35 protein-coding genes, 1 tRNA gene and 4 pseudogenes are annotated in these 49,460 nt (G+C 60.9%); 22 read left to right on the forward strand and 18 right to left on the reverse strand.

The annotated features are described in order from the left end of the window. Positions 1 to 154: 154 nt before the first annotated feature. The 3 genes and pseudogenes from CP49_RS41070 to CP49_RS41080 all read right to left on the reverse strand — a co-directional run bounded on the left by CP49_RS41070 (position 155) and on the right by CP49_RS41080 (position 2,964). Entirely contained in the window at positions 155 to 1,882 is a 1,728-nt protein-coding gene (locus CP49_RS41070; RefSeq protein WP_057855774.1) for a methanol/ethanol family PQQ-dependent dehydrogenase, read from the reverse strand. 87 nt (positions 1,883 to 1,969) lie between these two features. Then, positions 1,970 to 2,556 (reverse strand): annotated as a pseudogene (locus CP49_RS41075) (QcrA and Rieske domain-containing protein). 129 nt (positions 2,557 to 2,685) lie between these two features. After that, the gene (locus CP49_RS41080) at positions 2,686 to 2,964 is read right to left on the reverse strand and encodes a hypothetical protein (protein ID WP_156438930.1); all 279 of its coding nucleotides are present in this window, start codon (positions 2,962 to 2,964) and stop codon (positions 2,686 to 2,688) included. Positions 2,965 to 3,480: 516 nt separating this feature from the next. Between CP49_RS41080 and CP49_RS41085 the strand changes: the two genes are divergently transcribed. Next, positions 3,481 to 3,699, forward strand: a complete 219-nt coding sequence (locus CP49_RS41085; RefSeq protein ID WP_057855775.1) for a hypothetical protein — start codon at positions 3,481 to 3,483, stop codon at positions 3,697 to 3,699. A gap of 237 nt (positions 3,700 to 3,936) precedes the next feature. On the opposite strand, the gene CP49_RS41090 is transcribed toward CP49_RS41085, so the two are convergent. Together CP49_RS41090 and CP49_RS41095 are read right to left on the reverse strand one after the other, a co-directional pair. Next, positions 3,937 to 4,491, reverse strand: a complete 555-nt coding sequence (locus tag CP49_RS41090) for a thioredoxin family protein (protein WP_057855776.1) — start codon at positions 4,489 to 4,491, stop codon at positions 3,937 to 3,939. 95 nt (positions 4,492 to 4,586) lie between these two features. Further along, entirely contained in the window at positions 4,587 to 5,555 is a 969-nt protein-coding gene (locus CP49_RS41095; protein WP_245311128.1) for a DUF3047 domain-containing protein, read from the reverse strand. A gap of 57 nt (positions 5,556 to 5,612) precedes the next feature. On the opposite strand from CP49_RS41095, the gene CP49_RS41100 reads away from it, so the two are divergent. The 3 genes from CP49_RS41100 (at position 5,613) to CP49_RS41110 (ending at position 9,312) form a co-directional block, all read left to right on the forward strand. Further along, positions 5,613 to 7,013, forward strand: coding sequence for a HAMP domain-containing sensor histidine kinase (locus tag CP49_RS41100; protein ID WP_057855777.1), 1,401 nt, complete (start codon positions 5,613 to 5,615; stop codon positions 7,011 to 7,013). Continuing rightward, the gene (locus CP49_RS41105; RefSeq protein ID WP_057855778.1) at positions 7,010 to 7,678 is read left to right on the forward strand and encodes a response regulator; all 669 of its coding nucleotides are present in this window, start codon (positions 7,010 to 7,012) and stop codon (positions 7,676 to 7,678) included. The genes CP49_RS41100 and CP49_RS41105 overlap by 4 nt, the downstream gene beginning before the upstream one ends. A gap of 461 nt (positions 7,679 to 8,139) precedes the next feature. After that, on the forward strand, positions 8,140 to 9,312 hold the full coding sequence (locus CP49_RS41110) for an LLM class flavin-dependent oxidoreductase (RefSeq protein ID WP_057855779.1): 1,173 nt from the start codon (positions 8,140 to 8,142) through the stop codon (positions 9,310 to 9,312). A 615-nt stretch (positions 9,313 to 9,927) separates the two neighbouring features. Here CP49_RS41110 and CP49_RS41115 read toward each other — a convergent pair. The 3 genes and pseudogenes from CP49_RS41115 to CP49_RS41125 form a co-directional block, all read right to left on the reverse strand. Beyond that, positions 9,928 to 11,028: a thioredoxin family protein gene (locus tag CP49_RS41115; protein WP_057855780.1), complete on the reverse strand. Its 1,101-nt coding sequence runs from the start codon at positions 11,026 to 11,028 to the stop codon at positions 9,928 to 9,930. Positions 11,029 to 11,105: 77 nt separating this feature from the next. Next, a complete protein-coding gene (locus CP49_RS41120) occupies positions 11,106 to 11,639 on the reverse strand; it encodes a YkgB family protein (RefSeq protein ID WP_082646501.1) in 534 nt (177 codons plus the stop codon). 27 nt (positions 11,640 to 11,666) lie between these two features. Next, positions 11,667 to 12,086: pseudogene (locus tag CP49_RS41125) on the reverse strand (SDR family NAD(P)-dependent oxidoreductase); the annotation flags it as partial. On the opposite strand from CP49_RS41125, the pseudogene CP49_RS44135 reads away from it, so the two are divergent. Next, positions 12,087 to 12,482: pseudogene (locus tag CP49_RS44135) on the forward strand (transcription-repair coupling factor); the annotation flags it as partial. It lies immediately after the preceding pseudogene. Between the two features lie 1,164 nt (positions 12,483 to 13,646). Here the strand turns inward: CP49_RS44135 and CP49_RS41135 are convergent. Continuing rightward, positions 13,647 to 13,946, reverse strand: a complete 300-nt coding sequence (locus CP49_RS41135; protein WP_057855842.1) for a hypothetical protein — start codon at positions 13,944 to 13,946, stop codon at positions 13,647 to 13,649. A 52-nt stretch (positions 13,947 to 13,998) separates the two neighbouring features. Further along, positions 13,999 to 15,831, reverse strand: a complete 1,833-nt coding sequence (locus tag CP49_RS41140) for a hypothetical protein (protein ID WP_156438931.1) — start codon at positions 15,829 to 15,831, stop codon at positions 13,999 to 14,001. Between the two features lie 715 nt (positions 15,832 to 16,546). On the opposite strand from CP49_RS41140, the gene CP49_RS41145 reads away from it, so the two are divergent. The 10 genes from CP49_RS41145 to CP49_RS45655 all read left to right on the forward strand — a co-directional run bounded on the left by CP49_RS41145 (position 16,547) and on the right by CP49_RS45655 (position 31,617). Further along, positions 16,547 to 19,672, forward strand: coding sequence for an efflux RND transporter permease subunit (locus CP49_RS41145; protein ID WP_057855783.1), 3,126 nt, complete (start codon positions 16,547 to 16,549; stop codon positions 19,670 to 19,672). A gap of 45 nt (positions 19,673 to 19,717) precedes the next feature. Beyond that, a complete protein-coding gene (locus CP49_RS41150; protein ID WP_057855784.1) occupies positions 19,718 to 20,152 on the forward strand; it encodes a hypothetical protein in 435 nt (144 codons plus the stop codon). Positions 20,153 to 20,211: 59 nt separating this feature from the next. Continuing rightward, the gene (locus CP49_RS41155; RefSeq protein ID WP_057855785.1) at positions 20,212 to 23,367 is read left to right on the forward strand and encodes an efflux RND transporter permease subunit; all 3,156 of its coding nucleotides are present in this window, start codon (positions 20,212 to 20,214) and stop codon (positions 23,365 to 23,367) included. 1 nt (position 23,368) lies between these two features. After that, positions 23,369 to 24,298, forward strand: a complete 930-nt coding sequence (locus CP49_RS41160; RefSeq protein WP_156438932.1) for a hypothetical protein — start codon at positions 23,369 to 23,371, stop codon at positions 24,296 to 24,298. Between the two features lie 81 nt (positions 24,299 to 24,379). Beyond that, complete coding sequence (locus CP49_RS41165) at positions 24,380 to 25,078, forward strand: hypothetical protein (RefSeq protein WP_057855787.1); 699 nt, start codon at positions 24,380 to 24,382, stop codon at positions 25,076 to 25,078. A 210-nt stretch (positions 25,079 to 25,288) separates the two neighbouring features. Then, positions 25,289 to 26,353: a PepSY domain-containing protein gene (locus CP49_RS41170; protein ID WP_245311129.1), complete on the forward strand. Its 1,065-nt coding sequence runs from the start codon at positions 25,289 to 25,291 to the stop codon at positions 26,351 to 26,353. 146 nt (positions 26,354 to 26,499) lie between these two features. Beyond that, positions 26,500 to 27,375, forward strand: coding sequence for a hypothetical protein (locus CP49_RS41175; protein ID WP_057855789.1), 876 nt, complete (start codon positions 26,500 to 26,502; stop codon positions 27,373 to 27,375). Positions 27,376 to 27,522: 147 nt separating this feature from the next. Further along, on the forward strand, positions 27,523 to 29,274 hold the full coding sequence (locus CP49_RS41180; protein ID WP_057855790.1) for a peptidoglycan-binding protein: 1,752 nt from the start codon (positions 27,523 to 27,525) through the stop codon (positions 29,272 to 29,274). Continuing rightward, positions 29,271 to 31,244 (forward strand): ABC transporter ATP-binding protein/permease, encoded by a 1,974-nt coding sequence (locus tag CP49_RS44140; protein ID WP_197423373.1) that lies wholly within the window; start codon positions 29,271 to 29,273, stop codon positions 31,242 to 31,244. The genes CP49_RS41180 and CP49_RS44140 overlap by 4 nt, the downstream gene beginning before the upstream one ends. Before the next feature lie 284 nt (positions 31,245 to 31,528). Beyond that, a tRNA-Lys gene (locus tag CP49_RS45655) sits at positions 31,529 to 31,617 on the forward strand. A 363-nt stretch (positions 31,618 to 31,980) separates the two neighbouring features. On the opposite strand, the gene CP49_RS41190 is transcribed toward CP49_RS45655, so the two are convergent. Further along, positions 31,981 to 32,703, reverse strand: coding sequence for a response regulator transcription factor (locus CP49_RS41190; RefSeq protein ID WP_057855791.1), 723 nt, complete (start codon positions 32,701 to 32,703; stop codon positions 31,981 to 31,983). A gap of 543 nt (positions 32,704 to 33,246) precedes the next feature. Here CP49_RS41190 and CP49_RS41195 point away from each other — a divergent pair. Together CP49_RS41195 and CP49_RS41200 are read left to right on the forward strand one after the other, a co-directional pair. Continuing rightward, positions 33,247 to 34,074 (forward strand): DUF3313 domain-containing protein, encoded by an 828-nt coding sequence (locus CP49_RS41195; RefSeq protein ID WP_063791851.1) that lies wholly within the window; start codon positions 33,247 to 33,249, stop codon positions 34,072 to 34,074. A 3-nt stretch (positions 34,075 to 34,077) separates the two neighbouring features. Further along, positions 34,078 to 35,391, forward strand: coding sequence for a patatin-like phospholipase family protein (locus CP49_RS41200; protein WP_245311130.1), 1,314 nt, complete (start codon positions 34,078 to 34,080; stop codon positions 35,389 to 35,391). A gap of 72 nt (positions 35,392 to 35,463) precedes the next feature. Here the strand turns inward: CP49_RS41200 and CP49_RS41205 are convergent, their stop codons facing one another. Together CP49_RS41205 and CP49_RS41210 are read right to left on the reverse strand one after the other, a co-directional pair. Further along, on the reverse strand, positions 35,464 to 36,714 hold the full coding sequence (locus tag CP49_RS41205) for a sensor histidine kinase (RefSeq protein ID WP_063791852.1): 1,251 nt from the start codon (positions 36,712 to 36,714) through the stop codon (positions 35,464 to 35,466). Beyond that, positions 36,711 to 37,439 (reverse strand): response regulator, encoded by a 729-nt coding sequence (locus tag CP49_RS41210; RefSeq protein ID WP_057855793.1) that lies wholly within the window; start codon positions 37,437 to 37,439, stop codon positions 36,711 to 36,713. Before CP49_RS41210 ends, CP49_RS41205 begins: the two co-directional genes overlap by 4 nt. A 279-nt stretch (positions 37,440 to 37,718) precedes the next feature. Here CP49_RS41210 and CP49_RS41215 point away from each other — a divergent pair, with 279 nt between their 5' ends. The 3 genes from CP49_RS41215 (at position 37,719) to CP49_RS41225 (ending at position 42,481) form a co-directional block, all read left to right on the forward strand. Then, on the forward strand, positions 37,719 to 38,783 hold the full coding sequence (locus tag CP49_RS41215) for an efflux RND transporter periplasmic adaptor subunit (protein ID WP_245311139.1): 1,065 nt from the start codon (positions 37,719 to 37,721) through the stop codon (positions 38,781 to 38,783). Continuing rightward, on the forward strand, positions 38,780 to 41,863 hold the full coding sequence (locus CP49_RS41220; RefSeq protein WP_057855795.1) for an efflux RND transporter permease subunit: 3,084 nt from the start codon (positions 38,780 to 38,782) through the stop codon (positions 41,861 to 41,863). Before CP49_RS41215 ends, CP49_RS41220 begins: the two co-directional genes overlap by 4 nt. A gap of 120 nt (positions 41,864 to 41,983) precedes the next feature. Continuing rightward, entirely contained in the window at positions 41,984 to 42,481 is a 498-nt protein-coding gene (locus CP49_RS41225; protein ID WP_057855796.1) for a hypothetical protein, read from the forward strand. Between the two features lie 873 nt (positions 42,482 to 43,354). On the opposite strand, the gene CP49_RS41235 is transcribed toward CP49_RS41225, so the two are convergent. Continuing rightward, positions 43,355 to 43,669, reverse strand: coding sequence for a hypothetical protein (locus tag CP49_RS41235; RefSeq protein WP_057855798.1), 315 nt, complete (start codon positions 43,667 to 43,669; stop codon positions 43,355 to 43,357). 230 nt (positions 43,670 to 43,899) lie between these two features. Between CP49_RS41235 and CP49_RS41240 the strand changes: the two genes are divergently transcribed. Continuing rightward, positions 43,900 to 44,100, forward strand: coding sequence for a hypothetical protein (locus CP49_RS41240; RefSeq protein ID WP_057855799.1), 201 nt, complete (start codon positions 43,900 to 43,902; stop codon positions 44,098 to 44,100). Positions 44,101 to 45,085: 985 nt separating this feature from the next. On the opposite strand, the gene CP49_RS41250 is transcribed toward CP49_RS41240, so the two are convergent. The 4 genes from CP49_RS41250 to CP49_RS41265 form a co-directional block, all read right to left on the reverse strand. Further along, positions 45,086 to 45,379, reverse strand: coding sequence for a hypothetical protein (locus tag CP49_RS41250; RefSeq protein ID WP_156438933.1), 294 nt, complete (start codon positions 45,377 to 45,379; stop codon positions 45,086 to 45,088). A 60-nt stretch (positions 45,380 to 45,439) separates the two neighbouring features. Continuing rightward, positions 45,440 to 45,826, reverse strand: a complete 387-nt coding sequence (locus tag CP49_RS41255) for a response regulator transcription factor (protein WP_057855802.1) — start codon at positions 45,824 to 45,826, stop codon at positions 45,440 to 45,442. A gap of 64 nt (positions 45,827 to 45,890) precedes the next feature. Further along, positions 45,891 to 46,508 (reverse strand): response regulator transcription factor, encoded by a 618-nt coding sequence (locus CP49_RS41260; protein WP_057855803.1) that lies wholly within the window; start codon positions 46,506 to 46,508, stop codon positions 45,891 to 45,893. Beyond that, on the reverse strand, positions 46,505 to 48,736 hold the full coding sequence (locus tag CP49_RS41265; RefSeq protein WP_057855804.1) for a sensor histidine kinase: 2,232 nt from the start codon (positions 48,734 to 48,736) through the stop codon (positions 46,505 to 46,507). The genes CP49_RS41260 and CP49_RS41265 overlap by 4 nt, the downstream gene beginning before the upstream one ends. Before the next feature lie 446 nt (positions 48,737 to 49,182). Between CP49_RS41265 and CP49_RS48510 the strand changes: the two are divergent. Further along, positions 49,183 to 49,460: pseudogene (locus CP49_RS48510) on the forward strand (SUMF1/EgtB/PvdO family nonheme iron enzyme); the annotation flags it as partial.

A 49,460-nucleotide genomic window follows, 5' to 3' on the forward strand; every position in this document is an offset into this window, starting at 1 on the left:
CAGTCGCGATCCACTCGTGAAGAAAATGAACGAGGACGAAAAGCAGAAGGTCGAGACCAAGGGCAAATAAGCCAAATTGAAAGCGGCGGACTTTGGTCCGCCGCTTTTTTTCGTGCCGCTCTGTTTGCCTTCCTCGCGCAATTACCCTTGGCAGTTACTTCTTGATGGCAAACACCCAGACGACGCCGCCCTGCGGCACGTTGTTCTCGATACCAATGTTGTTGGTCGTCAGAGCGTCCTGGATGCGCTGGGCGTCTACGCCCCATCCGGACTGGATGGCGATATACTGCGTCCCCTCCACTTCGTACGCAACGGGCATGCCCACGATGCCGGAGTTGGTCTTCTGCTCCCAAAGCAGTTCGCCTGTCTTGGCATGGAAGGCGCGGAACATCCGGTCGTTGGTACCTCCGACAAAGACGAGGTCGCCAGCGGTGGCCGTCACCGAGCCAAACAGGTGCGATCTGGGGTAAATATGCGACCAGACCTTCTTTCCCGTGGCCGGATCCCACGCCTGCAGTTCACCAAAATGAGTAGCGCCGGCCCGAACCTTCAGACCGATATCTTCGGGCTTGGTCCCGAGCCAAAGCTGACCGGGAACCAACGGCACCTTCTCGCCGGTAAAGCCGCCGCAGAAGTTCTCGTTGGCGGGAACGTAGACAAAGCGGGTCTTCGGACTATAGGCCGCTGACGGCCAATCCTTGCCGCCCCATAGCGATGGACAGAACTCAACCCGCTTGCCAATAACCGGCTTGTGAGCCGGATCTACAATCGGCTTGCCCGTCTCGGGTTCAATGCCCTTCCAGACGTCGGTATAGACATAAGGCCAGCCGGCCACATACTTGATGCTATCCGGCTTGCGCTCGAGTATCCAGAAGATCGCGTTGCGTCCCGGATGGATGAGGCTCTTGAAGATGCGGCCATCCCTCTGCAGGTCGACCAGCATTGGCGCTTCCACCTCGTCCCAATCCCAGGAATCGTTCTGATGGTACTGGAAATAGGTTTTGATTTTGCCGCTATCCGGGTCGAGTGCCAGCACTGAGGTTGTGTAGAGATTGTCGCCGGGGTGAGTATCTCCCGGCCACGGTGCGGCGTTGCCGGTGCCCCAGTAAATGGTCCTGGTGTCGGGATCGTAGTTGCCCGTCATCCACGCAGAGCCGCCACCCGTTTTCCAGTCGTCGCCGCTCCACGTTTCGTTGCCAGGCTCGCCTTTGCCGGGAATGGTGAAGGTCCGCCACAATTCTTTGCCGTCATTGGCATCATACGCGACGACATAGCCCCGCACGCCGAATTCACCGCCGGCGGCACCGACGATAACCTTTCCATCGACAATCAGCGGCATCAGGGTCAGGTACTGACCCTTCTTGTAGTCCTGGACTTTGATGTCCCAGAGGACTTTGCCCGTTTTGGCATCGAGCGCGACCACATGGTCATCCGTTGTAGCCAGGTACAGCTTGTCTTGCCACAATCCCACCCCGCGGTTGGTCGGGTGCAATTGGAAGAGATCGTCGGGGAGCTGACGTTTGTAACGCCAGTACTCATCGCCTGTCTTGGCGTTGAGGGCGATCACCTGGCCCTGTGGGGTGGCGACGAACATCACGCCATTGTTTACGATCGGCGGAGCCTCGTGCCCTTCAATCACGCCGGTCGAGAAGGTCCACACGGGTACCAGGTCTTTCACGTTCGAGGTGTTGATCTGGCCGAGTGGGCTGTATCCCTGGCCGTCATAGGTTCGGCGATAGAGCATCCAATTGCTAGGTTCCGGGTTCTTCAGGCGGTCGGCTGTCACTGGGGTGTATTTCTCAATCGGGCCGGCAGGGGCAGCGATTGAAAATAGGAATGTGGACGCGACAACGCTCGACAATAGCCATTGCTTTCTGGTCATGGACGTCATCTCCCTAGCTCTTTCTCTCTGCCCACCCTTGGTGGTGCGATCATCTGGGGCATGGGAATCAGATGCGACCGCGCCCCATCACCCTGGTTGTTGAGCACCTACCCTTCCAACGAATGTTGCAGCTATAGTGAGCGAGCCGTCGGCAATTGCCAGCGGGAGTGGCGGCAGACGCCGGGGCGCGGGCCCGAACACGACTTGCGCGCCTTTCCGCGGATTGAATTCGGAATTGTGACAAAAGCACTTGAGAACGTCTTTGTCGCCCGTCTCGGACTTCAGCCAGCCGGTGACAGAACATCCGGTGTGAGTACAGATGGCCGAATAGGCTGCGATGCCCTCAGCAGAGCGTGAGCGGGTCTCCTCATTTCGCCGGGATCAAGCCTTATGACCAGGATCTCGTTCAACCGCGAGCCGTTGCGGACGACCGACGTATTGGGGTCCTTCGGCCAGGCGTGCAGCGGCGGTTCGCCGAGCTTCACGTCATCGGGCGCGATGACGGCGCCGACGCGTTCGCCTTCGGAGACAACAAGAAGATCGCCTTTCTTCGGCCGGTCGCTGCTGCCGGGCTGATCTTCTTGTGCCGCAGCGAACCTCCCCCCCGTCAGAAACGCTCCGGTGGCGAGCGTCGTCAAAAGAAGCGAGCGTCGCGTTTGCTTCGGACACCGCATCTGTCCTCTCCAGCTCCGCTATGAGCCTGGATCTCAGTCGCGTGTAACCTCGGCGCTTGACAGCAAGGGTAATAAACCACGCGTCAGGGAGACGAGGTTACGCTCAGTCGTGCGACACCTCCAGAAGGCTCAGCGCGGCTTTTCACCGCTGCCTGTCGCTCCGGTCGAGGTGCCTGTGGCTGAGCCCGTTGTCGGCGGAGCAGAGTCAGTCTTTCCAGGGGGACGGGCGGCAGCACCGGGCTTTTCCTGCTCGCCGACATACCCCGACTCACCGGACTGGCGAGTCTTGGCGCCCTTGTCAGCCTCCTCCTGCATTTGTGGGTTCGGTGCCGGCTGCTGCTGCGCCAGCGCTGGCAAGGTGATCATCGTTCCGCTCGCGACAAGCATCGCAACCATTGTGGTTCGCATGGAAAGTCCTCCCCATCGTAGCGTCACTTCTAAGAATACCAACGCGCCGGCTCGCGATGGTTCCTAGTTCATCCTGCTATTTTCAAGACAAGGGATGCGGCAAGGCGCGCAGCCGCGCTGCTGGTGAGATACGCAACATAGAAGGCATAAGGCGCCGATTCGCGTAAACATGATCCCAGCGCCGAACGGCCTTAAGAACGCTTACGTCGGCCATTCGGCGGGATCAGCACGTCGCAGAAGGGCCAACACCGGACATGCAGCGCCGCATCGTCGACCGTGTCGAGCCGAAGACCTTATTCCCCTTCGGAGCGCCGGGCGAAAGTCCCGTGCATGCGGCACCATCCCATCGCCAGTGATTGACACCGGCTCCCGCTTCTGGTTTTCGCCCCATAGCGTGGGTTGAAGTACATGGGCAATCGCGTGAGGTTGATCCTTGGGGCGGTCCAATCGCGTACCGCCCTATTTTCATGTGTGCTACCTAGTTGGGTAGCAAAATGGTAGCAGGAAAAGCAGATCATGACTGACGATCAGGTCAATCTAGTCGTTCAGCACCTTTGCGAGCAATTGCACTTGGCGCTCCGATTGAAGGGCAGCGAGGCACATCCACCAAACGCCAAGGATATTGGATTCGATCCTGCCTCTGTAAGAACTGTATTGCTGACCGGCTTGCGTTCGGCGGGTGTCACGATCCACCACGAGGCAGCCGGGGCGAGCGAAGAGCCGCCGTGGTCCTAAACGCAAAACGCGGGACAGAAGCCCCGCGCCAATATCTCAGTTGGTGGTCATTTTCGACCGACTTACCCGGTTATCTCACCGGTTGATGTCCGTGTTGCCACGGAAGCAGAAGGGGCGAATGCGACTCCGGCAGCCGCCGCTGGGCCCTCGTGATGCCGCTAGTCAAATCGCACATGTGCAGCAAATGCTGCCGCACGCGGCGGTCTTAGATACGAAACATGTTGACAGGGCTCGGCTTTATTCGTCCTTCCATTTGATCGAGCAGCCAATAGACGCCTTTTGCTCAGCCGGCGCCACACCGGTGGTCGCAATCGCACGCATGGCCTCGACTAGCTCTCGGGGTGCCCCCGCGCGAGGCGGAGTTGTGCGGCCTTCGTCGAGCCGGCCGCGATACTTGGAATTGCGGTCGGCATTGTAACCGAAGAAGTCCGGCGTACAGACCGCCCCATACGCCCGTGCGACTGTCTGGGTCTCGTCGTGGAGATATGGAAACGGGAAATCATGAGCTTTCGCGAAGCGCTTCATGTTCTCAAATGAGTCTTCGGGATAGCTCGCCGCATCGTTCGAGCAAATCGCCGCAAAGCCTACGCTCTCCGACATCAGCACGCGGGCGTCCGAAACCATGCGGTCGATCACTGCTTTAACATAGGGACAATGGTTGCAGATGAAGACGACGACCGTGCCTTTTTCGCCCGCAACGTCGTCCAGTGTGTAAGTCTTGCCGTCGGTGGCCGGAAGCCGGAACTCGGCCGCCGGCGTATCAAGAACGGCTTGAGTAGCTGTTGTCGCCATATTGCACCTCCTTGTCCCGAAGACGCGTCTGCCGCATAGCGATGAGGTCGCCGATGCTATGGAGACCTTGCAGGATAGTTCACTCTCGCGGTGTCTCAAAGCTTCAGGGTTCCGGCGCCCGGTTGGGAGATCTGCATGTCGGCGAAGCGGCACGAGCCGCTGCGGCGCTGGAAGAGAGAGACGCCGAGCAGCCAGACGTTGACGACGGTTCTGGCAGGGCCGCCGATGTGCTCCTTGTAGTCCGCGTAGATGTCGCGCTCGTCGCTGACCCACTTGCCGAGATCGGCGAAACCGCTGCGGACCGCCATGTGCGACTCGAGCGGCGTCCAGCGCGGGATCGGGCACCGGAACGCGGTGCCGATCGGGAGGCTCGAACTCCAGAAGTAGGTGAGGTCCTGGCCGTCGTCGAACTCCGCGGCGATGGAGAGGTAGTCGTGCGAGGTGAGCTGGTTTTCCGGCAGCCGCGACGGCAGCTCCTCGACGATCCAGCGCCAGCTCAGTTTGGTCTGCGGCTTCAGTTCGATGCCGACGGAGCGCTGCAGAATGCCCGCGTTTTTCAGCGGCTCGACGGAAATCGCGCCGTTGCCGATATCATTGAAGATGACCGGGCCGCCGCCCAGCATGAAGAAGTTGCGCCAGCCCGCGGGCAGCTTGCGGGGCGACTGGAGCCGCGCCAGTTCTGCAGCAACGATGCCGTCGACGTCGCCGTGGCTGAGCAGGCTTGTCAGGCCGGCGAGCGCGCTGCCGCGCCAGACCAGCGCCACGCCGTAGATGCGCGCGTCCGCCTTGGCGTACTCGTCCTTCGGCACCGCCAGTTCGCCATCCGCATCCTTGAACTCGACGAGCGATCGCGCCATTTCGAGGGGACCGTCGGCGGCGGCCGTCATTGTCCCGGTGTTGCTCATCGGATTGAACATGGGGCGGGCGCCCCGGGTGCGTACGTGAAACGCAACGCCAGGCTCGACCCACAGATCCTGTTCGCGGGCGAGCCACACGCGGCCGCCGAGCAAGAACGTTACTTCCTGCCCCTTGGTGAGGGTGATCCCGAGGTCCTTCCACGGCAACTCGAATTCACGAGTCCGCAGAGTACGGAGCGTAACCAGAGGATACGGAGCGTAACTATGCACCTCCTGTTGCACCTCATCGGACGCCTCGTCGCCGTCGTCGCGGTCTGCCTGACCACGGCCGTGGCGTGGGTCATGATCGATGCACACCGCGCGATCGATGCCGACGCCGCGGCGACGGCGGAACGGGTCGGCCAGCGCCTGGAGAGCCTTTACTGGCAGAAGCTGCTGTGGCGCGACGGCATGAGTCGGGAGATGCTTCTTCCGATTCCCGACTGGCAGATGCTGACCATTGCGAGCGTCATTTCGCCGGGGAACTGCGTGACGTTCAGTCCGCCCGGCGAGGCGCCGCGGCAACTGTGCAGCCAGATTGAGGCGCTGGGGCCGCCAGCGCCGGCGCCGTTCGCCGCCGTCTTTGATGTGCTTTTCGGCCCACCAACACCGGTCCAGCGCTACCTTACCGTGCGCGACTGGAACGCCGGCTTTATCACCGCCGCGGCGGCGCCAGAGGCCGCGCTACGGCTGGCATGGCGGCAGGTTTCCGTCGTCACAGGGGTCGCGGCGGCTATGGCCGCAGCCATTGCTGTGCTCGCTGCGATGATGATCGGACACGCGCTGATCCCGGCGCGCGCCATCATCAATGGACTGCGGCGGCTGCAGCAGGGCGATCTCGACTGGCGCCTGCCCGGCTTCCGCACCGCCGAATTCAACCTGATCGCGCGCGCCGTCAACGACCTCTCGGCGGCGCTGGCACGCACCAATGCCGCGCGCACGGCGCTCACCGCGCGTCTGCTTCAGGTGCAGGAAGAGGAGCGCCGGGCTCTGGCGCGGGATCTCCACGATGAGTTCGGGCAGTGCCTGACGGCGACGGCGGCACTGGCGGCGAGCATCGCGACCGGCGCGTCGCCGGAACGGGCCGACCTTGCCGATGACGCCCGCGCCATCGCCCGCATCCAGCGGCGGATGATGGAGAACCTGCGCAGCGCGCTGGTGCGCCTGCGGTCTCAGGACGTCGAAGAGATCGGGCTGGAGGCGAGCCTCCAGCAGCTCATACGGGACCACAATATGCGGGCGGCCCCGGGCGCCGTCTTCCGCCTGAACGTGATCGGCAAGCTTGCCGCCTTGCCGAAGCAGGTGGCGATCGACATGTACCGCATTGCCCAGGAATGCTTGACCAACGCGGTGCGCCACGGCTCGCCGACGGAGGTGGAATTGAGCGTCGAGTGCGCCAGCGCCGGGGATGGAACGATCGCCCTGACCGTGGAGGACGACGGCGGCGGCGATGCGGCGTGCGTCGATCCCCACCATGGACATGGGATCCTTGGCATCCGAGAAAGGGTTGCAGCCCGCGGCGGCAGCCTGTCGATCGGCAAGGCGGCCCGCGGCCTACGCCTGTCGGCGGTCATCCCGCTCATTGGGCCGGGACCTGCGCCGGCCTTCCACGGGGCGCCCGCATGACCCCGGTTCGCATCCTGCTCGTTGACGATCATCCTGTCGTCCGCGAAGGCTATCGCCGGCTGCTCGAACGCCAGGCCGGATTTCAGGTGTGTGCCGAAGTCGGCGACGCGAAGGCGGCCTGTTGCGCCTACAAGGACCACCGTCCCGACGTCGCCGTCATGGACATCGCCCTGCCCGGCGCCAGCGGGCTGGAGGCGGTGCGCCATATACGCCAATGGGACAGGGACGCCCGGGTTCTTGTTTTCACCATGCACGCTGGCCCGGCCTTCGCGCTCAAGGCATTCGAGGCCGGCGCATCGGGATACGTGACAAAGGGCACCGAACCGGAAGACCTGCTGAGCGCCGTTAAGACTGTCGCTGGCGGAGGACGATTCTTGAGCGAGGATATCGCCCGCGCCGTCGCGGCCGACCGGCTGGCCGGATCGCGAAGCGTGGTCGAGCACCTGGGCCCGCGCGAAACGGAAATCCTGCGCCTGCTTGCCTCTGGAATAACAAGCGACGCGATTGCTGAACTGCTCAACCTCAGTCAGAAGACGATCCGGAACCATCACTACGCCATCAAGAACAAGATCGGAGCAAAGAACGACGCGCACCTCGTCTGGCTCGCCGTCAGCGCGGGTCTCGTCAGCATCGCGGACGCCCGTTTCGATGTCGATCATGTGTGACACGCGGCAGTCCGAAATGACATGTGGCGTTAGCGTCGGGGTCCATGCCGGCGAAACCGAAGAGCTAAAAAAGGAGCCAAAATTTTGGCTCGTCTCAGAAAGCTCCGCAAAGTGGCGCGCCGCGGCCGATGAAGATGGGCACTATTGCTTCGCCGTAGCGCTATGACGCTATAGTCGATTACGCGCTCCAACCGACTCGGGTTGCGGATACAGCAAATCATTTATGTCTGCAGGCTCGACCAAACCGTCAGGTTCCAACCGGGATCGCAAGAGTCGTCGCAACCGGACGCCTCTGCCGCCATCGACAATACACGACCTGGTGGCGCCGGGCCCCTCACCTGACTGATGTCTTTTCGAGGAATACGCGAAACGCCTGCGCGCAAACCCGCCTTGTTCCGGTCAAAGAAGCGGAGAACTATCCCAACGAGAAAGACCACATAACAAACCGCGGAGGATCGTCCATGAACCGCCTGCGCTTCGGTATCTTTCTTGCGCCCTTTCACAAACCCGGCATCAACCCGACGCTCGCGCTGCGAGGCGATCTCGAGCTGATCCAGTGGCTCGACCGCTGCGGCTATGACGAGGCCTGGCTCGGCGAACACCATTCGGCTGGAACCGAGCTGTCGGCCTCACCCGAAATCATGATCGCCGCGGCCGCCGAGCGAACCCGTCACATCAAGCTCGGCACCGGCGTCATCAGCGTGTCCTATCACAATCCGCTGTGGGTGGCTGAACGCATCGTGCTGCTCGACCATCTGACTCAAGGGCGTGCCATGCTCGGTCTCGGTCCGGGCTCGCTGCCGACCGACGGCATCATGATCGGCTTGCAGCAGAGCCAGACCCGCGGGCTGCTGGAAGACGGGATGGGCATCATCACGAAGCTTCTCACCAGCGACGAGCCGGTCACGTTCAAGAACGATCGCTGGGATTTGCGCGACGCGCGGCTGCATCTGCGCCCCTACTCCAATCCGCTGTTCGACGTGGCGGTCGCGGCGGTCGCCTCTCCGACCGGCGCGAAGCTCGCCGGCCGGTATGGTGCCGGCATGCTCTCGGTCGGGGCCACCACCGCCGCCGGCTTCGACGCGCTGGCGCTGCACTGGGACGTGCTGACGACAGAAGCGAAGGCGCACGGCAAGACCGCGGACCGCAGCAAGTGGCGGCTCGTCGGTTTGTGCCATATCGCAGAAACCAAGGAGCAGGCGTATCGCGACGTCGAGTACGGCATCGAGCACTGGTTCCGCTACTTCCAGCAGGTCGCAGCGTTTCCGCAAATGGCTGTGGTCGGCAACTCGGTCAGCGAGATGATCGAGTTCATCAACGGCTCCGGTCTGGGCGCCATCGGCACGGCGGACGCCTGCGCCGCGCAGATCGAGCGGCTGTGGCAGCAGTCGAATGGCGGGTTCGGCGCGTATCTCCTGCTCGCGCACAACTGGGCCAATCCGGCGGCGACGCAGCGCTCGTACGAGCTCATCGCGCGCGAGGTGATGCCGCAATTCCAGGGCCACGCCCAAGCAACCCTCGATGCCGCGCGCCGTGCCAAGGATGTGCGTGAGAATCTTGCGGCGGCACAGGCTCAGGCCGTGGAGGACGCGAGAGCGCGCTACGGCGCGGAGGTCGCCAAGCGAGGCGGCTGAGATTCGCGCATCTTCACGTCGACTGAAGAGCCATCCGCGGTCGCGCAGCAGAAGATCGGCGGCATAGCTGCGGCGACGAACTGCGGCATTCGACCGCCGCCGGCAGGCCTCGGCGGCGAAATCGCACAAAATCGTACCGTGGCGCGCCATAGCCGATGAAGATGGGCACTATTGTTTCGCCGTGGTGCAATGACGCGGCGCCCGGCTGCGCGCTCTGATCTGCTAATCTGCGACAGCCAGCGATCTTGCGCTTCGCCTTATGGGCGGCTGGCCTGTCAACTTCGCGGGTGGTCCGGTTACGTTCGATAGCGGCCCTTTCAACCAATTCCGGGAACGGCGTGATGGGCCATTACCGGAGGTGGCTACGCTGCTAGTTCTGCGCTCCCAGACCGAGAAGCTCGCTAAGACTTTCCTATCTCTCGAAATGCCCTGGAGAAGTCGTGCTTGCTATTGAAGGCATGGCGAACCGCAATGCAGCGGCAACCGGCCGACGTTGCAGCCTTCCAGGCCCGCGGACGAGTCTTCGAAGACGAGCGCATCGTTAGCACGCGTTCGCAATCGAGAAAGCGCTAAAAATGAGTGGCTAACGTCTGCGAGGTCCAGTGCGGCGCCGCCTTAGCCAAACGTAAACGCGAAGGCCTCGACGCCTAAGTTGAGGAACTCGACTTCCACCGTTCGCTCGACAATGGCGCCTGGCTGTCGGATCAATTGATAAAGGCGCTGTTCGGTCACCGCGCCGTAACCTTGCTCATCCACGTCGAGGCCGTGCGCGTCGCCCGGCGGTTTGCCGTCGATCGTCACGCGGAAGCGCACCGGAGTTGCTGAGGCTGGCGGGCTCATGACGAGATTGACGTCGCGGGCGTGAAATCGGGTCGCAAGCACGCCCCCCGATGCGTTCAGCACCGAGGCGTCGTCGCGCACCGTCCAGTCTCCGGCGAGCGCCCACTCATTTGGCCGCAGACGAGCGGGCTGCTCATACGCTTTAGGCTCGTTGCGGATGGCGCCGCCCGGTGAAGCGAAGTTTTCCGTGCGAACGTATCCAAGATAGTTCTCAACTGACTTGAGCGTTGCCCAGTCGGCTGCGACTTCGAAGCCGCGGGGATCGACCGCGACGAGATTGCGATCGATGCTGGCGGCTCCGGCCTCGGCCAGGAGCTTCTGAATGAACCTCTCGGACTCGTCGTACGAGCCTTCGCCAAAATGATGATGGCGGACGCGTCCCTGAGCATCGACGAAGTAGAGCGCCGGCCAGTAGTTGTTGTCGAAGCCGCGCCAGATCGCGTGCTCGCTGTCCACGGCGACGGGATAGGTGATCCCCAGTCCTTTCACGGCCCGTCGCACGTTGTTGATGTCCTTTTCGAACGCGAACTCCGGCGAATGGACGCCGATCACCACCAGTCCCTGATCCTTGTACTTCTGTGCCCACGCCCGGACGTAGGGCGCGGTCCGCAGCCAGTTGATGCAGGTGTAGGTCCAGAAATCGATCAGGACGACCTTGCCGCGTAGCGCCTCCGGCGTCAGCTGCGCCGAATTCAGCCATTCGTTCGCTCCCTTGAGCGAAGTCAGTTGCGACTGGCCGGCGGTCGCCCGGGCCGACGTCCACTGAAACCACGAAGTTGTTGCCTGCGGCATGGACTTGCTCCAGAAGAAGTCGGCGATTGGGGCCGCGATCGCTATGGCGAGAACTGCGGTTGTCAGTCGTTTGCGGATGCTCATGATGGACTCCTTCCAGGGGAGGGAAGTGCGCCTGCGTCACCTGACGCGAGGCGCACGGTTGTACGTCGAAGATCGCCTCAACTGCGAACAACGGCCTTCAGCGAGTCGACGAAGATCCAGAAGGAGAGAGCGAGAAGACCGACATCCTTCAGAAGAAACTGACCGGGCGCCACGGTAATGGCTGGTGGGCCGAGTTCGGCCACGAAGACGCCTGGCGTCGAGATCATGAAGCTGATGGTCGTGACGAAGAGCCCCGCCGAAAGCAGACCGCCCGCTGCAGAGAATATCGGGTTCGCCAGTCTAAGAGCGATCAGTAGCCCGATGCCAAGTTCAACAAAGCCAAGGAAGGTCGAGAAGCCGCGTACCGAGAACAGCGCATAAAACCAGCTCAGAAGCGGGCTGTTCTCCACGAGCGGCACCAGGCCTTGTGCCTCGTAGTCCGTGAATTTCATGCCACCGAACCAGGCATAGACGATCGCGAGCGAGGCGTAGAGTCCGAACCGGCCGAGTGGTTCGGCGTAGACGAGCACATGCCCCGCGTGATCGCGCCAACCGGCAATGGCGACCGGCGCAAGGACCGGCGTTGAGACGGAGATATTGAAGAGTGACATGGTAGCCTCCGTACTGTTGGACATGGGTTACGCCGCAGCCGCGGTTCGGTATCGCGCCGGCACTGAGCTGAGAGAAAGGTTTGGCATGAGCTTCTGCCGCGCCGCTTCGTAGCTGGCCCAGTCCGCTGCATCTGGAAGCGAGGGGATGGTAACGACTTCACCTTGATCGAAGCCGGCGAGAGCCGCGTCGACGAGGTCATCCGACCTCATGACGATGTTGGACGGCAGATTTTCGACGGCGCCACCGGCTGCGTCCCAGAAGTTGGTCGCTGTCGCGCCGGGCAGGACGGTCTGGATACGCACGTTCTTGTCAGCCAGTTCCTTGTGAAGCGACTGGCCCAGGGCGAGAACAAAGGCTTTTGTTCCTCCATAGACGCCGTTCAGAACTTCCGGCGCGATGGCGACCACCGAGGCAATGTTGATGATCGCCCCGCCTCCGCGGGCGACGAGCGGCTGGCGTTCGGGAACATACGCGGAAAGCGCTCGACCCTGTTCGACTATTGTGGTCGAGCCAAGTGGATCGCGGATGCCGGCGTTTCAGCGCACGCTGATAGCTGGCTAAACACGATCGAGGAGGCGGCGGGTCGCACGGACAGAGACCGAGAATACCTCGGGAGACGCGAATGGAAGCAGGCGACCATGCGTATGAACGTGTTGTCGCAAAAGGCATCTTTCGCTCCCACACCGGACTTTTCGCAGGTTGCATCGCCTAGGAAGGCGCTTCGTGCGTTCGTCGACGATACGCGGCGCGCCGGTTCGCGACTTCTTTTCGCCGCAGCGCATGAGGACGACCTGCGCGTGCTGGAACGGATGAGTGGAGTCAAGGCGGAGCACTTTACGGATTGCGGATTTTGATTCCGCGATTCGGAGGTTCGATCCGTCCGGCCGCGGTCAGGACTGAAAGCACTGAGTCCGTTATACAGAAAGCGCTGTTCGGGGCCGAATTTTTAGGGGCGTTTGGAAAGCGCTGTTCGATGTGGGTCTCGCGATACACCGGACGTCTCGGACGCGTCGATCCGGCCACCGTTACGCGCTCTAACGGTTGGATTTTTCACTGTAAGCCATTGATCTGCAATGAACGGATTTCGGCTCGGTTGGAAAAATTCTCTTGAGATATCAATACGAATAGGATGCCTCTTAATCAGCGGGTCCCAGGTTCGAGCCCTGGTGCGCCCACCATCGCGAAAGCGTTCTTCTTCAATAGGTTACGGGAACGGTCGCCGAGAACAAAGCGGGTCTCGTGCGACGTTTTTTGTGGTCGTACGCCGCACCGCCCAGATCGCTGTGCGACTTTTCCTTTGCTTTGTATCTTCTCAGTTGTCCGCGCTTGAACGGTAAGTGGCAAGCGGCACGCTCTGAACTCCCTCAATCTTGCGGCTTGCAGCTTCCGGACCGATCGCTAGTCGATGTATCGACTAACGTGGGCAGCGTGTGCACGATGTGTGCGCCGGGACATCAAGAAAATCCAGCAACAACCTACGTCTTCAGGCTGAACTGAACGCTCTGCGGTTGTCAGTTGCGGGGGAGGGACTGATCTCGTTCGGCAAGCTGCTATTCTGCGCCAATCACGAGCCGAGGCCAAATTCGCGGAATGGCGGTTATGGAAGGACCGCTTTTGGTCGCCGGCTCAGATGCAACACATGCGCCTCTCAGCCGGGTTTTCAATTTGCAATGTCTCGCGTGACCGTTCGTTGAGCTGACGTGCCACTTTGCTCAGACAGGCTTGCGAGTGCAGCGACGGCGGCACCGGGAAACCGAGCGTCCGGGCGGTATGGTGGTTGAGACGAGCTCGAACTTTGACGCCTGCACCGACCGGGGCTGGTGATATGAGATGCAGTTGAAGCTAATTTCCATGCGGGCGGCATCGTCCTCTCGATCTGTCGCCTTCACCAAGCTTGCCCTTCTGCATCGGCGGGGACTCGACCTGGTCGGAGCGATCCTTGCTATCTCCTTCTGCAGGCGGTCTGAAGCGACTGTCCGTAAGAGAGCGGCCCTTTACTCCCCTAGCTACCAGCTGCGAATGATGAATCTTGGTCCGCCGCGGCCGTAGCCGCGATCGTAGTAGCCGGGGCCAGCGTAGTAGTTGTAGCCCCGGCCGGGGAAGTAGCTGGGGTCATGGTAATAGCGCAGGACATAGCGCGGTCCTCGGGTCCGCCAGCAGCGTCCATAATACTCGTTGCAGACCAGACCGACCTGATCGACGTTGGAGACTTTGGCGGAGCCGATCGTCGTCGCGTTGAGGGGCGCGGCGGGAGCGGCGGACGCGAGCAGCGCGGCACCGAATGCGCCCAGTGCGATGGCCTTCAGTCGCTTCCAGGATTTCGGCACGCACGTCCTTGTTGTGCTGGGCGAAGACGGGTCAGAAATTAAGCTGGAGCAATCCGAATGCGCCATGCGCGACCCTTCCCGTACCGCCGCTGCTCACCGGGTAGTCCCAGTTGGCTGAATATTCCACGGCCACCTTCAGCCCGTCCATCACCCACTCGCCTCCGGTGAGGAAAAGCCGGTGTTGCGGGACGAATCCGATCCGGGTTGGCACGCCGCTTTGCAGGATCGACACTCCCGCCATGTCCTTGCTGCCGGAATATCCCACCGAGACGAAGTTGCCCTGTGCACCGATCTCCGTTACCCACGGATTCCAGTCGAACTGGTAAGCAATCGAAGCTTGCCAGGTCATCGGCATCATGCTCCTCGCAATGCCGAACTCGTCGAAAAACCTGGCTTGCTGAAGGGCGGTATTTACCTCGCCGACGAACGCGAATGGGCCGAAGCTGGTTTTGAGGCTCGCGGCCACTCCGGGAATCCTGCCGATCTGACTCAGGAACGGCAGGTAGGACGAATGCAGAAATCTGCTTTCGAAAACGGAGGTGTTATAGTCGACGTGGAAGTCAAGGGTCCATGGACAAATCAGCGAGTCCTTCAACTGGTCATAGGGCACGCCGCAATGGCCCCTCGTCCGGAAACCGAGAGTAGCATTGTAGTCGTCGATTTTCGTCCGGCCGGGGATGATGCTGTCGCTGCCTCTGTAGGCCATGACTGAGCCGTAGAAGGGCGGCGGATCGAAGGGGAATGTGACTGGCGTAGGCCGGAACGGACGCTCGGGCAGCGGGGTGTAGCCGAGCCAACGCATGAGTTGGCTCACGGCCGGTGCGACGACCAACGGACTAACGCGTGGAACGACGACCGGCGCCGGCGGCGGCTGCCGCGGTGGAGTTGGCCAGGCGAATTCCAGGCCTCCCGCCGTCTGACGGTTCTCAAACACCTCGGTGGTAAGCGGAGTGCCGATCGATAGCGTATCCAGGCGTGCCACGCCCGTGGACGTACCGAAATGCAAAACCTCGACGCCGAAACGGGCAGCGATCGGGAATTGCATCAGATCGCCAACTGTAACGTGAGTCCGATCAAGCGTGAAGCGATCCACGCCTACGCCGGGGACGTTGGTCGGCACCACTGGTTGATTCCCGGTCGGGAATATAGCGCCAGTGCCGCTGTCGAAGTGGAGAACCAGAGCACCGGTCAACCAGTCGCTCAGCTTGATATCGAAATCGAGCTCCGCCGTACCCAGCGACAGGTTTTCCTGGGTAGGGCCGGTGAACGAGCCGGCCCGCGAGGCCACGCCTTCAACCACGCCGCTCAGCGTGAGGAAGTTATTGATCTTCGGCCCGGTCTTGTTGAGTGTGTCCCGGATGATCTGCCGCGTCGCGTTCTCGTTCGCCGCCCAGCCGATCTCCAACTCTTTTACGCGCTCGTGAAGCGGCCTTTTCGCTGCGGCTTCCGACAAATCTGGAGCGGGCAGTGGGGGCGGATCGACGGGTGGTGACACGCCCGTGGGTGGATGCTTCGCCGCAGTTACAGCAGGCTTCGGATGTTGGTGCACCTCCGTGGGCTTGGTCCGCCGCGCCGGCGATGTCCCCTCCAGGGCGCTGAGACGTTCGGAAAGTTTGCGGTTCTCCGCCTTTAGCTCTCCAAGCATACGCCGGAGAGCTGCGATGTCCTCGTTCTCCGCGGCGGCGGCATAAGAAGGGACAAACAGCATGAGGCTGAACAATGCCGGTACAGCGCCAAAGGCCAGCGGGTACCGTGAGTAGTCGCAGTGCCAACTGCGCGCAGTCGACTTTACGATGCCAGTTTCTGCAGCGTGCCAACGTCGCTCAGATCCGGCGACGAGCTCATCCCGCTTACCCCAGAGCATGCGCGGCCCCATCACTACCGCAGTTCGACGTCACTCACGTGGCCGAACTAACTCGTTCATAGCAATTCCGCACTGGTGATCAGATTGTCTCAACGGCGTTTCATCCGTCAACCCGATTGCAGACAAAGCCCCACTCAACAGCACGGAGCAAATAATTGCCGGAGCCCCCCAGCAATGTTGGAATAAGAGTGACGCGGATGACGAATTACGCAAGCGCCACGAAGTGCTATATCCAAAGTGATGTATCTAGATTACCCGCAGGAGCTGCAAACAGCCTCGTCGGCTGTCAGGCAACTTCAAGTGGCCGTAGAGTTTTTGCCACCTAAAGCCCCCTAAAGTGCGTAAGTGCGTAAACACGCATGACCCAATTTGGAACCTGCATGTAATCCAAATGGGTGGATTGTGCCCACAAGAACATCAACTTAAAATTTCCACTCGCCTTGATGATCTGGTCCTCAGTCTGGTCCAGGAAAGGCAGCGTTGCGGAAATTGATTACGACGAAGCCTCACTATGCCGTTAGCGCGACCGAAATAAAGTCGGCGCAAGGCCGACAAAAAATCGGACTCGTGGGAATAGTGGGCGAATAATAATTGTGTTGCCACTGCGAGCGGCACAGCGGTCAGAAAATCCCGCATTCAACGGGCCTTCCCAGACGGAGTTCGATTTTCAACTAGAAGTCAAATACAACTGGAGGTCAAAGGAAGGGGGCGTCGAATGTTGGCGTGGCTCATTTCCTCTAGCGTGCGTTTGCGCACCCTCATTGTAGTTGCCGCCTCGGGCCTGCTTATCGTTGGCGCCGTCGACGTCAGGAACAAGCCCCTCGACGTCATCCCCGAACTGGCGCTGCCCTCGCTCACCGTGAAGACTGAATCGCTTGGCCTCTCCAGCGCCGAGGTTGAATCGCTGATCACCGTGCCGCTGGAAGCGGACCTGCTTAATGGCGTCCCATGGCTTCAGGTCATCCAGTCGGAATCGATGGCGGGACTCTCGACGATCGAGATGGTCTTCGCGCCCGGCACCGATCTGATGAAAGCGCGCCAGATGGTGCAGGAACGGCTGACGCAGGCGCACGCACTGCCGAACGTCTCCAGCCCGCCGGTTATGCTTCAGCCGGTATCCTCGGCCAGCCGAGTGATGAACATCGGCCTGAGTTCGCAATCCGTCTCGCTGATCGACATGTCCGTGCAGGCGCGCTGGAATATCGCACCGCGCCTCGCCGGGGTTCCGGGTGTGGCGAATGTGTCGATATGGGGTCAGCGCGAGCGGCAGGTGCAGGTGCTTGTCGATGCCAGGAACCTGAACAAGAAGGGCGTCAAGCTGGATCAGGTGATCAAGACGACCGGTGAGGCGGTGTGGTCCTCGCCGCTCACCTACCTGAACTCGTCCACGCCCGGCACCGGCGGCTTCATCGAAACGCCGAACCAGCGGCTCAGCATCCGTCACCAGCTGCCGATCTCCACCGTGGGTACCTTCGCCAAGGTGCCGCTGAGCGGCACGACCACGAGCGTCGGCGACGTCGCCTATCTCGTGGAGGGTCATCAGGCGCTGATCGGAGACGCCATCGTCGGCGAAAACCCCGGCCTGATGGTGGCGATCGAGAAGTTCCCCGGCTTCAACACATTGGATGTGACGCGCGGCGTTGAGCGCGCGCTCAACGAACTGAAACCGGGGCTGCCCGGCATCGAGATCAATACGACGATCTACCATCCCGCAAGCTTTATCGAACGCGCGACCAGCAATCTGGGTAAGGCCTTGATCATTTCGATCGTCCTGGTCGCCATCGCGCTTGGCCTTCTGATGGGCAGCTGGAGGAGCGCGGTTATCGCCCTGGCTGCGATGTCATTGTCGTTCGTCTGCGCTGAACTGCTGTTAAGGGCCGCTGGAATCCCGCTCAGCATGATAGTCGTCGGCGGCCTGCTGATGGCGTCCGGCGTGATCGTGCATGACAGTGTTGTCGACGTTGACAACGTGCTGCGCCGCTTGCGTGCACCGTCACGCGACGGACGGTCCGGCTTCCTGGTCGTCGTCCGTGCGATGCTGGAAACGCGCCGGCCGATGCTGTATGCGTCGCTGATCGTCGTGGTCGCAGTGCTGCCCGTTCTGTTCATGCAAAGCCGGTCCGCTGCGTTCTTCGCGCCGATGGCCTGGGCTTATATCGCCGCCGTGTCCATCTCGATGCTGGTGACGCTGATCGTGACCCCAGCGCTGGCCGCGGTGCTGCTCGCCAATGCGCCACTGACCCCGGCGGCCGGTTGGATCAGCGATAGGCTGGCCGCGCCTTTCGATCGGATCGTCGGCCGCGTCATCCACGCGCCGCTCGCCTGCATCGCCGCCTGCGTCGTGGCAGCGATCGCGTGTTTCGCGCTGTGGAGCCCGCTCGAACGCAACATGGTGCCCAGCTTCAGAGAGACCGATCTGGTGATCGAATGGCAAGGCCCCCCCGGCACCTCGCTGCAGGCGATGACCCGATCGACCGAGAACCTGATCCGCGACCTGCGGCAGATCCCGGGAGTGCAGAACGCTTTCGCCAATCTCGGACGAGCCGTGCTTTGCAACTGCGAACGCGCGACGGACGTCAATGCGGGGCACGTATGGGTCAACATCGATCCTAAGGCCGATCGCGAGACAACCGTGGATGCGGTCGAAGCCGTCATCACCGCCTATCCCGGGATGCGGGGCAAGGTTGGGACATACCTGTCCACGAAGTTGCGCGAGGCGCTTACCGGTGACCCGGACACCCTCACCGTCCGTGTCTATGGCAACAGTCTAGAGGTCCTTCGTGCCAAGGCGGAGGAGATCCGCGCATCGATGGCGAAGATCTCCGGCATTGAAAATCCCCGGGTCGAATTACAGGTCGAAGAACCCTCGATCGAAGTCAAAGTGGATGTCGATCGCGCTGCCGGTTACGGCCTGAAGCCGGGCGACGTCCGCAGGGCGACCTCCGCGATAGTCGGCGGCATCACCGTCGGTGCGCTTTTCGAGGACCAGAAGGTTTTCGACGTGGTTGTCTGGGGCCGACCGGAGTTGCGCGACAACATCGATGACGTGCGGAATCTGATGATCAACAGCGAAAGCGGGTCCCAGGTTCGCCTGGCTCAGGTTGCGGACGTCCGCATCGCGCCGGCCACCAGCATCATCCAGCGACAGGGGTCCTCGCGTCGTATCGATGTTTCCGCGAAAGTGGACGAGCGGGCGCTTGGTGATGTGGCGGATGACGTCGCCAGGAATGTCAAACAGATCGCATTCCCGTTCGAGCACCGTGCCGAGGTGCTCGGCGAATACAAGGAACAGCGAGCCGCCCTGCGATCGATATACAGCTACATGGCGGCGGCGGCGGTGTTGATGTTCCTGCTGACGCAGGCGGTGCTCCGCAGTTGGACGCTCAGCGCCCTGTCGCTGCTCGGCGTACCGGTCGCTGCACTCGGCGGTCTTGCTACCACCGCAATCAATGACGGTGACTTCTCGCTTGGGTCTCTGCTGGGTCTGGCAGCGGTGCTCGCACTGATGGTGCGGCAGGGCATCGGTCTGGTCGCCCATTTCCAGCATCTGCAATTGAACGAGGGTGAGCCGTTCGGCGAAACGCTGGTACGTCGCGGCGTTCAGGAACAGTTCCCGAGCATCATCGCGTCATCGGTGACGGCGTTCGCGCTGGTGCTTCCGTTCGCGATCATGGGTGATGTCGCCGGGCTCGAAATCGCGCACCCGCTCGCGCTCTCGGTCTTGGGCGGCGTCGTTACCATGACGCTCGGAACGTTGTTCGTGCTGCCGGCGCTTTACCTGCGGTTCGGCGCCGGCTGGACGGCCGACCGGCTCGATCTTGAAATGGAGACGGCGTCATGACCGCCGCGCGCTTCACTTCGAACGTTGTGAAAGGAGAAACATCTCATGGCGCGCTTCAGCGTATTGATGGTCGCGGCGTCCACCGCCTGCCTCGCCGCGTCGTGTGTCTCAGCCGCGGCCGCGGAGTCGGACGTCAAGAAGAGCGCGCCCGCGCGGGTCGAGGCCACGAATGACGCAAAGATCAAAAAGATCACGCTCACCCCAAAAGCGGCGGAACGGCTCGGCATCCTCATTGACGAGGTGCGCGCCGATCCGTCGGGCCGCCGGATCGTGCCATACGCATCTGTTCTCTACGATCTGACCGGAAAGACGTGGGTCTATATCAGCGCCGATCCGTTGACCTTCGTTCGCGGCGCGGTGGTGATCGATACCATCAAGGGCGACAACGTGTACCTGACTGACGGGCCACCTGCCGGCACGAAGGTGCTTGCGGCGGGAGTGCCAGAGGTCTTCGGAACAGAGGTGAAGGTAGGTCACTAGCTGCGCGTCGAAATGGTTTTTCCACAGCGGCTTCGGCCCGAGTGGGAGGATGTTTTCCGATGATGAGGCTGATTATTGGCTCTAGTCTGCGCTTTCGTTATCTCGTCCTCGCCCTCGGCGTGGTGCTGATCTGGTTTGGCCTGGCGCGCCTGCGCAACGTGCCAGTGGATGTATTCCCGGAATTCGCGCCGCCGCGGGTCGAGATCCAGACCATCTGTCTTGGGCTTTCATCCGCCGAAGTTGAGCAACTTGTCTCGGTGCCGCTGGAAAACGCGCTCAACGGCGTCCCTGGCGTCGACGTGATGCGGTCGAAGTCGGTGCCGCAACTGTCGTCGATCCTGCTGATCTTCAAGCCGGGTGCCGACGAAATCCGCGCGCGGCAACTGGTCAGCGAGCGGATGGCGCTCGCGAGCAAGACCCTGCCGACATGGGCCTCGCCGCCCTTCATGATGCCGCCATTGTCCTCGACCAGCCGGATCATGAAGGTCGGCATTACGTCGAAGGACAAGTCCGTGATGGACCTGTCGATGCTTTCCTATTGGACGATCCGGCAGCGGCTGCTCGGAGTTCCCGGCGTTGCGAACGTCGCGATCTGGGGAGAGCAGCTCAAGATGCTTCAGGTCATGGTTGATCCGAAACGGTTGGCCGATGTCAACGTGACGCTCGACCAGGTGCAGGAGGCGGTTTCCGATGCACTCGATGTTGGACTGCTGCGCTATGCCCGCGGCGCGCATATCGGCACCGGCGGCTTCGTCGAAACGCCCAATCAGCGCTTTCAGCTCCGCTTCGTCGGCGTCGGCGTTACACCGGAGACGCTGGCCAAGGTGCCGGTGACCAAATCGGCTGAAGAACCCCCACTGCTGCTGAGCGACGTGGCCAATCTTGTCTACGCGCCGCAGGGCATGATTGGCGATGCCGTTATCAACGATGGCCCGGGCCTCATGCTCATCGTCGAAAAATTCCCCTGGGGCAACACGCTCGCCGTCACCCGCGGGGTGGAGGAGGCGTTGGAGAGGATGAAGCCCGGCCTTCCAGGGGTTGAGATCGATACGACAATCTTCCGGCCAGCGACTTTCGTCGAGGACTCGATCTCCAATCTGTCGTGGGCGTTATTGCTAGGCTGCGTGCTGGTCGTGGGAATCATATTCATCTTCCTTTACGAATTGCGCACCGCGATCGTCTGCATCGTCGCCATTCCGCTGTCGCTGCTCGCGGCGGGCCTCGTCCTGTTCCAGGCCGGCGCCACCGTCAACACGATGATGCTGGCGGGCTTCGTGATCGCGTTGGGGATCGTCGTCGACGACGCGATCATCGACGTCGAGAACATCATGCGGCGCCTGCGTCTCGCGCGGCGAGCGGGCGACGCGCGGAGCACCGCGCGCATCATTCTGGACGCTTCGCTCGAGGTGCGGGCGCCGATCGTCTACGCTACGCTCATCGTGGTCGTCGCGGTCGTGCCCGTGCTGTTCATGGAAGGCCTGACTGGATCCTTCTTCAAGCCGCTGATTACGGCCTATGTGCTCGCGATTGCAGCCTCGCTCATCGTGGCGATGACGGTGACGCCGGCGCTCTGTCTCCTCCTGCTGCGTAACGCGCGGCTCGAAGGGTGCGAATCGCCGGTAATCGTCTGGCTGCAGCGCCGCTACGCGCCCTTGCTGGAACGGGCCACTCGAACGCCGCGCGCGGCCTATGTCGCCGTCGGTGTCGTGACGCTCGTGGGGATCTGCGTTTGGCCACTGCTCGGTCACTCGCTGCTGCCTTCGTTCAAGGAGCGCGACTTCCTGATGCACTGGGTCACCACCCCCGACACGTCGCTGCCCGAGATGCTGCGCATCACGACCCGCGCGAGCAGGGAACTGCGCGCCATTCCGGGTGTACGCAATTTCGGCGCCCATATTGGCCAGGCCTTCGCCGCCGATGAGGTCTACGGCGTCCATTTCGGGGAGAACTGGATCAGCATCAGCAAAGACGCCGACTACGACAAGACACATGCCAGGGTCGAGGAAATGGTGGACGGCTATCCCGGCCTCTACCGCGATGTGCAGACCTATCTGAAGGAACGCATTCGCGAGGTCCTGACCGGGGCTGGCGAGGCGATCGTCGTCCGCATCTTCGGCCCGGATCTGGAGGTACTGAGGGACAAGGCGGAGGAGGTTCGCGCTGCACTCGCGGACACTCCGGGCCTCGTCAACCTGCACAAGGAGTTGATGGTCGAAGTGCCGCACATTCAGGTGACGGTTAAGCTGGACGAGGCACAACGCCACGGTCTGAAGCCGGGTGATGTCCGGCGTGCCTCCGCGTCACTGATGGCCGGAACCGAGGTCGGCGACATTTTCATCCAGGGACGCACCTACGACGTGCAGGTGTGGACCGCGCCGGAAGCCCGCCACAGCATGGAATCGGTCCGCGACATGTTGATTGACACGCCGACCGGGCAGCGCGTCCGGCTGTCCGAGGTGGCCGATGTCAGCATTCAGCCGACACCAAATGCCATCAAGCGCGAGGCAAGCTCCCGTCGGATCGACGTGCAGGCGAATGTGCGGGGCCACGATCTCGCCGCCGTCGCCGAGGAGGTGCAGGCGCGCCTGCAGAAGATGGCGTTTCCACTTGGCTATTACGCGGTGCTGCAAGGCGAGTATGCGGAACTGCGCGCCACCCGCGAGCGGCTGCAACTGTTCGCCCTGTTGGCGCTCGCCGGCATACTCATACTTCTGCGACAGTCTTTCGATAGCTGGCGTCTGGCCGCGCTCAGTTTCCTCACCCTTCCTTCGGCGCTGGTGGGCGGCGTCCTCGCGGCGTGGCTCGCGGGCGGCGTAATTTCTCTTGGCTCGTTGATCGGTTTCCTGACCGTGCTTGGCATCGCCGCCCGCAACGGGATAATCATGATCAACCACTTCCAGTATCTGGAACGCCATGAGGGCGAGGTGTTCGGCATGAAGCTCGTGCTTCGCGGCGCGAGCGAGCGGTTGCGACCGATCCTGATGACGACCGGCGCCGCCGGGCTCGCGATCCTGCCGCTGATCATTTTCGGCGACCTGCCGGGCCACGAGATCGAATATCCGATGGCGGTCGTGATTCTGGGTGGCCTCGTGACATCGACGCTGCTCAACCTGTTTATCCTGCCTGCATTCTATCTCCGTTTCGGTCGCGGTGCTGGCGCGCTGACGGACAGCGTGACTGTTCCAGGAGCGGCACGAGTCTCCGGGAGTGTCTGAAATGAACATGAATTTGGAGGAGGCTAGCGTGGCAAAGGCAGCGATAAGATATTGTCAGGAAACAATGGCCTTGGTTGTGCTTGTGACTTTCATTTGCCTCGGACTGCCCTGCGGCGAGGCTCTGGCGCAGAAGAGCAAGGCTGCCGAGGACACGCTCGAAGCGTTCGATCGCAATAATTTCGATAACTCCGCCAATGTCGACAACAAATGGTTCCCGCTGCAGCCAGGGACTCAGGTGGTCTACAAGGGGTTCACCGAGGAGGAAGGCAAGCGCGTTCCCGCTCGCGTGGTGCAGACCGTGACGGACCTCACCAAGGTAATCAACGGCGTGCGGACCGTAGTCGTCTGGGATGTGGACTACAAGGAGGGCAAGGTGAAGGAATCGGAGATCATTTTCTTCGCGCAAGACAAGGACGGCAACGTCTGGCTGCTGGGTGAGCTGCGTGAAGTGTACGACGAGGCGGAGTTCGTGGGCAATCGGGCCTGGCTCGCTGGCATGGATGGCTCGCACGCAGGAATCATGATGAAGGCAGACCCGCGGCCGGGGACACCAAGCTACTCACAGGGCTACGCGCCGCCCCCGTTCAACTGGGCGGACCGCGGAGCTGTAGAAAAAGTCGGTCAGAAGGCCTGTGTTCCGGCGGGCTGCTACAAGGACGTTCTGGTGATCGCGGAGGGCAGCAAGCACGAAGGGCCGGACGCTCAGCAGCTCAAGTACTACGCACCCGGTGTCGGCTATATCAAAGTCGGTTGGAGGGGAAAGGGCGAAAAGTTGCGTGAGACCCTGGATCTGGTCGAGGTCGTGAAGCTCACCCCCGATGCGCTGGCGAAGGCCCGCGCCGAGGCTCTGGAGATAGAGAAGCGTGCCTACCTCTATGGTCGCACGCCGCCCGCTGAACTGATGAAGAGTTCGAATGCAAAAGGCCAGTGAGTATCCCGCCGGCGCGGTAGGGCGTGCCGGCGAGGAGCCCGACTGGTCCAGAACCGGTAGGAGTATCTGCGGGAGGCTGATGTGAACATCATGCATCGCCACAACAGCTGGATTGCAGCCATCGGCGCTTTGTTCGCCATGACCTATCCGCTCGCGGGAGCAGCGGCCGACGATGGTCGCTTCGAAAAGCTCTCCGTCTATCTCGAGCGTAACGTGCAAGACCACGATGCTGAGATCCGGTTCGATGTAACCGGTGCCGCGGATGGGCTCACGGCGCTGAAAGTAATGGCGCCGGACGAGCGCACGGTGATCGACCTTAGATCGCCGGACTCGAAGTTGGGAGTTCGCAGCCTCACGCTCGAATCGCCCGAGCCCGATGACGACAAGATCGTGCGCACCGATTTTCCGGCCGGTGTCTATCGTTTTGAGGGAACGACGACCAAGGGGGCGCACCTGCGCGGTGAGACGCAGTTGAGCCACGTATTCCCCGAACCAGCGGCGTTCGAATATCCGCGGCCGGACCAGAAGGACGTATCCGTCACCGCTCTCACCCTGAGATGGTCCGTGCCGAAGGGAATCGAGGCCTGCGCCATCGTGATCGAGCAAACCGGCTCGGCCTACGAAATCCGAGCACTGCTGCCGGGCTCGGCAAGATCCTTCACAGTGCCTGAAGGGTTCTTGCGTGCCGGCAAGGCCTACAAATTCGCGATCGGGACCGTCGCGAAGGACGGCAATCGGTCCTTCAGCGAAGCTGGGTTCACCACTGCGAGGACGCGATGAATCAGGCTCGCCCGAGCACGTCAGACTGGCGCGAGACGAACAGGCGATGTCCGGCCTTCTGTCCAGGAACGGCGATGCACCTGCGCATGCTCTCGCTCATCGGCCAAAACGAGGATGAAACATTTGCAACCTTGGGCGACGTTTGGCCGGACCGCCGGCCCGTAACTGGAGGGCATTGAGATGTTCGACAATCAGAGTTTGGATCGACAGATGAAGCCGACGAGCGGTCAACCTGGTCGGCCGACCAACTGGCGAATCATCCTCCTGGCGGTCACCGTTCTGACGGCGGCCGGGTTCGCGCTCGCTGGCAGCGCTGCTGCCGGCGAGATCAAGGATCCGCCACGCTGGAAGAGCGGCAACGATTTCTCGTCACTGAAGGATTGGAATCTGAAGGGCGAGAATATCGTCCCGCACGGCGTCAACCCGCTCTATTACCCGATCATGCCGGGCCACAAGCACGCGCTTGAACGGTCCGATCACCCAGACGGCAAGTATCGCAAGGAGACCGTGGTCCTCGACACCACCGAGGATTTTGATATTCCCGGGATCGGCAAATTCAAGACCGCGGTTGTGCAGGAAGAAGAACGTGTCGACGGCGTCCTGACGCAGCGCGCGATCAACTGGCTGGCCCTCGATAAAACCACCAATAGCGTCTACTCCTTCGGCGGATTAAGTTGGGAAATCAAGGAAGGCAAGCCGATTTTCGCTGGCACCTGGCGGGCGGGCGATCCCGACGGCGACGGCGTCACCGAGCCCGGCATGTTGATGCCCGGCACTTTCACGATCGGTGATCGCTATATCGCCGCCGGCAGCAAGAGCTTGGCCTTTGGTGGCTCCGAGAACATGGAAGCCGGCATCGAAATAAAGGTTCCGGCCGGGACGTTCAAAGGCTGCGCCCGGATCCGCGAGCAGGATCTGATCAAGCTGAACGAAATCACCGACAAGGTCTGGTGTCCAGATGTGGGGGTGGTGAGCGACAGCTCCGACGGCAAGCTCGTCATTTCCAACGCGCTCCCAGCCAGCAATCCAGCCTCCAACGTCTCAACCGTCGGAAAGGCAAGCGACAAGCCTTTGAAGCAAAAGTCTCCGGTGGCGAAGATTTCGGCTGCCGAGGCCACCAAGATCGCGCTTGAGCGAATGCCGGGAAAGGCCACCGACGTGACGATCGAGAAGAAGCTCGGTAAGAATGTCTACGTGGTCGAGATCCAGACCTCGCGCGGTGAGAAGGACGTTCTTGTCGACATCGAGTCCGGAAGGATCCTCGGTACAGAATGACATCGATCGGTCGCCTCGGCGTGACTCCGGCGCGCCGAGGCCAATCGATCGAGGGAATACGGCGAGAAGGGGCGTCGCCGCGGAAACGGTGACAGGAGAAACGGAACACGAAATTTGTGTGGTTCTTTACCGGAAAGGGTAGCGTCATGAAGAAGACGATGTGCGCGAGTCTGTTCGCCGTCCTGCTCGCGCCGGCGATAGCCGCGGCACAGGCGCAGGCGCCGAAGGGCCTCGGCACCGAGGAATTCGGCATGTCGCCACGTGAACTGGTTCAGGCGATCGAGAAGACTGAGGAACTGATCGCGCGCTGCATGCGCGAACAAGGCTTCCAGTACATCGCCGCCGACCACAACACGGTGCGGGCGGGCATGTCGGCGGACAAACAACTTCCGGGCCTCAGTGAGGAGGAGTTCGTCAGCCGTTATGGCTTTGGCGTATCCACCTTCTACACGGGTTTGCCGCCTCAGCTAGCGACCGGCTACAGCCCCGCCCGCGTCGGTCTAGGCGAACGCAATGTGCAGATTTTCCGCAAGCTTTCCCCCGCAGATCAGGTCGCCTACAATCGCGCATTGCTCGGCGATGACGTGTTCAGCACCTTGGCGGTCGCTCTGGAGACCGAGGACTTGTCGCGAACCGGCGGTTGCACGCGCAAGGCGCTCACTGAAACCTTCAAGCCCGATCAACTAAAGGCCAGCCACTACAATCCCCAGGATGCGCTGATCAACAAGGACCCGCGGATGAAGGCCGCGATTGCGTACTGGCAGCGGGAGATGAAGAAGGCCGGCTTCGAGTACGGCCATCCGGACGAAATCGAACCCGACCTGCGGAACCGGCTCAGCGCGCTGACCGAGGGCGGCAAGCTGTTGGTTTCCAAGATGTCGCAGGACCAGAAAGCCGCGTTGCGGAAACTACAGGATTTCGAGCGCCTGATCTCGGTCAAGAGCCACAAAATGCATGAGGAGGTGCTGACGCCAGTCGAGGAGAAGATCCAGGAGGAGCTATTCTCCCGAAAGGTGCAATAGACCAATTAGGATGTGCACTCCCGTACTTCCCCAGATCGGCGGCTATGAGTAATCTCCTTTCCTGGCAGCGCATCGCATGACGAAGGCGGACGCAACGCTTCCTGCGAAGATGGCCCGCACGCTGTCGGTGGTGGGAGGGACTACGGCATGGTCGCAAAGCGCGTAAACGTTCTCTGGGCTATCTTGGGCGTGGTTGGGGGCATGGCGCTTGGCGCCTGGTACATGGGTTCCAGGATCCAGTCGCCGGCAGAAATGGCGGCTCGCACCGCGCCCCCCGAGGCATCTCCGATCCTCGTGCCTGTTGAGTCGCGTGTACTGAGTTCCGATGTGGTCACCCGCGGCACGGTCCGCTTCGGACTGCCGCAGCCGATTTCGATCGCGCCTTCGACGGTCAAGGGCGGCGTCGGGCTGATCTCCTCGCTGCCCCGGCCGAATACGAATTTTGGGGAAGGCGAGGTGATTTTATCCGCCTCTGGCCGTCCGGTTTTTGTCCTCCAGGGCGTGGCCCCGGCTTTTCGCGACATGGCGCCCGGAACCAGCGGCGGCGACGTCCGCCAGCTCGAAGAAGCCTTGGCTCGTCTTGGCTTCGATCCGGGCACAGTCGATGGCAATTACGATCAGAAGACATCCGCCGCGGTCGAGCGCATGTATAAGAAGGCCGGATGGGATCCTTACGCACCGACCCGCGAACAGCGCGCTGCCGTCGTGGCGCTCGAGCGAGAGTGGTCGGATGCCGCGCGCGCCCAGCTTGCGGCCGAGGCCACGCGCGAAACCGCGATGAAAGCCGTCGCCGCCGCGCGGGCTATCGCGGAGCAGAACACGCGCCAGGCCGCCCTCGACAGCGCGGCGCGTGTTGGTGACAGCCGGCAGCTGGCCGACGCGCGGTCCGGCAAGTCACTGGCGCTTGAAACCGAACGCGCGCGCGCCGCGCATTCGGCGACCGCGGCCAGCGCCGATGTCGCCACGCAAATGGCCGATCGTGCCCTGATCGTTCTTGACCCGCGCCAGACCGAAACGGCGCGTGCTGCGGCCGAGGCCAAGCTGAAAGTGGCGCGTGCCGCGCAGCGCAAGGCGAAGATGGAAGCCGATCTCGCGATTCAGACCGCGTCGCGCGAGACGGCGCTGGTGGACGAACGTATCCGGGTCGCCGAGGGAGCCGTGAAGGCGGCCCGCCTGGAAGGCGAGCGTAGCGTTCGCGCCGCGCTGGAACAGCAAGAGCTCGCTGAATTTGACGTCAAGGTCGCAAGCGAACGAGCACAGCGGCTGAACGCCGAACTCACGGCCGCGCGCGCGAAGCTTGGCGTGCAGGTGCCTGCGGACGAGGTCGTTTTCATCCCTTCGCTTCCGATCCGCGTCAACGAGGTGACCGCTGCAGTCGCTGCCAATGCTTCTGGGCCGGTCATGAGCGTGACGGACAACCAACTCAGCATCGACTCGCAACTGCCGCTTGAAGCCGCGCCGCTGGTGAAGCCCGGAATGAAAGTTGCGATCGACGAGCAGGCGCTTGGGATCAAGGCGACCGGCATCGTCGAGACGGTGGCGAATACACCCGGCACGCGTGGCGTGGACGGCTACCACTTCTATCTCGGGGTCAGGGTAGAGACCACGCCGGTGCTGCTGGCAGGGTTTTCCGTTCGTCTGACCATCCCGATCGAAACGTCGAAGGGCGCGGTCACCGCGGTGCCTACCAGCGCGGTGTCGCTTGCCGCCGACGGCACGTCGCGCGTGCTGGTCGATCGCGGCGGCAAGCAGGAATACGTCACCGTGCAGCCGGGGCTTTCAACGGGCGGCTATGTCGAGGTGAACGCCCCCGACGACGGGCGACTGGTCCCCGGCCAACTCGTGGTGGTCGGCTATAAAATAGCTGAGCCAGCGGCAGCGCCAGCGACGGTCAAATGAAACTCATGGAGGATATACGGCCGGAGGTGCCGATCAAGACGGCTTCTGTCGATGCCGACCATGTCCTCGATCTTCGTAAAGTGTGCAAGCAATTCGGGACCGATCCCGCGGTCGACGCATTGATCGATGTCGACCTCGTGTTGCGGCGCGGCGAATGGCTGTCGATAACCGGTCCGTCAGGCTCGGGGAAATCCACGCTGTTGAATATCCTCGGCTGCCTCGACCGGCCAACCAGCGGACAGTACGTTTTTGATGGTATCGAAACGACAAAGCTGAGCGAGAATGAGCGGGCCGGGCTGCGCAGCCGCCGCGTTGGATTCATCTTTCAGTCATTCCACCTGCTGCCCTATCGCACGGTCCTCGAGAACGTCATGCTGGCGGAAGTATACCGCCGGCAGGCCGGACGCGGGCGGCGCGAGCGGGCGATGGAGGAAATTCGCCGCGTCGGCCTCGAGCATCGCGCGAATTTCCTGCCTTCGAAATTGTCCGGCGGCGAACGTCAGCGGGTGGCGATCGCCCGTGCCCTGATGGGGTCACCGAGCCTGCTCTTGTGCGACGAGCCGACCGGCAATCTCGATTCCAAGAACACCGAGTCGATCCTGGATTTCTTCACCGAGCTCAACAAGGAGGGCATGACGATCGTCGTCGTAACGCACGACGAAAACGTCGCGCGCAGGGGCTCGCGACGGGTCAACATGAAGGATGGCCAGCTCTTTGGTGGAACCGAGACGGCGTTGCCACCTCCATCCAGGGCGCGCATTGCGCCTTCGGGGATCACAACGCGCGACCTCGTATCCGAGGCCATCGCCGGGGCGATTGCGCGTCCGGCCCGGATGGCGCTGACGGTGCTTGGCATCGTGATCGGCATGTCGGCGCTGGTCGCCACCATTGGTCTCACCCGAACCGCCGGTAACCGCATCATCAGTCAGTTCGATCAACTCGCAGCCACGGAATTGTTCATCACGGCGCGGCCTGGAATGGCAACCGGCACGATTGATCCGCGTGCCATTCCGTGGGACGCGCCGGAACGGCTGGTCCGGCTGAACGGTGTCGTCGCCGCGGGCCTGCTCAGCGACGTCAATGTCCGCGACATGCTCGTCAGCGCCTCGCCGGTGGTGGATCCGTCCAATCAGACCGCATTCAAACTGGCGGTGCGTGCCGCCTCGCCGGATTTGTTCCGCGCGGTGCGCGCCGACCTCGCCTCGGGACGGTTTATCGACGGCGGGCATTCTGCCCGCGCCGAGCGAGTTGCGATCCTCGGCCCCGATGCCGCGCGCCGCCTGGGCATCACTGGAGTCGAGCGGCTGCCCGCGATCTATGTCGGCGACGAGCTCTATCTCGTGATCGGTATCCTCCGTGATGTGGTGCGAAAGCCGGAACTGCTTGGTTCGGTCATCATTCCCGAGGGGACGGCGCGACGGCATTTCAGTCTGTTCGGGCCTGGCATGGTGATCGTGGAGACGAAGATCGGCGCCGCTTCCCTGATCGCGCTGCAGGCGCGGGCGGCGCTGCGGCCTGACGACCCGCGCACGCTTCGGGTGCAACTACCGCAGGAGCCGCGGCGCGTGCGCGACGACGTGCAAACCGATCTCAATATGATGTTCCTGCTGCTGGGCGGCCTGTCGCTCGTGGTCGGCGCGCTTGGCATCGCAAATATCACCTTGGTGGGCGTGATGGAGCGAACGGCGGAGATCGGACTGCGCCGTGCCATTGGCGCCACTCGCCGCCACATCGCTTCACAGTTCCTCATTGAGAGTGCGTCCATGGGTGTCGTGGGGGGACTGCTCGGATCCAGTGTCGGCGTGCTGATCGTGGTGGGTGTCTCGGCGTATCAGGTCTGGACTCCGGTGCTAGACCCGCTCGCTCCCTTGCTCGCACCGGCCGTCGGAGGAGTGATCGGTCTGCTGTCTGGGGTCTATCCCGCCTCGCGCGCCGCCGCGCTCGAGCCGGCCGAAGCGTTCCGGCACTAGTTCGGACTAAAAAGCTGTTGGATAGCATCGCCTCAGATTTTGCGAGACTGATCCTCTTCGCGAGGGCTACTTCTTTATTTGGAAACGACTGCCAAGCCATTGAAAATGCTAGGGTGCATTTTTGGCCTTTCTTCCAAATGCGCGTTGAAATCGTTGAATAATCAAACTGATTTTGATTCCGCTGTACGGCGTCCTTCTCCGCGTCCGAGCACTCGGATGACAGGCGGTGCAACGAAGTACTATGATCGTGCGAAGGATACCCGTTTTCGGCGGGATAAGCGCTGGGGTGTGACCGCCAAGTTATTGATTGTTCTTAGCTCGGGGCTGACTCTTAATCAGCGGGTCCCAGGTTCGAGCCCTGGTGCGCCCACCATCGCGAGATCGCGGCATTGGCAAGCCAGAACGGGCCTTTCAGTGGGGAAATCGGCTTGATCCGTTCTGAACTCCGCCCAAGAAGCCAACTTTGATTGCTGCGCGCTTTTCCATCGTTTCTGTGCCTTCGCCATGAAGTACTGCGCACAAGTCAATTGGTACAGATCGATCGCGAGCCCGTCGTAGATTAGGATACTAAGGCGCGCAGATCGGACAATCCGCCGGGATGCATGTCGCCAAAAGAACCACAACCGAAGTTTGGTTAGGGGCGTTCACACCTGCCGTCGCTGGGTACATCCGGCACTTAGGTCCATCTGAGCAAGAGACTTGATCGATGCCCGTCGCATGCTGGCACGCGGAGCGTTTATATCCGTTCATCCAAATGAGTGACCTTGGCTGCAAACTGGTAGCCGCCATTACGGACAGTCTTGAATATCTGAGCTGTGCCGCCGGCTGCAAGTTTGCGTCGTAGGCGGCTGACCAGCACATCAATCGAGCGGTCCAGGACGTCTTCATCGCGCCCTCGTGTCAGATCCAGCAATTGGTCTCGTGAGAGAACGCGGCCGGGACGAGTGAGAAAGATCAGAAGCAGATCAAACTCGGCGCCCGTGAGTTCGATATTGCCACCGCCCGGATCGACCACCGAACGGGCAAACGGATCGGCAACGAAGCCTTCAAAAAGATAGCGACCCCTCCCGTCCTGCGGGGAGCGGTCATCCTGACCGCGGCGAAGGACTGCGCGGATGCGAGCGACAAGCTCGCGCGGATTGAATGGCTTTCCGAGGTAGTCGTCGGCGCCAATCTCCAGACCGATGATCCGGTCTACGTCTTCCTTCAGCGCGGTGAGCAGAATGATCGGGACATTCGATCTCTTCGAGCGTAGATCGCGACAAAGATCGAGCCCGGATCCATCGGGCAGCATGACATCGAGGACGATGAGATCGATCTGGCTGGTCGCAATCCGTTCGCGTACTTCGGCACACCTCGAAGCGAGCTGCACACGAAATCCTTGTTCCTTCATGTAGCGCGCCAGAAGCTTTCGAATCTCAAGGTCATCATCGACAACGAGAATTTGCGGTACGTGCATGGGGAGCCGGTCTAGTCACGTCGAGGCAGGTTGGAGGGAGATATTTGTAACAAAGGCTGTCCTCAAGTCGCTTGGACATCTTTCGACATAAAGGGCAGTGGAGCAGCAACATTCGGTCATGTGGGGCCAGATTCCGAGCCATGTGAGCCGTCTATCAAGGGCGCAGGGTTCAACTATCAGGGGATCTGAATGCGCTCCGCGGCCACTATCAATCTATCCAGGTCCTATGAGACTTTTCCTTTCTACCGCCCATGTCGGGTCAGATATCGCGTGTCGCGCTTGATCCGGCTTCCACGGAGAAGATGTTTTTCCAGCACATATCAGCAGTTGCCGGGTGTGATGGCTGCCTTGATGTTGGTTGCTGCAATACGATTAGCACCTTTTGCGGGCGGAGGCTCGGCAGCACCTCTTGTTCAGGTCCTTTTCGCCGCGAGGCCCTCAAGGTCGCCATCGAAGCGCGAGCAGGGCTGCGAGATCGGGCGCTGCTCCGTATCAAGATACCGGCCATGGAATGGAATCGAAGCCCGTCGGCCGCATTACTCAATGTTTCTCGCGATGCTGGCCATTGTTAGCTTGCTGCCAGGCTGCGCGACTGCCCCGCTTGTGCAAGGCGGCGGTCTATCGTCCTACGATGGACTGAAACCATCGGACGGTAAGGTCACGAAGTCCCGCCTTGTGGTGAAAAAGGAGCAATTGGCGGCAGCGAAGACGCTTAACATCGCGCCGACAGCTTTCCCTCCTCACGTCGCACCGACGCTATCAAACGAACAGCGGGGGCTGGTGGCGAACGCGGTGAGCCGCGCCCTGTGTGTAAGCCTCAGCGACCGCTACAAAGTTGTCACGCCGGACGTCCCAGCGGACATCACGGTGCGCGCCGCCGTTACCCGTGCAACAGAGACAGACGAGGTTGCTGCCGGCATCTCGGCCGCGACTTCGATAGGTGTAAGCTTTGTGGATACCAGTGTTCCGATCCCAGTCCCGCGCATTCCGATCGGCCTGGGAGATCTCTCCATCGAAGCTGAAGCCGTTGACCGCTCGGGGAAACAGCAGGCGGCCATGGTCTGGGGAAGAGGTGCGACCGCCTTTTTCAGCACACCCAGGGCATCGAAGGCGAGCGACGCGTACGACTTGGCCGGAGCATTCGGCGATGACTTCGCAAACCTGCTCAACAAGGGCGAGAGTCCTTTCGAAGGTGTAGGCATCGATATTCCTTCTTGGGACAAAATCGGCTCGAAGATGGGCCTCGCGCCGAAGTATGCAGCGTGTGAGAACTACGGCCGCGCTCCAGGCATTGCCGGTCTGGTTGGTGGCAAGCTCGGGCTGCCGCCGGAATGGACCGATGACGGGCCGAAAGTAGCTCGAAAGCCGTAACAATTGGCGTTCCGTGATTGGACGATTGCCGCGCGCTCAACGCTCGTGACAGCGGCATTCAGGCGGAAGAGCCTGCTTCGTATTGCAGCTCTGCTCGTATTTGCCGTGGCGGGCGCTGGATGCGCAACCATGATTCCCCGCGAAGTCGTACCGGAGCGGCTTGCCGACGAAGCTCACCTTGCCGGCATGCCGAATATCCGCGTCTGGGGAGACGCGTCGGTCGAATCTTTTGCCGTCCTCTCCAGGACCGAAAAACCAAGGACCGACGCGTTGGCCGCGACGCGGGGACGGCGGGAGCAGCAATCGCCGGAGGTCAATATCCTCGCTATCTCGGGCGGGGGAGACAACGGTGCATTCGGGGCCGGTCTCTTGGTTGGCTGGGGCGATGCCGGGAGCAGACCCGATTTCGATCTCGTCACCGGCGTCAGCGCCGGCGCGCTCACCGCTCCATTTGTCTACCTGGGACGGGGCCGGGATGCGGAGCTGAGGGAAGTATTCACGAAGTACAAGCGGAGCGACATCTACGATCCAGGGATCGTGTCGCCTCTGTTGGGATCCGGCCTGTTCGACAGTTCCCCGCTCGAGCATCTGATCGCCAAATATGTCGATGATCGCTTCCTACGCGAGATCGCCAATGAGCGCAGGAAGGGACGGGTACTGCTCATCGGAACGACGAACCTGGACGCGCAGCGGCCAGTTCTTTGGGACATGGGAAGGATCGCAATGAGCGGCCACCCGCAGGCCCTCAACCTTTTCCGTAAGATTCTCCTGGCTTCTGCGTCGATACCAGGCGCTTTTCCTCCCGTGCGCATAACAGTTCGTGTCGAGGGCCGGACCTATGAAGAGCTGCACGTGGATGGTGGAGTGACCCAGCAGGTTTTCGTATCGCGTCCTTCACTGGCCATCCGCGACGGCGATCCCTGGTCGAAGCGAACTGCAACGCGCCTCTTCATTATCCGAAATGGAAAAATCAGTCCGGAATGGGAAGCCGTCGAGGCAGGTATCTTCTCGATCTCCCGACGTTCGATCTCCACTCTCATCAAGAACCAGGGAATTGGAGATCTTTACCGCATCTATGCCAAGGCACAGATCGATGGTACCGACTTCAACTTGGCGGCGATTCCGTCAGAGTTCGGTGTCACGAGGGAGGAATTGTTCGAATTAAGATACATGCAGGCCCTCTATGATGAGGGCTATCGAGCCGGTTTCCGGGGCTATCGCTGGATGAAAGGCCCTCCGGGATTGACCAGGAAAGCTCTCCATCCAGCGCCGTTGAATCCGGAAACGCCCGCTTTGGCCGTGTCAATGCCGGACTGAAGGGCTCTGCTTCCACGATTGCAGATATCGGGCATCGCGGGACGCAAGCGCATCGCTTCATGAGTGCATGGGCTAGTTGGGCGCCGATGGCTCCATATGCTCGGCCGGCAGCTTCACGGTCTGAAGCAATCCCCGCAAGGGGCCATTCTCTATCGTGATGCTGCCTCCGGCTCGTTGCACGATCTCGTTTGCAATCGTTAGACCCAGTCCTGCACCATCGAAATGCTTCGCGCGCGCGCGATCGGCTCGGAAGAATGGCTCGAAGACCTGCCCGATCATATCTGGCGGGATCCCTGGGCCGTCATCGGCTATGACGACGATCACCTCAGACGGCGCGCTCTCGACGGCGACACGCGCCCGCTTCCCGTATGTGGCGGCATTGATGATCAGATTTCGAAAGGCGCGACTGAGGCCGGTCCGGTTTGCGCGCACGACCCCAGCGGTAGAGCGAGTCAGGGTAACGTCATACGATAGCTTTCGCAATTCCTCGACTAGTTCGGAAACCAGCATGTCGAGTCGGAGAGGTTCGGGCGGCGATTTTCCAGATTCTTCCCTCACCAGCAGGATTGCACTGTCCGCAATTCGATCGAGCTCATCGATGTCCTTCAGCCACATCGCACGATCATCGTCGTCTTCGACGAACTCCGCCCTCAGACGCATGCGCGTAATCGGCGTGCGCAGATCGTGTCCGGCGGCGGCGACGAGGCGCATCCGACTGTCCATTGCTACCTTGAGCCGGGAGGACAGGGAGTTGAGTGCCTGGGCGGTGACGCGGACCTCTGCTGGGCCGACCATAGGAAGCTCGGGCAGCAGGGCGTCTGGCCCGACCGACTCGATCGCACGCTCGAGCACAACGAGAGGCTTGACCATGCGATTCGCAAAGAAAAGGGCGACTGCCAGCGAGCCAAGCGCGATCAGCGAATGCCACATAAGAAGCAGATTGAAGAGTCCCCCTTGCGGAGGCAGGTCGGGGATCTGTGTGACGATCCAGCCTTGATCTACGGGAATGGACAACAGAGGCAAGTCGTTCTTCCGAGACACCACGACACTGCGCGATATTCCTCGATCCTTCAGGGCTACGCGCAGCCAAGCTGTGAGATCTGCCGCGACTTCTCCACCGGCTGGCTCCTGCTGAATCGTAACCAGCGTTGGCGCGACGCGTACGACCTGCTTGAGCAATGCTACCTGCTCGGCCATGGGAGCGATCGCTTGCTGTTCGTCCGGCGGGTTGAAGAGGTACATCAGGACCCCGGTCGAGCCGCTCACTACGGAAACGATGACCACCGCGATGAGCACGGCGAGTTTGGCCCGCAACGTGTTCACGACGGAAAGTTCCTGAGCTCGACCTTCACGGCGAACTGATAACCGCCGTTGCGAACCGTCTTCAATAGACGTGTGGTTCCCGAAGTGTCCAGCTTGCGCCTCAGGCGGCTGACCAGCACATCGATCGATCGATCGAATACATCCCCGTCACGGCCACGCGTGAGATCCAGAAGCTGGTCCCTTGAAAGCACGCGTCCCGGCCGATCCAGGAACACCTGCAATAGATCGAATTCCGCGCCGGTCAATTCGATCACGTTGCCTAGAGCGTCGGCCACGCTGCGCAATTGCGGATCCGCGATGAGGCCTTCAAACAGATACTTCTTCGCGTGCTCGGGAACAGAAGCCGTCTCCGAGCGGCGCCGTAATACGGCGCGAATCCGCGCCACTAGTTCTCGCGGATTGAAGGGCTTACCGAGGTAGTCGTCGGCTCCCATCTCCAGACCAAGGATGCGATCGACCTCCTCCTTGAGGGCCGTCAGAAGAATGACTGGCGTCGTGTTACGCTTCGCCCGCAGGTCTCTGCATGCATCGAGGCCCGACCCGTCCGGCAGCATTACATCCAGAACGACAAGATCGATCCGATCAGTTGCCAGGCGCTCGCGGAGTTCGCTGCAGCTCGATGCCAGCAGAACGCGAAATGCCTGTCCCTCGACATAGCGGGCGAGCAGTTTTCGAATCTCGGGATCGTCATCGACCACAAGAATCTGAGGCGTTTGTTCACTCATGGGCATCGTCGTGGATGGCTCGGAAAGTACGTTCTACAGCGAAGTAGGGTCGAAGGAAGCCATTATTCGTAACAAATTGCGGCGACCGGCCAATCCAGTAACATTTCGACATGAATCGGCTTCCGCCGAGACACTCCGACACGAATTGTTCTACGCGAGCAAAGCTCTCGTTCTAACCAGATACCTGCCAGCTGGTCGGCGAAGCGAGAAACAAGGCTGCGACTGACAGAGAGCGCAGAGGAAAGGTGCAGAATGATTGCCGTTACCGAACGCAGGCGCATGAGGATCGCTACCGTCGCAGCTTTCCTGTTTCTCCATTCCGCGGCCCATGGACAGGATACCTCCGCGGCAATGACGGTCATCGCCGCGTCGGTCGAGAGATCTGAGCTCACCAAGAGCATTACCGCCACCGGAAACGTCGTCGCCTGGCGCGAGATATCGGTCAGTTCGGAGGTCGGCGGCCTGACCGTGACCGAGATCGCGGTCGATGAGGGCGACTTCGTCGCGAAGGGGCAGGTATTGGCGCGCCTCACTCGGGATCTTACGGTCGCGGTAATATCGAAGCACAAGGCGGCAGTAGACGAACTGCAGGCGAGTCTTGCAATCGCCAGGTCGGACGCAACGCGGGCGCATGCCGTCTCATCAGGAGTGATCAGTGCGCAGGTGATCGAGCAGCGCGAGACGCTCGTCAAGACGACGGAAGCAAAGCTGCGGGCCGCAGAGGCGCAGCTCGGCGAAGCCGAGGCGCGGGACCGCCAGACGGTCATCGTCGCTCCTGCCGCCGGCATGATCGCATCCCGATCCGTGACGATAGGCCAGGTGGTCCAGGCTGGAGTCGAGATGTTCCGTCTCATTCAAGACAACCGCGTCGAGGCCGATGCCCGCGTGCTCGAGTCGGATCTGCTTGCTGCCAAGGCTGGGCAACGCGCAACTGTTTTTGGACCTACCGGCACGTCCGAGCAGGGAACTGTCCGGATCGTTTCGCCTATCGTCGACCCCAAGACCCGCCTGGGAACGGTCCGCATCGCGCTGGCCGGCGACACGCATCTAAAACCCGGCATGTTCGCACGCGTGGAGATCGCGGTCGAGAGCAAGCTCGCGCTGACCGTTCCGCTCAAGGCATTGGTCTGGCGCGACGCGAGGGCGCATGTGTTCAAGGTCGGACGCGACAATCTGGTGTCGCTCGCCGAAGTGGGGATCGGCGCGGGGGCCACCGACACCGTTGAAATTGTACGAGGCCTGGATGCGGGTGATCGCATCGTGACCCAAGGCGCCGGCCTTCTGAACGACGGCGACGCGGTGAACGTCAAAACCGCGTCCGTTAACGGTGGCGCCGTGCGGTGAACAACATTTCCAGTTGGGCAATTCGCAACCCGGTTGCAACTACGATCCTGTTCCTGTTGTTGACGTTGTCGGGCGTGGTCGCGTTCTCGAAGCTTCGGCTGAACAATATGCCCGACATGGACATCCCGACGGTGACCGTCAGCGTCGCCTGGGCCGGAGCCGCGCCGACCGAGATCGAAACGCAGATCACGCGTTTCATAGAGAACGGCCTAGCCGGACTGGGGACCGTCAATCGCACGCGTTCGATCGTGAACGAGGGTCTCTCCGTGACCACGGTCGAATTCGCGCTCGGGACCGACATCGATCGGGCAACGAACGACGTTCGGGATGCTGTCGCGTCGATACGTTCAAAACTGCCGCAGGGTGCCCTCGATCCCACGATTCGGCGTGTCGAGGCGACGGGGCAGGCCATCCTTACATTCGTCGTCGATGCGCCGACGATGGCTCCCGACGATCTGAGCTGGTTCATCGACAACGACATAGCCAAGGCGGTGCTTGCGGTGCCGGGCGTTTCCAGGATTTCGAGGTCCGGCGGTGTCGAAGCCGAGATTACGATCAAGCTCGACCCTGACCGGCTGATGGCACTCGGACTCACGGCGGTCGAGATTTCCGACCTCATCAGGAGCCAGAACATCACTCAGCCAGGTGGCCGCGTGACGATCGGCGGAGCCGAACAAGCGATCCGCACCGTCGGAAGCGTCACCGAAGTCGCGCGTTTGAGGGATATGCGCATCGCCTTCAGTGACGGCCGCAGCGTCAAACTTTCCGAGATGGGGACGGTCGAGCGGTTCTGGGCGGACCCGCGTCAGAGGGCGCGGCTGAACGAGCGGGAGGTCGTCGGCTTCAGTGTCTATCGTGCCGTCGGCAGCGGCGAGTTTGCCGTCACCCGCGATGTTCGGAATCGGATCGCGGAATTTGCCGCCGCCCACCCCAGAGTGCACATTGTCGAAGTAACTTCGTCGACCGACGCGGTGGTCGAGGGATATCACGCGGCTATCGAGGCGCTTGCGTTGGGGGCGGTACTGGCTGTTCTGGTCGTCTGGGTATTCCTGCGGAATATCCGCGCGACGCTGATTTCCTGCATAGCGCTCCCGCTGTCGCTGATCCCGACGTTCGCAGTGATGTATGCGCTGAAGCAGTCTTTGAACAATATCACGTTGCTGGCGATCGCTCTGGTCGTCGGTATCCTCGTCGACGACGCCATCGTCGAAATCGAGAACATCGTCCGGCATATCCGGCAGTCCGGAAAAAGCGCCTATGATGCCGCGATCGATGCGGCGGACGAAATCGGCCCGGCTGTCGTTGCGACGACATTCGCGATCATCGTGGTCTTCGCGCCCGTCGGATTGATGCCGGGCATTCCGGGACAGTTCTTCAAGGCCTTCTCGATCGCGGTTTGCAGTTCCGTGTTCTTTTCGCTGGTGACGGCGCGGCTTCTGACGCCTTTGATGGCAGCATACCTCCTGAAGGAAACCGGCAGGGAGCACCGTGAGCCGGCATGGGTGCGGTACTACACCGGAATGTTGACGTGGACCCTGTGCCATCGATGGATCACGATCTTCGCGGGGATGGTCTTCTTCATAGCCTCGCTGTCGCTCGTTCCATCTCTTCCCGCCGACTTCATGCCCGCCGCCGACCGAGGCCGCACCATACTCACCGTCGAATTGGCGCCGGGCGCGACGTTGCAGGAAACGGATCTGGCGACACAAAAAGTCATCTTCCTGCTAAGGGCGCGGCCTGAAGTGGCATCCGTCTACTCGGCGCTCGGAACGGAGACGTCGACGTTATCCGGACCCGGCGATCTCTCGACCTCGGTTGGCGAGGTGAGAAGAGCGACAGTCACGGCCAACCTGGTCCCAAGGAGCGAGAGGGCTCTGTCGCAGCAGGCATTCGAGGCCTCGATCGGGCAGCAGCTATCGACGGTTCCCGGCGTTCGGATACGCCTCGGGGAGGACGGATCCTCCGGCGCGAAGATACAGCTATCGCTGTTGAGCGACGACCCCGTGGCGCTCGCCAATTCGGCCCGGCAATTGGCGCAGGAGATGCGCACACTGCCCGGCTTTCATCGCGCGAGGGTGACGAGCAGCTTCGCCAGGCCCGAGCTGCAAATCATCCCGAAAGTGGATAAAGCGGCGGTCCTTGGGGTCTCCACAACGACGCTCGCAAAAACCATCAACATCGCGACCGTAGGTGACATCGAGCAAAACCTCTCAAAGTTCAGCCTGGGCGCCAGACAGATCCCGATCCGCGTATTGCTGAACGAGGATGCGCGCACCGATCTTTCCCGCCTGTCGATTCTTCAGCTTCCGGCTTTCGAGAAGTCGGTGCCGTTATCGTCGGTTGCCGACCTCATCCTCGGTTCGGGACCGATCCAGATCGAGCGAACGGACCGAACCCGAAGCGAGACTGTAGAAGCGGAATTGGGCGGGCTCACGGTCGGGGAGGCTGAACGTCTGGTGACGAATCTGCCGTCGATCCGGTACCTGCCCGCAGGGGTAGTCTACAAGCCAGCGGGTGACTCCGAACGCATGCAGGAATTGTTCGACAGCTTCAAGCTTGCGATCGGTTCCGCTATCGTTCTGCTCTTTGTCGTTCTTGCCCTACTGTTCAATGGATTCGTTCAACCCGTCACGATCCTGACTGCGCTCCCTCTGTCCATTGGTGGTGCGCTGGGTCTATTGCTTCTGACACGAACGGCGATATCGATGCCTGTGCTGATCGGCATCCTGATGCTGATGGGGATCGCAGCGAAGAACTCGATCCTCCTGGTGGAGTACGCGATCGCCGCCGGGCGCGATAGGCGGCTGGATCGTGTGCACGTTCTTCTGGATGCAGCTCGCAAGCGAGCTCGGCCGATCGTGATGACTACAATCGCCATGAGCGCGGGCATGCTGCCGATTGCCCTGGGCATGGGAGCCGACGCAGAAAGGCGCGCGCCCATGGCGATTGCCGTTATCGGAGGGCTATTCAGCTCAACAGTTCTCAGTCTGGTGTACGTCCCTGCCTTTTTTACGGTCATGGACGATCTCCAACGCTGGATCGCAAAGCGTCTTGGGAGAAGCAGAACGCAAACGGCTTGATGGTGGTTGGATTGCAGCCCGCGGTTCTTCGAGAGCGGCTTGCGCAACTCTCGTTCAACGCCTTCGGAAAGAGACAAAGGCTTCTCTCTGATCTCGACGCAATGAGGAAGGATCACGATCATGTTTAAGCAAGGAATACGCATCTTGCGGATTCTGGGATGGCCATTCCTGATGGCAGTCTTGATCATCGCGCCTGCTTGCGCGCAGCAGAGCTTCGATGAAGTGGCCGGCTCGTGGTCGGGTGTGGGTTCGATGAAGCCTTTGGATGGGCCGCGCGAGCGTGTCCGCTGCAAGGTCGATTACATAGCCAAGAACGAGGGGCGGTCCGTGAAAATGAGTGTGCGCTGCGCGAGCGATGCCTACAAAATGGAGCTGACCGCGAATATTGATCAAAGGGGCTCCACGCTTTCGGGTAACTGGTTTGAAAGCCAGTACCGCCAGGGAGGCAAGATTTCGGGCCAGAACGTTGACGGCTTGATCGACGCGAAAATCGAGGGCGATACGATCACGGCCTTGCTGACCGTTCGCACAAAGGGGAACCGTCAATCGTTCGCTATGGAGTCGCCCGGGGCGTGGGTGTCGCAAGTCTCGATCGATCTTGTTCGAGATCCTCGATAATCCCCGCCTCGGGCGAGCAACCACCATTGCAGCGAAGCACTCAAATTGAGCGAGCCGCCAAAACCCGTTATCGACAGAAGAGCTGGATGCGGCTTTCGTGGCTGCCGTTGTGGATTCTCCTAACGGCGTGTGCTGCGGACCCGCAAAATTTGGCCAGCACCAAGATCGGAGCGCCGGATCAATCGAAGGTCATCGAGTCACTCAAGAAGGTTGCCGCTGAAGCCAGGCTTGAGGAGCCCCACGAGATTTCGGCGTCCATCAGAGCTCATCCAATATCTTCTGTTCCTTGGATCATATGCCTGCGGAGCGGCGCTACGGAGCTATCAAAGAGACGCACCCTAGCGGTCTTTTATGAAGGGGATAGGCACGTAACGACGCGGATGTCGGTGATTGTTGACCGTTGCGAGAGCCAGGCGTTCACCGCGTTGAAGAAATGATGACGGGGCATAGCGCTCTGAAGTGTACTTGAATCGCGAGGCAAACAATTCGAGAGCGTCCTTCGCGCATGAACCGGAGCGGCTTTGCCAAGAGGGGCGCGGAATCGGAATTCGCAGAAGCCTCCAGCCATTCTGGTAACAGTGCTGCGAAGGACGATGACCGTGTGACGGATGCCCATCTTCGGTCGGATATGCTCAAGAGTGCGACCGCCAAGTCATTGATTGTTCTTAACTCGTGGCTGACTCTTAATCAGCGGTCCCAGGTTCGAGCCCTGGTGCGCCCACCAAGCCTTCGAATAGCTTCGAGACCTCCCGCGACGGTTATTCCGATGAGAAGCTCCGGAGCTCCGGTGCCGTTCGCCAAGAGCCGTTCGCCAAGACGGGCTGGGAGTTGATGGCAGCCCGCAGAAATCTGCCGGTCACGGCAATCTCGATCTCACCTGCTTCCCCCGGGAAGATCGCCAAGGAGATTTGACAGCTTGACCGCCAGCTTTCGAAGCCGGGCATTCTCTTCGAGCAGCAGCACGACGTTATTGGTTTCCTGATGCCGTGCCTCATCTCCCCGAAGTCCGTCGACTTCGTCGAGCAGGGGAGATAAGGCGGTGAGAAGTTCGTCGCCCTGATGCGGCGCTTCATTTGCCTGAAGCGCGTCATTGCCTTCACGCAGCGGCACGACGTTGTCGGCGCGTTTGGCATCCCGAAATGCATCGAGGCGGGCATGTCTGTCGTGCGGCGGATGTTCGATACTCATGACACATTCCTGATCACAAGGTGGCCCAGTCGTCGATTTCCACGACGAGCTTTCCATTGAGTCGGGGGCAAATTTGCGTCGGAAAAGGATCAACGAAGAGGCGCGCCGGATAGCGCATGCGCGCTCCGAGTCACACGGCAGAGCGGATTAGGCCAAATTTTTGACGCATCGCGGGCCTTTCTGACGTCAGCGCGGGCTGGGGAGCAAACCATCTTATTAGGGGCGTAGCGATGACGGATTTCCTGACCAATGCGGATCACTGGCGCAGGCGCGCGGAGCGGACACGGGCGTTAGCCGCGAATGCCGTCAAGGACCAGGGGCGCCTGCTCAAGGTGGCGGAGGAATACGATCGCTTGGCAGCTCTCGCCGACCGGCGGCGAAGTGCTCCGGTCCCGGCCGGTTCCTACGTTCCGGCAAGCCAGCCCGAATAATCTTCCTCAATCGAAAACCGTCGGGAGAGGCGGGCGTTTCCGCCTCCGTAGGCGCATGGCGACGCTGTAGTGGCGGCGAAGTGTGCCGCCATACCCAGATGTGTGACCCGTAGAACACAACCGCCGGGCAACGTTCAAAGCATTGTGATCATGCGATTGCAGGGGAATCAACGAATCACCTAGACCGTTTAATGGGGCTGGGAAGCGGAGAGTTAGTATGAGAGTCGCTTCCTTAGAAAGTGTACTGACGGCGGCTACGCTGGTATTGGCCATCGTCATCGTGCTGTGGGGAATCAAGATTTTCCACGGTGTGTGAGCAGGCGTGCTGGCGTCGAACTAGAGACCTCCGGTCAAGAAGAGGCTCGCGACAAAGGCGTTCAAAGGCGTCACTTCCGCGGCGGCGGAGGCCTTTTTATTTCTGATTGCCGACGAATAGTTCGCCGGAGGCTTGTCCCTTCCGACGCGTATCGAGTTTGGTCCACGGCCTGGCGCGAGATTCGCACGGGCCGCGAGCAGCATTGGTTTCAAGTCCCCTATGCATTTTGGTTATTATCTAATGATCGCAGCGCTCGTTCTCATGGGCCTGGAAGTTCTTTACGCGCTCTATCAATTGGCCACGTTTCTTTAGAAACTTTTCGGGTTCTGATTGAGTCAGAACCCGCTCTAGATTGTTGTTTTGACGCGTTTTCCTGATGCGAGCCGGTTCTCGTCCGAGGACATGCTCTGCTCGAAGACGCTATACATCGCACGCGCAGGCTGCAGTACTGTGCCGCGCGCACTACAAGATTCGCCGCAATCACGCCGCTTTAGCGCCGGGGTCGCCTCCGCGCGATTCCAATTTTAGTCGCAAAATTGCCTGCCGACTCACCTCATTCTCCGCGCGCGACAAAGAGACTGGGGGCTCGTTCCGCATTTTAAAATTGGAGTATCAATCATGCGAGTAGACCATCCGCAGCTTAATAAGCGAGACCGACGCGCAGAACCCTCATTTTGGGTTGAGGAACCGACCGACGACGCTCTTTCGTTGCTTGAGAATGCCCTTCGCGGGGACGAGCCCGCCCTTCGTCGCGACGAACAGGCCGACGAAGCTCACTCGCTGATCGAGGAGAACGCCCGGCTTCGGGAGCTTTTGGCTCAGCTCTCGGACATCATTCGTAAAAACGGCGTTCACCCGAGATAACGCCACGACCTGATCTCGGCCCCGCCCCGGCAAGAGTGGTTCAACCACGCCGGGGCGGGGCCGCTTCATTTTTCGACGATTGATTTCAGTATCTCTCAAGTCACATCATTCATTTGATCAGACCTTTGGGTTAGCGCCTGTCCTTTGCTGCACCCGGTCCTACCCAATATTCCGCGAACTGCCGATCGCCCTGTCGATAGCCGAGAACAAGGCTTCGTCCTGCAAAGGCTTCCGGAGGCTGGCTACCAGCGCACCTTCGTGCGATTGTTCTTGTTGCGCTGCGTCGGCATGCGCGGTGATGAGGATTGTTGGAATTTTAATGCCGTTGCTTATGAGATGCTGTTGAAGCTCCAGGCCGTTCATCCCTGGCATCTGAAGATCTACAATCAGGCACACGGGCAGACCAGATGGCAACGCCGCGAGAAATTCCTCTCCCGATCCGTATGTCCGGGCACTAAAAGCGCGCGAACGCAGCAACCGACTCAACGCCTTGAGCACGGCCGGATCATCGTCCACAATGGCAATCCATGGGGAAGCTTCCGCCATGGAAGACTATTGCCGGTGCGCCCTGCGCCAGTCGAGTTGGCCCTTAGGCCAACAGATGCATTCTTTACTTGGACAGTTTGAGCTTCTCGGCCATCCGTACAAGGTCGGCGACAGTTCGAAGGCCAAGTTTCTCCATCATCCGGCTGCGGTGAACCTTGATGGTCTTTTCGACCGTACCCAACTCGCCGGCAATCTGCTTGTTGAGCCGCCCTGCCACGACGTGCGTAAGCACTTCGCGTTCGCGTGGGGTCAAGGTCCCTACCTTCGCTCGCATCACGTCCAGTTCGGAACGAAGTCGGCGCAACTCGGCATCCATGGCTTCAGCGCGGGACAGCGCTTCGAACAACTCCTGTTCCTTTACCGGCTTTGTCAGGAAATCGATCGCCCCGGCTTTCATGGCGCGTACGCTGGTAGGAATGTCGCCTTTGCCGGTAACGAACACGACGGGACGATGCGAGCCACTGACCGCGGTCAAGACATCCTGAATCTCCAGACCATCAAGATCAGGCATCGAAACATCGAGTACGGCGCATCCGGGAATCGCCTCATCATGCTCTTCAAGGAATACCTGCGGCGAAGAGTACGGCTTGACGTCATAACCCTTGGCGCGGAGCAGTCGCGACAACGCCTTGAGGACTCCCGGGTCATCGTCAACGAGATAAACAGTGAACATGTCAGTCATACAGAACTGAATGCAGGTTGCTGGGCGGGCAACGAAAATCCTGCAACGGCGCCACCGCCCTCGCCGTTGACCAGGGTCAGCTTTCCCTGATGCGCCTTTATGATCGTCGAACAAAGGGCCAGACCCAGGCCAAGGCCGTGGTCCTTGGTGGTGTAGAACGGTTCGAACAGCCGGCCATTTACCTTGGGATGGATGCCGTGCCCCCGATCCTTCACGAGCACGTCTATCATTCCGGTTTTTGCCCCTCGGGTCGAGATCAGGATAGACCGCTGCGCTATCGGGGTAGAGGCCATGGCGTCCATTGCATTCATGACAAGATTCAGCAGGACTTGCTGCAACTGCACAGAATCGCCTCGCGTCAGAAACACGTTGTTTTCCAGGTCAAGCTTGACGCTAATGTCGCGGCCGATCAACTCGCTGTGCAGCAGGCTGATCGTCGATGTGACAAGGGAATTGATGTTGACGTTTTCCATATTTCGCTCGCCCTTCTGAAGAAGGCCCCGGAGACGGTGGATCACTTCGCCCGCCCGATTATCTTCGTGCACAATGTCTTCAAGGGCGTCGCGAACTTCGGCGAGATCTGGGGACTTCTGCCTCAAGAGACGGAGCGCCGCTTGCGCATTTGACAGGATTGCAGTGAGGGGTTGGTTGACCTCGTGAGCTATCGAACCTGAAAGTTCGCCGAGTACGGACACCCGCATCAGGTGCTCAATTTCCAGACGTTGCAGTGCAGTTTCAGCCTCGGCCGATTTCTGGTCGGTGATGTCGACGAAAATGCCCCCTAGTTGCTTTGGCCCGCCTTTGCTCTCGGCATAGGACCGGGCGCGCATGCGGATCCAACGCGTCTCACCGCTCGGCAAGACAATTCGTACGTCGCTGGCTGTGGACCGCTCTGTCCTGAAGGACTTCCGGAGCGAACGGCGTGCGGTTTCGAGATCATCCGGATGAACAGCGGCAAGGAATGCCGCGCGAGTGAGAGGTGCATCACTCCGTAGCCCGAACAGCGCCCTGCCATGTTCGGTAACCCACAATTCATCGGTATCCCGGTCAAACTGCCAGAGGCCGATGTTTGCCGCAGCGGCGGCAAAGGTCATCCGTTCCTCGCTATCCTTAAGGAGTTCTTCGGCGCGCTGTCTCCTGCGCCGCTGAATCAGCAGGGCGCCCAGAATTGTCGTTTGCAGGCCGAGGACGAAAAGTGCCGCAAGAACGGTCCCGCGATACTCATCCCAGATCGTCGGCTTTTTGAACAGAACAACGGTGTCTGGAGGCAGATTCTTGTCCTTCAGATCCCAGCGCTGCATTGCCCGGTGATCGACGCGGTAGTGCTGCGCCGGGTTTGTTCGGGGCGCGAGCGTGGCCGGATCCGCGCCATCCATGATTTCGATCGCCATTTCAGCCGATGCTACGCCGATCGATTCGAACGTCTCAACAAAGCCGCCGACGGCGCCTCTGCCGATAAACGTATCGTAAGGCCCGTAAACCGGTGCAGGTGACCGCGCGGACAGATCAGCCGCGACCTGCGCCGGAACGAAAGCCTTGCCTTCGGCGTCAGCGAAAACCGTCAAAAGGATCACGATCGCATCGGTGGGCACCTTCGACAGTTCAGCGACGAGCTCTGAATACGGAAGCTCAAACAGGAATGTCGTCTCGAATTTGCCGCCGCGCTCCTCGATCATCTTGCGAGCTACCGGTTGCCAACGGCGATCCGTCTCGCCGCTTCCGGCGATGACGAACAGACGGCGAGCCTCCGGCTGGAGCCGCTCCGCGAGCGAAAGCGTCTTCGCCAGATCGAACTCAGTGATGATCCCGGTCGTCTTCGGTGGCAATCGCATGGCGGCATAGGTCTGTGGCGAGATGGACGCAAAGACGACCGGGACATCGGGAAGCAGGTCTCGGTGCTTGACGACGAATGGCAACGCGTTGCTGCCGAGCGTGATCACTAAATCCGGCGGATGCTTCCCGTACTTGTCGCGAATAAACGTCGCCGTTCGCAGCGCATGGGCCTCGTCGGTATTTCGACCCAGATCGAGAAACTCCGCATCGATCTCGACCGATTTCGAGTGCTCGACCAGCCGCTTTCGAGCGGCCTCCGCGATCACGCTGGTGGCGGGAAATGAGTAGTTGAAGGCGTGAAGCATAAGAACGCGCGCACGCTCCGCAGCGCGGGCCTCCCCCGCGAGCAAAAAAAGGAGTCCGATGCTCCACATGACAATGCGCGTCGTAGTCATTTTTGAAAACGCCGCCACTCAAAACGCTACAATTGTAAATTTACAAACTCAGTAATCTGCCCGCGGCTCACGTTGCCGGCTTGCAACCTTAGCACGTTTTTGGGAGCGTATCCTGCCCCCGGCCGTTCAAGATTTCTGAGTAAAATCAAGGAGGATTTTCCCGCCAGACAGAAACAGCGGGACCAATGTCGCCGCGATGCAATTCATGCGCGCAGACGCCGGAGGTCCGACCCAGTGACGCTAGCTACATCGCTCCGATGTTGGACCACGGTCCAATAGCTTGTGACAGGGCTCCTGCGTAGCGTGCCTCTCGCAATTTGGCGATCGAGCGGGAGGCAGCGCGCAAGATGACAACGCTTTTCCCTGCAACCACATTCAAGGCTGACATCGCGGACGGTGCTTCGCTGACCGACGCGATGATCTGGATTTCAGGTGGCACTTTCCGCATGGGATCGGACAAGCATTATCCCGAAGAAGCTCCGGCGCATCGTGTCACGGTGGATGGTTTCTGGATGGATCGCTATCCGGTGACGAACCGGCAATTCAGGAAATTCGTAAGGGCCACCCAGCACGTCACCGTCGCCGAAATCACACCTGACCCCAAGGATTATCCGGGAATGCTCCCGCATATGATCTACGCGGGCTCTTTGATGTTCTCTCCGCCCGCACATCCGGTCAGTCTCCGGGACTTCAGCCAGTGGTGGACCTTCGCCAAGGGCGCGCA

The sequence above is a fragment of the Bradyrhizobium valentinum genome (assembly GCF_001440405.1).
Lineage (GTDB): Bacteria > Pseudomonadota > Alphaproteobacteria > Rhizobiales > Xanthobacteraceae > Bradyrhizobium > Bradyrhizobium valentinum.

Excerpts from the sequence above, each read along its gene's own strand:
- CP49_RS41260 (WP_057855803.1), bottom strand. The coding sequence starts at position 46,508 with ATGACTGACATGTTCACTGTTTATCTCGTTGACGATGACCCGGGAGTC.
- CP49_RS41155 (WP_057855785.1), top strand. The coding sequence starts at position 20,212 with ATGATGAGGCTGATTATTGGCTCTAGTCTGCGCTTTCGTTATCTCGTC.
- CP49_RS41145 (WP_057855783.1), top strand. The coding sequence starts at position 16,547 with ATGTTGGCGTGGCTCATTTCCTCTAGCGTGCGTTTGCGCACCCTCATT.
- CP49_RS41225 (WP_057855796.1), top strand. The coding sequence starts at position 41,984 with ATGTTTAAGCAAGGAATACGCATCTTGCGGATTCTGGGATGGCCATTC.
- CP49_RS41100 (WP_057855777.1), top strand. The coding sequence starts at position 5,613 with ATGCACCTCCTGTTGCACCTCATCGGACGCCTCGTCGCCGTCGTCGCG.
- CP49_RS44140 (WP_197423373.1), top strand. The coding sequence starts at position 29,271 with ATGAAACTCATGGAGGATATACGGCCGGAGGTGCCGATCAAGACGGCT.
- CP49_RS41255 (WP_057855802.1), bottom strand. The coding sequence starts at position 45,826 with ATGGCGGAAGCTTCCCCATGGATTGCCATTGTGGACGATGATCCGGCC.
- CP49_RS41195 (WP_063791851.1), top strand. The coding sequence starts at position 33,247 with ATGTTTCTCGCGATGCTGGCCATTGTTAGCTTGCTGCCAGGCTGCGCG.
- CP49_RS41190 (WP_057855791.1), bottom strand. The coding sequence starts at position 32,703 with ATGCACGTACCGCAAATTCTCGTTGTCGATGATGACCTTGAGATTCGA.
- CP49_RS41090 (WP_057855776.1), bottom strand. The coding sequence starts at position 4,491 with ATGGCGACAACAGCTACTCAAGCCGTTCTTGATACGCCGGCGGCCGAG.
- CP49_RS41235 (WP_057855798.1), bottom strand. The coding sequence starts at position 43,669 with ATGAGTATCGAACATCCGCCGCACGACAGACATGCCCGCCTCGATGCA.
- CP49_RS41105 (WP_057855778.1), top strand. The coding sequence starts at position 7,010 with ATGACCCCGGTTCGCATCCTGCTCGTTGACGATCATCCTGTCGTCCGC.
- CP49_RS41240 (WP_057855799.1), top strand. The coding sequence starts at position 43,900 with ATGACGGATTTCCTGACCAATGCGGATCACTGGCGCAGGCGCGCGGAG.
- CP49_RS41115 (WP_057855780.1), bottom strand. The coding sequence starts at position 11,028 with ATGAGCATCCGCAAACGACTGACAACCGCAGTTCTCGCCATAGCGATC.
- CP49_RS41180 (WP_057855790.1), top strand. The coding sequence starts at position 27,523 with ATGGTCGCAAAGCGCGTAAACGTTCTCTGGGCTATCTTGGGCGTGGTT.
- CP49_RS41215 (WP_245311139.1), top strand. The coding sequence starts at position 37,719 with ATGAGGATCGCTACCGTCGCAGCTTTCCTGTTTCTCCATTCCGCGGCC.
- CP49_RS41175 (WP_057855789.1), top strand. The coding sequence starts at position 26,500 with ATGAAGAAGACGATGTGCGCGAGTCTGTTCGCCGTCCTGCTCGCGCCG.
- CP49_RS41085 (WP_057855775.1), top strand. The coding sequence starts at position 3,481 with ATGACTGACGATCAGGTCAATCTAGTCGTTCAGCACCTTTGCGAGCAA.
- CP49_RS41120 (WP_082646501.1), bottom strand. The coding sequence starts at position 11,639 with ATGTCACTCTTCAATATCTCCGTCTCAACGCCGGTCCTTGCGCCGGTC.
- CP49_RS41210 (WP_057855793.1), bottom strand. The coding sequence starts at position 37,439 with ATGAGTGAACAAACGCCTCAGATTCTTGTGGTCGATGACGATCCCGAG.
- CP49_RS41140 (WP_156438931.1), bottom strand. The coding sequence starts at position 15,831 with ATGCTCTGGGGTAAGCGGGATGAGCTCGTCGCCGGATCTGAGCGACGT.
- CP49_RS41265 (WP_057855804.1), bottom strand. The coding sequence starts at position 48,736 with ATGACTACGACGCGCATTGTCATGTGGAGCATCGGACTCCTTTTTTTG.
- CP49_RS41170 (WP_245311129.1), top strand. The coding sequence starts at position 25,289 with ATGAAGCCGACGAGCGGTCAACCTGGTCGGCCGACCAACTGGCGAATC.
- CP49_RS41080 (WP_156438930.1), bottom strand. The coding sequence starts at position 2,964 with ATGCGAACCACAATGGTTGCGATGCTTGTCGCGAGCGGAACGATGATC.
- CP49_RS41110 (WP_057855779.1), top strand. The coding sequence starts at position 8,140 with ATGAACCGCCTGCGCTTCGGTATCTTTCTTGCGCCCTTTCACAAACCC.
- CP49_RS41160 (WP_156438932.1), top strand. The coding sequence starts at position 23,369 with ATGAACATGAATTTGGAGGAGGCTAGCGTGGCAAAGGCAGCGATAAGA.
- CP49_RS41150 (WP_057855784.1), top strand. The coding sequence starts at position 19,718 with ATGGCGCGCTTCAGCGTATTGATGGTCGCGGCGTCCACCGCCTGCCTC.
- CP49_RS41070 (WP_057855774.1), bottom strand. The coding sequence starts at position 1,882 with ATGACCAGAAAGCAATGGCTATTGTCGAGCGTTGTCGCGTCCACATTC.